The sequence below is a fragment of the Rhodococcus koreensis genome (assembly GCF_900105905.1).
Lineage (GTDB): Bacteria > Actinomycetota > Actinomycetes > Mycobacteriales > Mycobacteriaceae > Rhodococcus_F > Rhodococcus_F koreensis.
Map to the genome: position 1 here is coordinate 115,344 of NZ_FNSV01000004.1, position 57,671 is coordinate 173,014.

The following is a 57,671-nucleotide window of genomic DNA, read 5'->3' on the forward strand; positions in this document are numbered from 1 at the left end:
GAGCATCAGGGTGTATGCGGCCATCACGATTCCGGACGCGCCGGCGCCGTCGATTCCGTAGCGCAGTTTCAGCATTCCGGCGACCGTGTAGACGCGCAGTCTCTGGATGCGGGGAGCGAACACCAGACTCAGTAGCAATACGCCCACCGAGATGGATACGACGAGCCACATTCCCGAGATTCCGTATTTGTAACCGAGTCCCACGCCGCCGACCGTCGATGCGCCGCCGATGACAACGGCGCCCATGGTGCTGGTGTACAGGACTGGTCCGAGCCGTCGACCGGCGACGAGATAGTCGGATGAGTTGCGGGAGCGTCGTTTGCCCCACCAGCCGAACATCAGCATGGCACCCAAGTAGATGACGATTATTGCTATGTCCACGAGATTTCCGTTCATGTATCGGTGTTAGAAATCGTTTGGGTCAGGCCGCTCGATCGAGCGTGGCGAGAGTCCGAGTCCTCTGATGTGTGAGGCGATGGCGTGCATGGACGTAAGCCATACGTCGTCCTGAGAACTGACGTGCTGAATCAGCTCCTCGAGTACAGTCGCTCGGGACGGCCGGCCGGACAGGAAGGGGTGGTTGGTGAGCACGAAGCATCCTCCGACGGAACGGATCCCCTCGAACTCGAGCCCCCAGATCTCGGCGGCCTTGCGCGGGCTTTCGATCAGGCCCGACCCGGAGAAGTCCGGGATGTAACAGTACTGTTCCCAGTCGTCGAGAGCCCACTGAATCGGGATCTCGACGAGGCTGCGGCTGTCGGCCACTGCAAGCTCGTAGGGATGTTCGGCGTCCATGAGGCTGCTGTCGTAGAGAAAGCCGCGATCGGCCAGCAGCCCGGGGGAGTGCCAGTTCAACTCCCACATGGGTGCCCGGTAGCCGACCGGGCGTTGCCCGGTGACGGTCTCGAGGGCATCGAGGCCGCGATCGAGGATCGTGGCCTCCTCCTTCGCGGTGAGGCCGGCCATCGATTCGTGCAGGTAACCGTGGTGGGCGATCTCATGACCGGCATCGGCGATCGCTCGAACGACATCCGGATACCGGTGGGCGGTGTACCCCGGGACGAAGAAGGTCGAGGTGACCTCGTGCCGGGCGAGCAGATCGAGGATGCGAGGTACACCCACCAGGGGCCCGTAGGCCTGGTGGGACATCGCGGTCATCCGGCCCGCATGCTGAATGGACACACCGAGCAGAGCTGATTCGGCATCCACGTCGAAGGTGAAACAGGCCGCGCCCTTCTTACCGTGGGGCCACTGCACTGGAGCAGCCGGTTCGGTCATGGTTTAACGGTCCTTCGCTCCCGGTGACACATGGGTGCTCACGACTTCTTCGCCAGCAGGGAGGTGAACTCGTATGCAAGATTGGCCGCGGCAACCCCGGTGATCTCGGCGTGGTCGTAGGCGGGGGAGACCTCGACGATGTCGGCGCCGACCAGGTTGAGTCCGTCGAAGCCGCGGACGATGTCGAGCAGTTCACGGCTGGTCATACCGCCGGCCTCGGGGGTTCCGGTGGCGGGGGCGTGGGCGGGGTCGAGGACGTCGATGTCGATGGAAACGTACAGCGGTGTCTCACCGATGGTCTGGCGGAGTTGGTCGATGATGTCGTCGATCGGGCGGCGGATGAATTCCCGGCAGTGCACGATCTGGAAGCCGAGTTCGGCATCGGATGCGAGATCGTTCGGTGAGTACAGTGACCCGCGGATGCCGACGTGGGCGCTGTGGCCGTAGACGAACAGACCATCCTCGGCGGCGCGGCGGAACGGGGTCCCATGGGTCAGGGGTGTCTCGAAGTAGGTGTCCCAGGTATCGAGGTGTGCGTCGAAGTGGACGAGCGCGACCGGGCCGTGCACCCGGTTGACGGCCTTGAGCAGGGGGTAGGCGATGGTGTGGTCACCGCCGAGGGTGACGAGCGTGGCGCCGTCCTTGATGAGTTCGTAGGCGCTGGTTTCGATCTGGGCGACGGCGGTGTCGATGTCGAAGGGGTTGAACGCGATGTCGCCGGCGTCGACGACCTGCTGGTGTGCGAACGGCTCGACATCGAGGGCGGGGTTGTAGGGGCGCAGCAGGCGGGAGGACTGGCGGATGTGCGCGGGGCCGAACCGGGCACCCGGGCGGTAGGTCACGCCGGTGTCGAAGGGGACACCGACGATCGCGACGTCGTAGCGGGGGACGTCCTCGATGCGGGGGAGCCGGGCGAAGGTCGAATGGCCCGCGTACCGGGGGACGCTGAGTCCGTCGACCTGCCCGACCGGCGCGGTGGCTTGGGTGTGGGCGGAGTTGTTGGTCATGCTCGGCATCGGGTTGTTCCTCCATTGATCTGAATTGTCTGGCCGACGTAGGCGCCGTTCTCTTTGTGCGCGAGCAGGGCAACGGCGGCGGTGATTTCGTCGGGTCGGCCGATGCGGCCGACGGGGATGTCGTGGGCGTATTGGGCGTGCATGTCGGTGAGGCTGATCTGTGCGTCGGCGGCGTCGACTTCGAGTTGGGGGGTGTCGATGACACCGGGTGCGACGGCGTTGACGATGATGTTTTCGGGGGCGAGTTCACGTCCCAGGGATTTCGTGAGGGCGATCAGCCCGGACTTCGACGCGGCGTACGCGGTGGCGCGCGGCCATCCGGTGACCCCCCATTCGGAGGTGACGATGACGATGTTGCCGCGGCCGCGCCGGCGCATGCCGGGCAGGACGGCCTGAATGGTGTGGAAGGTGCCGGTGAGGTTCGTTTCGACGATCTTCCACCAGTCCTCTTCCGGGTGTTCGCCGAGTGCGCCCATGCACATGTAGGCGGCGTTGCAGACCAGGATGTCGACGGACCCTTCGCTGCGTTCGATCGCGGCGACCGCGGACCGGATGGTGGCGGGGTCGGACATGTCGGCGGGCACGGGGAACCCGTCGATCTGTTCGACGACGGCTTTCATACTCGCGTTCTCGCTGCGGCCGTTGACACCGACCCGTGCTCCGTCGGCGGCGAGGCGTTGCGCGATGGCGCGGCCGATGCCTTGGGTGCCGCCGGTGACGAGGGCTATCCTCCCCTGCTGGTGCTGCTGAGTTGTCATCAGATCACGGCTCCGCTGTTGGGGGACAACACTTCTCCGGTACAGAAGTCGGCTTCCTCGAGGAGGAACTGGACGGTGCGGGCCACTTCGTCGGGTCGGCACAACCGCCGAGCCGGCAGGGTGGCGAGGTATTCCGGTGCCCGCCACGGCGAATCAGGCGCCAGCATCGGGGTGTCGGTGGGGCCGGGGGCGATCGAGTTGACCCGCACCCCGTGCGGTGCGACTTCGGCGGCCAGGCTGCGCACGAATCCGATGACCGCGCCCTTGGCTGCGGCGTAGTGGGCTTCGCCGTCGCCGCCGCCGATGGCGAGTTCAGAGGAGATCGCGATGATCGATCCCCGGCCGCGGCCCCGCATCTGGGGCAACACGGCGTGGGCGGTGTTGCGCAGCCCGCCCAGGTGTACCCGAAGCATCCTGTTCCAGGCGTCGCCGGTGATCTGCGAGACCGGGGCGGTGGAGTAGTGGCCGGCGGCGGTGACCAGGGTATCGATCAGGCCGACGTCGCGTTGTACCGATCTGATCGCCTGCGTGACGGAATCGGAATCGGAGACGTCGGCGACGACGTGGTAGCTGGTGTGCGGGGTCGGGACGAGGTCCAGGCCGGCGACCGTCCAGCCGTGGTCGGCCAGTGTGGTGGCGACGGCGGCGCCGATGCCGGACGCGGCGCCGGTGATCACTGCGATGCGGGTCATCGCGGTTCCTTTCCGGTAGTGCTCGTGATCCGGTCGCCGACCGGTTCGATGATGCGGTCTTTGACCTTCAGGTAGACCACGGCGCCGATCAGGCCGAGCCCGACCGCGGTGATAAGCATGCTCCAGTTGATGTACCAGGGCTGACCGGGTTGGATGCGCGGCCATACGACGTTGACCGTCTGGAAGATGATCCACACCGCGGCGAAATACGTCACCGGTGCGCTCGCGCGGCCGAGAGTGAACCGTCCCGGGGACCACTTGCTGGTCAGGTGGGCGATCGCGGCCCCGATGACCGGGATGCCGAACGCGATGTAGAAGCCGATGACGGTGAAGTTGACGAGGATGTTGTAGAAGCTCGATCCGGCCAGCAGGACCAGGAGGGCGGCGACGAGGGCGGTCAGACCGATCGCGTTGATCGGCATCCGTTCCGGCCCGGCGAGTTTGCCGAGCAGCGCGGATCCGGGAAGTCCGCGGTCGCGGGCCGCTCCCCAGATGCACCGGGAGACGGCGGCCTGGACCGCGAGGAAGCTGGAGACGAATCCGATGACGAACATGATCAGCAGCGGCTTGGCCACGCCCGATCCGAGGTGCGCGAGAAGGGTCGATGCCACCGGATCGCTCGACTGTTCGGCGAGCACCTGATTCAGATTCGGAATTGCCAGAATCAGCGCTGCGCTCGAGAACATCACGATCAAGCCCACACTGAGCAGGCCGAGGATAATCGCCTTGGGCACATTGCGTTCGGGGTCGTCGACTTCTTCGGCGATCGAGCCGGCGGATTCGAACCCGACGAAGGCGAAGCCGGCGTAGGCGATGGCCAGCAGCATCGGTCCCGACGCCCACGCGCCGGTGTTCGGCAGTCCCTCGAACAGGGTGGAGAAGGGGTTCTCCCGGTAGAACAGGAGCAGGACGATCCCCAGCCCGACCGATCCGACGACCTCGCAGATGATGCTGGCGATGATCATGACCTTGAGAATCTGCCGGCCGATCATGTTGGTGGCGGTGCCGATCGCGATGATCGCCACCGCCAGCGTGGTCGTCATCCACCGGCTGGGATGTTCGACCCCGAACACCTCGATGATGAATCCCGCCGCGGCGTAGGCGAGGGTGGACAGGGCGATGGTCAGACCCCACATGTAGGCCCACGCCGCGGTCCACCCCCACGTGGTGCTGCGGACATGGCGCGCCCACTGGTAGACGCTGCCGGCGTAGGGCCACCGTGACGAGAGTTCACCGAAGACGGCTGCGACGGCGAGCTGACCGACCAACACGATCGGGAACGCCCAAAAGAATTGCGGCCCTGCGGCGAACAGGCCGAGGGTGAAGATCGCGTACAACGCCACGATGGGGGAGACATCGGCGAAGGCGAGCGACAACGCGGAGCGGAAGTTGAATCCGCGGTTGAGTTGTTCGGTCTCGGGTGGGTGGGAGGAGCGGGCGTGATGCACGTCGATCTCCGGGTTGTCCAATTCCATGGTGGTGCTCCTCACAAAATCCTGGTGAGGCTCAACTATGGTCCCTGAACATCCAGGGGTGAATACTCAAAAAGTACAGATCTGGCTATCTCGTTTAGATGATGATCCAAATTCGGTGGGAGAAATGCTCATGGCCCTCAGCGTCGGCGATCTACTGGACACGCCCCATCTACGTCTCGCGCTTCAGGCCGGTCGTGAGGGCTCCGGCAACCGGGTGACCTGGGCACAGACCTCGGATCTGGACCGGCCGTGGGAGTGGATGACCGGCGGCGAATTGCTCATGAAGAACGGCCGTACCCTGCCACCCACCCCGGCCGGCCAGATCGCCCTCCTCGAAGGCCTGGTCGAACACGGAATCAGCGGTCTGGTACTCGGGATCGACCCCGAGACACCACCCTTGGACCCGGCGGCCGCCGCTACGGCGAACTCGCTGGCCCTGCCCGTCATCTTCGCCCCCTATTCGGTGGGATTCGCCGCGATCGGGAGGGCCGTCGCCGACGCCACGACCGCGGACGAGGGCCGTCGAATGGCGGTGACCGAGCGGGTCTACACGATGATCCGCAGATCGGTCACCCAGCCGACGCGGGACGGGGCGCTCACGCAACTCGCCCGCGACCTCGCGTGCAAGCTCGCCGTCCTCGACGCAGAGACCGGGCGCCCGGTTCTCGATGACGCCGATGCGATACCGGACGGGCTCCGAGACGCGCTGCTGACGGAAGTCCGCCGACGCGACGGCGCCCTCCCGGGGGTTGTTCACCTCGACGTCGCAGGCACGAGAGCGCAGGTGGTGGAAGTTCCCGATGAGGAGCCCACCGTTCTGCTGACCTACGCTCACCGCGCGGCCGCCCCCGACATCGTGCTCCTCCAGCACATCGCCACAGCGGCGGCGGTCCTGCTCGCCCAACGAGGCATTCGTCGCGAACACGAGCGGCGCATCGGTGGAGAACTGCTGGCACATCTGATCGACAACCGGCTCGACGAGGACGACGCTCTCCGGCAGCTCTCCGAGCGCAAACTCGTCGCAGACGACTGTGTCCTCATCGCCGCCCGCGGCGGGAGCGAGACCGGGGAGCAGCACGTCCATCTCAGCCTTGACCGGCACAGGATTCCCCACCTCCTGCTCAAACGGTCCAGCCTGCTCTACGCACTCCTTCCCTCCTCCGAAGACGCGATCAGCGTGCTGCACCGTCGCCTGGGCCCGGATACGGTAGTCGGCGTCAGCGACCCGCTCGGCTCCCCGGCCCGAGCCGCGGCAGCGGTTCGTGAAGCGAACTGGGCGGTGCGCGACGCGGCGAACGTTGCCAGTCGGCTCAGCAGGTATGCGGACGTCACCTTGCTGTCGGTCCTGCGAGATGCCGAAGAAGCGCAGCTGGTGGTGGACCGTGTGCTGGGTCAATTGTTGCGCTACGATGCCGAACACGGCAGTGATCTGACGAGAACTCTCGACATCTTCCTCACCCACGACCGTTCCTGGCAGCAGGCCGCCGCCGCGACGGGAGTCCACCGCCAAACCGTGGTCTACCGAATGCGCCGGGTGGAGGAGATCACCGGCCGCAACCTCTCCGCGACCGCGCACATCACCGAGCTGTGGCTGGCACTGCGGGCACGTGACCTGCTGAGTACACCCGGCTGACACACACACCGGCCGACCCGGTTCGCCGCCGACACCTATCTGGAGCCCGACCGTGCTACCCACCATCGAACAAATCATCACAATGCCGGTCGTACAGTCAGGACGCCCCGAGATAGCCGCCGGCAAAAGGCACGTGCGCCGCACGGTGCGGTGGGTCCACGTGAGCGAGCTCGCGGACATCGCGCAGATGCTTCAAGGTGGGGAACTGATCTTGACCACCGGTATCGCACTCGCGGACACCGAAGGAGAACTGCGTGAGTACGTCACCGCTCTGGCAACCGCCGGGGCGAGTGGTCTGATCATCGAGCTCGGTCGACGTTTCACCACACCGCCGACCAGCCTGATCCGCGCCTGCACGCGCCAGCAGCTCCCACTGATCGTGCTCCACCGGCCGGTCGAGTTCGTCCGCCTCACCGAGGCGGTCCACACCCAGATCCTGCACGAGCAGATGACGGCACTGCAATTGTCCGAACGCGCCCACGCCTCCTTCACCGCACTATCGGTGGAAGGCGCGAGCGTGACCGACATCGTCCGGGAAGCCGCGCACATGGTCGGGGCACCAGTCGTCTTCGAGGACCTGATGCGCCGCGTGCAGGCCTACGAACCGGCGGGCCAGCCCGTCGATATATTGCTGCAACGGTGGGAGGTGCGCTCCCGCGCGGCACAATCACGCGCGAGAACGGCGGTCTGCGGACCCGAGGAGTGGGCGGTCACCTCCGTCGAAGCCAACGGCGATGTGTTCGGCAGATTGATCATGCTGCCCGCGCACCGGGCCACGCCCGAGGAGACGATGATCCTCGAACGCGCCGCGACCGCCTTGACCCTCAACCGTGTCCTCGAACGCGACCGCACCGCTATCGAAATTCACGCCCAGCGATCGATTCTGACCGACCTCATCGAGGGCCGGTACCGAAGTGAAAGCGAAATACACTCACGTGCAGCGTCTGTGGGGATATCTCTCGGCAGCCGACAGTTGGTCGCGGTCGTGGTCGACGGCCTCGCGCACCCCGGGGACGGCGCGACCGGTGACCGCCTGCAGGCAGTGGCACGAGCACTCGAGGCGACAGGCATCGTCGGCCTGCTGAACATGCTGTCCAACGGCACCGTCGGAATCCTGATCCCCCTCGACACGGCCGGACAAGCACCGGCGACGGTCACCAGGCTGGCCACCCAGCTGCGGCGACTGTCGCCGCAGAAGCCACCGGTGATCGGCATGGCCGAGCCGATCACCGGACTCGATGCCGTCCGCGGCGCCTTCTCCGAGGCCCTCCACATCACCGCAGCCGCCCGCGCGCACCCCGAGGACAAGTTGTACTTCCAGCTCCCCGACATCAGACTGCGGGGATTGATCTACACCTTCGCCGACGACCCCCGGCTCCAGGCGTTCGTCGAACGCACCCTGTCCCCGCTGCTCGAGTTCGATGCACGGCATCGCACCGACCTCACCACGGTGCTGCGGGTCTACCTCGAATATCGCGCCAACAAGACCGAGGCCGCGCGGGCGGCGCGCCTGTCACGTCAGTCGTTCTACGAACGCCTGGCCACCATCGAGAGGATCCTCGAGGCAGACCTCGGATCCGGTGAGGTGTGCACCTCGCTGCACGCCGCCCTGATGGGCTGGGAGTCGCGAGAGCACCCCGACAGGTAAGTGGGACAGGACACGCCGACGCCGCCCGGCTGTGCCGATTACCGGGCCCGCGAATGTTCCTTCGGGATCACCGTGGTCCCCGTTGCTCGGACCACGACGACCGGCTCGTCGAGTACGTCGGCGGCGCTCGGAGCCAGGTCGTACCGCGATGCGATGATCTTCCGGGCCTCGAACTCCACAGTGCGGCTGGTGTTTCCGATCTTCACCACACGCCCGGTGGCTTCGATGAAGTCACCGGCGTAGACCGGGGCGAGGAACTCGACCGAGGAGTATCCGACGAACAACCCTTCGTCACCGTCGGTGATCACTGCGATCTCGGTGATGATGTCTCCGAACAACTTCAGCATCAGCGCACCCGGGGCGAGGTTACCGCCGTAATGCGCCTCCTCCTGTCCGATGCGCACCCGCAGTGTCGAGGTGATGTCCTTGTTCTTGCTCATGGTGATTTTCTTCCTTTCTCGGTGAATGCGCTCACGCGCGTTCGATGACGGCGTCGACCGCGGTGGCATGATCGCGGCCGACGATGAGGGGGTTGATGTCGATGCTGAGGATGTTCGGGTGCGTGAGGGCGAGGTCGCTGACCGCGCGGAGCGCAGCCAGGACACCGGGCCGATGCAGCGCGCCCCCGCGTGCGGCGCTCATCATGGTGCCGACGGTCGATTCGTCGAGGAGACGGGCCGCAGCCTTCTCGTCAACGGGGCCGACGTGCACGGCGGCGTCGTTATGGAACTCCGTCCACACCCCGCCGATGCCTACGATGATCGTGGGCCCGAAGACACGGTCACGCTTGTATCCGATGATCACCTCAAGCTCACCCCGAATCTGTTCGACAACAAGGAAATCGAGGTTCAAGTCGGGATTTTTGGCGATCATCTCGGCTGCGGACTGCTCGACATCGATCGGGTTGATCGCCACCAAACCGCGTTCCGTCTTGTGGGTGATGTTCGGGGCGATTCCCTTCAGGACGATCGGCGTCGACAAAGTGCGGGCCGCGGCGGCGGCCTCAGCGGGGTTGTCGACGCGAAGCCGGCGCGGAGTGGTCACACCCATCGACGCGAGGATGTCGAGAGCCTGGTCTTCGGTGACCGTCCCGCACGGGGGCAGGTCGGGGACGACGACAGAGCGCTGCCGGGTGCTTTCCGCGACATCCTGGACCTCGGTTGCCAGTTTCGCCAACGCGGACAGTCCCGGGCGTGCCCCGCGCAGCACTGGAATCGCCGCCTTGCGGCAGTACTCGACCAGCACCGGATCGATCTCGTCGCTGACCGGGCTCAGCAGCACCGGAAACTTTCCCTGTCCGGAGTCGGTGTCGTGCAGGTACTGGGCCAGAGCGCGTCCGAGCTCACGTTCGTGCGGGCCGGACGCGCGGTGTTGGTCCATCGCGACCAGCAAGATGTCACCGGGTTCCTGGGCGGCGTGGTGGATCGCGGTGGGGTAGATGTTCGTGTAGTCGTCCGCGCCCCAGGGGTCGAGTGGGTTGCGGACCCCGAGAAATGGCCACCGTTCCCGCAGCGCTTTCACCGCGGCCGAGCTCATCAGCGGCAGCTGCAGTCCTACGGTATCGGCGATGTCGGCGATGAGATTGCCCTCGCCCCCGGAGTTCGTCACCACGTGGGTGCGTCGTCCCCGGGGACGACCGCGGCCGGCCCCGAGAAGCTCACCAAAGGCCATGAGTTCGTCGAGGTCGTCGGCAATCAACGCGCCAGCCTGGCGGAACGCCGCGGTCGTGAGCCGAGCCCCGGCCGCCAGCTTCCCCGAGTGCGCGGTCACGCCGTCGGTGGCGGTGTCCGAATGCCCGACGATGCAGACGGCGAGGGTCTTGCCGGCCTCACTCAGCCGGCGGGCCGCGGCAAGGGTTCGTGTGGCGTCGGTGAGTGTTTCGATGAACGCGAGGACCGACGAGGTATGGACGTCTTCGGTGAAGAAGTCGAGGTAATCGGCCAACCCGGTCACTGCCTCGCTGCCCGACGACACCGCGGTCGACAACGGCACCCGGCCGCCGACATTGACGAACGCTTCGATGATCGCACCACTTTGTGCCACCACCGCGACAGTGCCACGGCGAACGTCCGAGGTGACCGTTCCGACGTAGGGCGCCGCCCGGGTGACGAGGTCGAGCACGCCCATACAGTTCGGCCCCACCACCTCGAAGTCGTACTCGCGCCGCAGCGCGGCCAAACCGTCGGAGACGGCGAGGGCATCGGCGCCGGAGTCGGTGTAGCCGGCTCCGGGGATGACGAATCCACGGACGCCGGCTTCGAGACCTTCCCGGACGATCGGAAGGATCCGGTCGGTGCGAACCTGCACGACCGCGAGGTCCGGGGTCTTGTCTATCGCGCTCAGCGACGGCACGCCGCGAAGTCCGGCGACCTCACTGTGGTTCTGCGCCACCGGAATGAGGGCCCCGGTGTACCCCAGTTCGAGGCAGTTCCGCAATGCGACGCTGCCGATGAACGAGCGAGGGGAGGCGCCCACAACCGCGATCGATTGGGGCCGCAAAAGTCTGTCGAGAAGCATGGGATCACTGTGCGGCTGACAGGTGAGCTGCACCACTGACAAGGTGTTCCCAAATGAGCGCAGCCCCGGACGATCTGTCGATTCCCGAACCCGTCGGCCGCTGTGAGACTGCCAGTAATCCCCAGAACTGCAGGAGATCTCATGGCACTTACCGACTCATTCCGTGCATTCGTCGTTCATCACGCCGACGGTCACACCACCCGAGAGGTGCGCGATCTGCGCCTCGACGACCTCGGGGCTGGCGACGTGGTCATCCGGGTGACCTGGTCGAGCGTGAACTACAAGGACGGCCTCGCCAGTTCGGCGAACGGCAAGGTCGCGCGCCTCACCACACTGATTCCCGGGATCGATCTTGCCGGCACAGTGGTGAATCCAGGATCGTCGGGCCTCGACGTCGGTACCGAGGTCATCGTCCACGGATACGACGTCGGCGTGGCGCACAGCGGCGGCTTCAGCCAGTTCGCGCGAGTACCGGCGGACTGGGTCGTGCCCCTTCCCGACACCCTCACCGCACGTCAGGCGATGAGCGTGGGAACCGCCGGCTTCACTGCAGCGCTCAGCGTCCGCGCACTCGAAGTGCAGGGTCTGCAACCCGGCAACGGACCGGTCCTCGTCACCGGTGCCACCGGCGGCGTCGGCAGCGTCGCGGTGAACATCCTCGCCGGCAAAGGCTACGAGGTCGCGGCCTCGACGGGCAAGGAGGACGCAGCTGCGTGGCTGACCAAACTCGGCGCCACCGAGGTACTCACCCGCGCCGAGACGTCGTCAGTCGACAAACCTCTGCAACGCGAACGATGGGCCGGAGCGATCGACTGCGTCGGTGGCAACACCTTGGCCTACATACTGAGCAGCCTCAAATACGACGCGAGCGTGGCAGCGTCAGGAAACACCGGCGGTGTAAAGCTGCCCACCACGGTCTTTCCCTTCATCTTGCGCGGCGTGAGCCTGATCGGAATCGACTCCGTGCAGTGCCCGATCGGACTGCGCCGGACCGTGTGGCAGCAACTCGGCACGGACCTGCGCCCCGGCAACCTCGACGCCCTCGGCACCTCGGAGGTCACCCTGGACGAGCTGTCGGGAGCACTCGACCACATCCTCGACGGGGAAACTCAGGGGCGCACACTGGTCTACCTCGACTGACAACCCTATGTATCGCGTGACGCGACCGGGAGGGCGTGCCAACGCACGCCCTCCTCCGGGGCCTGCCGCGCAGCGGAACGTGCTGGCCCGTCCGGGCGGCCCGGTAGAGGTAGTTCGCTGATCGATCCGGAAACTGGGCGTCAAATAGAACATGACCTTCGGCGTTCGCGCAGCTCAGCGTCGTCTACTGACATCCGGCGACGAGACCTACTGACCTCGAGTGACGAAATCGCAGGTTGCACTACTGACACTCCGATGACGAATCGCACACGTACAAGGGGCGCGCGACGCGGCTGGCTGCTGACACAACACGCCACCTGATCCCGGTGCCCGCTGAGGTCGAGGTTTCCTCGACGGTCGTCATCCGACACCGCAATTCGGTCCGTCCCGCGGCGCCGGTTGTCGGAGGCGCACGCCATACTGTGTGAACCATCAGTCACACAGGTAACAGGAGAAACAGTCGCATGCGCCAACGCCCCCGGATCGCCCTGCTCGCGTTGGGTGCGGTCACCGTGCTCGGCCTGGCCGGGTGCTCGGCCATCGCCGACGCGGACCCGGGAACCGGGTCGCTCGGCGGCGCCCCGGCCGCCCCGGCACCGATATTCGATGCGGCGCCGGCGTTGGCGAAGCTCGAGACGCTTCCGGTCAAGGGCCGCGCCCCGAAGACCGGCTACACGCGGGAGCAGTTCGGCCCGTCGTGGTCCGACGACAACGGCGTCGAGGGCGGCCACAACGGCTGCGACACCCGCAACGACATCCTCCGACGCGACCTGGTCGACCTGACCTACAAGACCAGCACGAAGGACTGTGTGGTGGCGACCGGCACCCTGCACGACACCTACACCAATACGACCATCGCGTTCGTCCGCGGCCAGGACACCTCCACCGCGGTGCAAATCGATCACATCGTCGCCCTGTCCGACGCGTGGCAGAAGGGCGCCCAACAACTCAGCCCGGAGCAGCGCCGCGACCTGGCCAACGACCCCCGCAACCTGCAGGCCGTCGACGGCCCCACCAACTCGTAGAAGTCCGATTCCGACGCCGCATCCTGGTTGCCGCCGGACAAGGCCTACCGGTGCACCTACGTCTCCCGGCAGATCGATGTCAAAGCCCTCTACCGGCTGTGGGTGACCCAGGCGGAGAAGGACGCGATGAGCCAGGTCCTGCACTCCTGCTGAGCACTACGCGCTGTCTGGATCCGGGAACTGTAAGCGGTCGTCACCACAGCGTCAGTGGGGATCCGGCGGCCTCGGCGTCCCGGATCCGGGATTCGATGGTCTGGGGATCTTCGTGGTTGGCCAGGCCGGTGCGGACGGCTGCCGCGATGGCGCGGGTGCGGCCGGCCGCGCCGCGGACATCCGACAGGGGGCTGGCGAGGTTGCGGCGCCGCAGGTCGTACTCGTTGCGGTTGGAGCGGTTGATGCCCAGGCGCAGGTGGTGCGGGTTGGTGCAGCCGGCGAAGTCGCACTGGTGGCACAGCACCGCGTCGTCGGCGCCGGACCAGCCGAGGCGGGGGATGATCCCGTATTCGAGTTGGTAGGCGAACAGGTGCGCGGGCACGGTGCCCCGCCGGGAGCGCCCGGGCAGGCTGGCGGCCCGGAACGATCCGTGGCCCGTGAAACTGACACCCGCTATCCAAATCGAGCATAGATTCTCTTGTCGCCGATAGCGTTTCGCCTCGAACCGGGCCACCACAACCGGGTCGTCGAGCCAGGTCCGCCACAGCCGTTCAGGTATCCGGATCGGCTGCGGTGCACCGATCAGGACCAGCTGTTCGAGCGCCGGGGGAGGAGTCGGGGAGGGCATCCCCGGCAGCGGCAGGGGATTGCCGGTGACGGTGGTCGTCATCGCTCGCCTTCCCTCCGCCGTTCGTGCTGTTACCGGGGAGGATAGGGGCGGGGTCCGACATGCTTGCTCTGTCGTTTGATCGTCAGATCGTGGGCCGAGTGCGCGAGTTGTACACGGACCGATCCCCACCGAGAGCAGGGATGAAAGGGGTCAGGTCTTCCGATCGAGTCTGTTGAATTCATCGAGCACCTCGTCGACGGCGGTGGTCGGAATCCGTAGATCCGTCCCCTCCGCGTCCCGGAGGTAGACGCGGACAGAGGCGAGCATGCGGAGTTCACGCTCGAGATCTGCCGTGGTTCTATCGCGGCAGCTGCTCAACATGACGCGGGCGGACCGGCTGTCCCGGGTCGGGGAGCGGGTGGCGCAGGTGGTGCCACGGATCCCGGTCACCGGGTGGCCGGGCGGGTTGTTCGGCCGCCGCGACGCACTCCTCCTCACGTTGGCCGCCACTGGTCTGGGGTTCGAGGAGATCGCACGGCTGCGGCGCACCGACGTCACCACCGAGCGTGACGCGCTGGTCGTCAAGGCGGGTGAGGGTTGGGTGCGGGTTGCCACCGAATCCGGTGTCGAACCTGTTGTTGTGTATCGGAATTGGGTTGAGGTGCTTGGGTTCTTGGACCGGTATCCGAGCGCCAAGCTCCTCGCCGGTCGCCTCGACAAAGGTGCGAGCCTCTCGGTGTTCGCGGACAGTGCGCGCCGCGACGAACAACCACTTTTCACACCCATCGACCGGTGGGGCCACACGCCCTACGATCCGACTCCGTTGACCGGGCACTCCATCGCCGCCCTGGTCCGGGCGCATCTGGCCGGGTCAGCACCGGTACACAAGCGGCCTCCGGCCTGGCAGCCCCCGACAAAGTCAGGCGAGGACGCACCGGTCCCGGTCGTGGTCGATGATGTCGAGCTGGATCAGGGCTACTACGAACGCGGCATCGCCGCCCGCCGAGGAGCTCACACCCACCTCGAAGAGGTCACCGACATCCTCGACGGCATCGAAGACGAAGCCGACAAACTCCTCGCTGATCTGCTGGCGCTCCTGGACCAGTCGAGTATCGACTAAACGCTGGTCAAGGGGTCAGGTCGACAGTGTGATCAGGCGACTGCCAGTGAGCGAGTCCTCCCGGCGCTCAAGTTTACTGGCGAGCGCAAGGAACAGATTAGCGGTAGTCATCGCGTCCCGAGCGCGTGGTGTGGAGTGTGCACGGGCAGGCCCATACGAGATGTGGCGTATTCGAGTCCGATCGACTGGTTCGGCCCCACAGAAACGTCCAGGACAAGCGATGCGAGTTTCGCTGTGTCGATGACGTCGTAGGTGAACAGGCGTTGGGAGCATTTGAACGCGCGCCGGAGAAAAGAGTGCTCAATCCACGCACCGTGTGCCACGAGGATATGCCCGCGCAGCAGTTCGTCGAGTCGGTCGACGCATTCGCCGACCGACGGCGCTGCAGCCAGATCCTGTCTACGCAGACAGTGAGTCCGCAGCGCTGCTTCCGAGCTCTCACGTTCCGATCGGACCAGACTGTACGTGGCCTCCGAGGTCGCGATTCGGCCTTCTCGAATGGGCACCGCTCCGTACGAGACGATGTGATCGTTGCAGGTATCGAGACCCGTGGTCTCCAGATCGATAACGAGGTAGTTCGACGACCGCCAATTTGGTGGTTGCCGGCTGTTTGACTCATCGACACGGCCGTGGTCAGCGCCGCGCCGCCTCCACCCAAGTTTCCTGGTCATTGTTCGTACCGATCCGAACTGATCCGTTCTTGGACCTGGTTGATGGCGCGAAACGCTGCGCGTAGGTGCCGTCGCTGGAGACTGTCGAGCTTGTCGACATCGACGGTGGAACGGATTTCACGGTCCCCTTTGATTGCCTGAATCTGTTCGTCGAGGACGAGTTCGTAGCACAGTCTGAAGGCGCCCTTGAGGGATTCCGCTTCGTCGATGTTGAGCCACCCGGCCGCGTGTGCGCGATCGAGGCGGTCCACGGTCGACCCGGTCGTGTCCCCCGTGCGAAGAGCGAGCGCACGAGCCAAGGATGCGACCGGTCGCAGTCCTGCCTTCTTCAGATTGAGGTGGCCTTTGAGTTCGCCGAATCGGCCGATGACGAAGTTGCGGGTGAAACCGGAGGGCGGTCGACTCCCCAGGGAGTAGTGCGTGAAGGTGCGGCCGAAACTGGGGTCTTCGGCTCCGGCCGAAAATGCTGCGCGTACCGGTTGCGCCAGTGCGGTATTGGTGATTGGGCGCGCGTCGAGCAGGGTTGAGGTGAGCATAAGGTATTTGGCGTTGTCGAGCTCGGCCCGCCAGAGTGCGGCCGCTTGTTGCCACGCACCGACGGTACGGTTGAACAGGGGGGAGGAGGCGTTGAGCCCTTCGGGGCAGGGCATCAGGCCGAACTGGTCGAGCCGGTCCAGCAGGGGGCGGCAGGCTGTTGCGATGTCTTCACGACTGGGTTGGGTGGATCCGTCGACGGCGGTCGGGTTCCACACGAGTGCGGTATCGATGTCCGAGTTCAGCAGTGGCTCGCGTCGTCCGAGCGATCCGAGCAGCATCCAGCTGCTGTGGATACCGGCGAGGGGCGCTGTGCTGGTGGACAGATCGATGATCTTGCGGAAGACGGCTTCGACCATCGTCGAGTACAGCGCCCCCAGATGGAAGGGTGGGACTCCGGCATCCCAGAGTTCGACCGCGGTGGGGCGCAGCATCGTGGCGGCCCGAGCGAGCTCGTCGAACGAGTTCGCCGACGCGGTTGCGCTGCGGATGAGCAAGGGATGACGCACGTCGGTTGCTGCGATGTCGACGACTCGCGCAATGCCCACTGCGCTGCCGCTGGTGTCGGTGACGACGAGGTGATGGATGCCGTGTTCAACCATGTGCAGGTAGGCGGCGCTGACCGTGACATCGGACGAGACCGCCATCGCCGGGATGCTGGCGATCGCCGAAATCGGTGCATCCACCGGAATCTCCCCGGTGGCCACCCTCTTGCGGAAATCGTCGTCGGTGACGATGCCGATCTGGCCGTCGTGCACGAAGTTCGCGCACGACTGGCCGGTGCGGGTCATGGTCTGGGCGACCTCGCGGATGGAATCGGAGGCATGGCACCAGGAAATGGGGTGGGTGAGATCGACGATGAGGCGTTCGAGCCTGTTGAACGATCCGCCGGATGCGAGCAGGCGCTCACGCGCAGTGACTGTTCCGTAGTGTGCGTAGCGCAGGCGGTCCGGATGTGCGATCACCGTGCGAGGATCGGGGATGCGGTAGCAGAGGGTGTCTTCGGCGGCGCGCACTACGAGAGCCGGCGGCAGTCCGGAGAGCACCGAGACGTGACCGAAGGTGTCGCCCGAGGTGAGTACATCGACCGTGCGGCCACGGTCCAGGACTTCGACAGCACCGGTCCTGACGATGTAGAGATGTTCGAGCGCCGGTACATTCTCGGGGACGATGACGTCGCCGCTGCCGAAGAATTCCACCTCCACCGTGCGTGCGAGCTTGTCGAGATCGTCACTGTCGAGCAGGTCGTACGGTGTTTGCGCGCCGAGGAAGTCGATGAATTCTTGCATCGCCGTGCCCTTCGTGATGGTCGGTGCCTCATGATCAGCCCCGGTGCCGCGGTCGCCCCTCTCGATGTGAAGCGACCACGGTCGGCACTTCTGGGGTCAGCCGAAATGCTTCGCGAACTGCCGCGCCAAATCGACAACCTCGTGCTGGGCAGTCGCCTTGTTCGACTGCGATGTGTCCACCCACGAGGCCATCGCCGGAACGCGTGAGGCCAGGGTCAGTTCGGCACGGACGAAGGTGACGTCCATGCCCAGAGCCACCCCGAGCACCTGCTGCAGTGGCGGGATCTGGTGATCGATGAGCTCATCGGGGGTCCCGGGGCCATACTGATCGCCCCGGCTGGTCACCACGATCACAGGTTTTCCGGCCAGCGGCTCCGTCACCGCGTCGAACGTGGTGGTGATGCCGGGCACATGGATGTAGTCGATCCCCGCCTTCAAGGTCGACGGGATCGACCAGTTGTACATCGGAGCACCGATCACGACGACGTCGGCCCCGATCAGCTCCTCGATCAGCTCGCGCTGAAGGGCATCGGCCTCGACGGGCACGGGCCGGCCGGGGGTGCGCAGTCTCGGCGCCCAGTGCAGCTCGTTCGTCGGGATGTGCGGCAGCGGACTGGTATGCAGGTCGCGCCGCACCACCGAGTACTCAGCCCCGGATGAGCTCCATTCCGCCGCGAACCGCGCCGTAAGTTCCCGGCTGGTAGAGGAGTGAAGATCAGCCGACGAATCGACATGAAGTAGCTGGGGCACTGTCGTCCTTTCCTGGGCGGCGAGATGTCGCCGTGCCACGTGCCGGCTATCGGCAAAGCAGGAGCCGATGCATGGGCCAGGCTCCGCGTGGTCCCGCCGCCACCCCCGACCAGGCAAAGTCCTGGGCGCAGTGACCGCGGGATAAGTGATAGCGCGTTTCTGCAGGTTACCACTCAGTGTTCGGCAAAGGCACCCCCCATGCGGAGAAAGTCGACTAGTTGATCGGTATGACGATCGAACAGCGACATTGCTTCATATCTTGACAGGTAATGCCGATCACCCGCTAGTATCAGTGCGCTCGCGGAAAGGGGCGGCAAGGTGGTAGGGGTTGTGTGAAGCTGGACCTTGCCGCCCTGCGGGTGCAGCGCGCGCGACTGAATCGGGATGCGCTGCAATAGTGTTCGATTTCAGTCAGCGAAAGATCCATGTATAGCATTGCAGCGCATTGTTTTCCTCGACAGAATCAATGTGCCCGCCCACCGGGGGTCTGGCAGGTTCCCCGGTGGGCGTCTTCGAATGTCCTGCAGCACAGGCGCGCCGTGAGTAGCGACAAACGGCCGGACGCCCGCCGACGGAAGGAATGGCGCGCGAGCGCCAGGCCGGGGTGATGAACAGCTACAGGAGGTCGCAGTGAGCGCCCGAGGGCCTTCGGGATATCCCACCGATGAGGTGATCCGAAAATTGCGTCGGGCTGGTTTCCGCCCAGCAGAGTCGATCGGGGCTCACACCCTGTGGTGCTCCGAGCTTTCGAGTCGCCGCGTCGTGCTTGCCGATGGACATCGTTCGCTGTCACCGTCGGCCTACCACATGGTCGTCAGGATCGTAGAGGAATCATGCGGCAGTGACGGCCTATGAGGTGACGGTGGTCCGCTCCGGCGCATGGTGGGATGTCCTGGTGCCGAAGATCGAGGGTCTTACCCAGACACGCCGCCTCGGTGAGGCCGAGCTGATGGCACGGGAGTTGATCGCTTTGGAGACGGCGCAGCCGATCGGTGACATCGACGTGTGCATCCAGGTTTGCCTCGACTCGGGTGGGCGCAGCCTGTCTCACCGGGTAGACCGGGTCCGTCAGGATCTCGCCGCAATCGCCTCGGCACAGGCCGCCGCGGAGGCCGAACTCGAGCAGATCGCGCGGGAGATGGCCGGTGCCGAGATCTCCCTGCGGGAAATCGGTGAGTTTCTCGGTGTCGCCCCTCAGCGAGTGCGACGGTGGGTGTCCGCCTAGGTCTCCAGCATCGAGTCGAGAAACGAAAGGTGTATCCCGGTCCAGGCCTGCTGGTCGTCGGCGAGATCGTCTCGAACAGCCGCAAGCAACGACACCATCAGCGCACCACCGTCAGGGAGATAGCGCACCAAGCCTTGTTCTTGGCAGGTGTACACCATCTGAGCGACGAGATCTGTAGCTTCGTCGTGCCGTCCAGCGACGCAGAAGCAGGTGGCCAGCAAACGCTGCGCCTGCAACAAAGCTCGTCGTCGGCGGGTTCCCACAAGAGCGGTGACCCACTCCTGGGCCCAGGAGCAGGCCCGTGCGACGCCGCCGGAGTAGGACGTGTCCAGTAGCCGCCTGATGGCAACCGCTTCCTCGAGTTGGACGACGACCTCTTCGAGCCCGTTGTTCGGATAGCGGCGATTCGAGTACTCGACGCCGGCGAAGTTCGGTGCCCGCAGTGGTGGAAGACCGAGGACGAGTCGTTCGTACTCCACCGCGGCACCAAGCCGCGGTAACTGCAGGGACGCGCCGAGTTGGGCGCCCGCCTCGAGATACCGGGCCGCGGTGTCCCGTTCACCGCGATACGACTTGAGCCGTGCGCCACTTACGTAGTGGGCGAGCATGAAGTCGACGCCACCCTCTCGCCCCAGAACTTGGCTCTCGTCGAGTAGGTGTTCGGCTTCGACGAATTCACCGCGTTCGTAGAGCAATGCACCCAGCAGCGCCCCTGCCAGCAGCGCTGCTTGGCAGCGATGGCCGCCGGATTCCACCGCCAGGCGGTGTGCCTTCCGGAACCGTCGCTCGGCGCCGACGACATCGAGTTCTTCCATCTCGGCGAGCCCAGCAAAGCAGTGGCCGTAGATGACGCTGAACGGTCCGCTCAGTTGGGTGTCGTATTTCGCCGACTGCTGCTGAAGCTGACGGGTGGCTTCGAAGTCGAAGTCGAAAATCGTGACGAAGCCCGCGATGCCCGCCGCGGCGGAGGCCACCCAGGGGGGCACCGCTTCCGGCTGGGAGAGGCAGGCGGAGAGGAGCTCGCGAACCCCGTCGATCTGGTCGATGCCGATCTTGATGTCGGCTTGGACCACGTCGGCCTCGACCCGGAGCGCGTCGAGTTCGACGGCTGGTAACGGGTGGTGGGTGAGGAGCTCGACGGCACGACCGGCGGCCTCCTGAGCCGACTCGGGTCGTACCAGGGCGCTGTCCGCCCACGCGATGCACAGTTGGAGCCGTGGGCTGGTAGCGACGAGGTGATCGGGCAGCTTGTCGACGAGACCGAGCAGTGATGTCAGGCGGCCCTGTTCGAGCAGGTGGAAGCCCTCTCGTTCGACGAGGTCGACCGCTCCGGTCGTGTCACCGCCGGCGAGGGCGTGATCGACCGCCTCGCTGAGCAGGTGGTGGGCGGTGAACCATCGTGCTGCCACCAGATGCAGGGGGCCGACCCGGTTCGGGAAATCGCGTTCCAGGCGTTTACGCAGGAATTCGGCGAACAGATGGTGGTAGCGGAACCATTTCCCCTCATCGTCGGTTCGCTGGAGGAACAGGTCCCGGCTCTCGATCTGTTCGAGCATGGCCTGCCCGTTCCCGACGTCGGCGAGTGCGGAGGCCAGCGAGCCGCACAGGCGTTCGGTGACCGACGTCTGCAGGAGGAACTCGAGCACATCCGTGTCGAGGGCGTCGAGCACATTCTCGGCCAGGAATTCCCCGATCGCCGGGTGCCGGCCGGAGATGCTGCCGAGGAGCTGCTCGGGATTGTCCCGTCCGCGCAGCGACAGCGATGCCAGTTGCAGAGCAGCCGCCCACCCCTCGGTCGAGTCGCGCAAGGTCGCAACGGCGTCGTCGGTGAGAGCGAGCCCGGCGCGGTCGACGAGCATCGCCCGACATTCATCGAGGGTGAAGCGTAAAGAGGCGGAGTCTATTTCATTCAGTTCTCCTGTCACGCGCATCTTGGCGAGCGGCAGGTGGGCTTGGGTGCGGCTGGTGACCACGATCCGGAGGTGATGGCAGCCGTTGTCGATGAGGTATCCGAGCGCCGCGATGGTGTCGGGATCGTCGACGCGGTGCCAGTCGTCGATCACGACGGCGAGATGCTCGCTGCGGTGGTAGATGTCGTTCACCAGTGTCGCCAGTACGTAATGTTGGGCCTGGTCACCGTGTTCTTCGAGGATCTGCCCCAGCTCACCCGCCAGTGTCGGTTTGACCTGTCTGATCGCCTCGACGAGGTGGGCGAGGAACCACGCGACGTTGTTGTCGTCGTGATCGATGGTCATCCAGGCGACCGGCACAGCGTCGGAGACGAGGATGTCGCGCCATTGTGCAGCGAGCGTGCTCTTGCCGAAGCCGGCCGGCCCGTGAATCACCGTCAGTCGTCGCGGCAGGCCCGCGCGGAGGTGGTCGAGGAGACGCTCGCGGCCGACCATGGCGTGGGTGGAGGGCGGGCGTGAGCGGGTGACCGGGATCGGTGGTGTGGTGAACCTGGGCGCCGGTGAGGTGCCGGTGATCGGTGCGGGTGTGTCGTGCACCAGGTTTTCGCCGGTGGCTGCGGGTATCGCCATGTCGTCGACGGTGAGCCGATGACGCCGTTGGACGGCGCGGAGTTCGTCGCCGAGCGCGGCCGCGGTGGCCGGTCGGTCGGCCGGGTCGAGGGACATTGCACGTTCGACGGTGTCGGCGAGGTCCTCGGGGAACCCTTGTTCGCGTAGGTCCGGAATCGGCTGTTGGGTCATCCGCAGGAACTGGGAGATCAGTTTCTCACCGTCCCGGCGTTCGAACGCGGCGTGCGCGGTGAGGAGACAGAAGAGGGTGGCACCGAGACCGTAGACGTCGGCTGTCGGCTCGGGTTCGGCTCCGCGGAGGACCTCGGGGGCGGTGAAGGCGGGGGAGCCGGTGATCGAACCGCTCGTGGTGCGGAAGCTTCCCGCCACGCGTGCGATGCCGAAGTCGGTCAGTTGTGGTTCCCCGTAATCGGTGAGCAGAACATTGCCGGGTTTGACGTCACGGTGAAGGATCTCGCGCTGGTGGGCGGTTTCGAGAGCGCCGGCGAGTTTGACGCCGTATCGAAGTGCCTGCTTCCACTCCACCGGGCCACTGCGGCGCAGTGCGGCATCGATCGAACCGGTGCCGTGGAACTGCATCACGATGAACGGCCGGCCGGTGTCGGTCACCCCGACCTGGTGAATGTTGACGATATGTGGGTGTCCGGAGAGTTGACCCATCGCGATCTGTTCGCGCAGAAATCGTTCACGGCCGTCCGTGTCGAGAGCAGCAATGAGTACTTTGACGGCGACCGTCCGGTGGAGGGACCGTTGCCGGCACCGGTATACGACACCGAACCCGCCCCGGCCCACTTCCTGCGCATCATCGAAGCCGGCCTCGGCGAGTTCCTCGACGACGCCACTGCCCGGGTCGCGCTGGGTGGCGAATGGATCGTTCACGTCCATCAGACAACCCGCCCTCGCTCTCGATGCAACGGCTGTTCCGGCGATATCGAGCTTAACCCTGGCAGGAGCTGGGAAAACCCCGGCATAAGCCGGGAAGTGCAGCGGATCGCTGCAGATGACACCGCCGGCGGCACCAGCCGACGTAGCCCCCTCCGCGCCTCTCCAATGCAACTTCTGGCAATGGGTGCAGTGATCGGAGTTCCGATCGGAAGCCGGGTATCTTCGGCTGAGTTGCTCAAACTGGCGAACGATTTACACTCGATTAACGTTCGGGGGTTACCTTTGCCGAACGTGAGTGGTACTTTTAGCGCATGGCGTGACTGAGATCACTCATGCGGAGGCTTTGAACCTCGTCCGAGGCGCGACAGCGGTTTCGGTTGGGCGACAGTGCTTTCGGTTCGACAACTTGACAGTCCACGAGCGTGGGTGCCTCACCGCACCACGTCATTTCAACGACGCATACACGTCCAATAACAAGCTCGGAACGCATCGTACCGGTGCGTTGACTTGCCATGCGGACTTCTGTGCGGCCCCATCAGATGATCCCCAAGGAGGAGACTGTGCAACAGGTCTCTGATTCTTCCGACGCCGCCCACCTCGAGTCGCTCGGCTACGAGCAGAAATTCGACCGCAAGATGTCGCTGTGGTCGAATCTGGCTCTCGGATTCTTGTACCTTTCGCCGCTGGTCAGCGTGGTGGCGATGTTCGCGCAGGGACTCGCCACCGCCGGTCCGCCGTCGATGTTCTGGATCATTATCGTCGGTGGCGGGCAGCTGCTGGTGGCGCTGATCTTCGGTGAGATCGTGGCGCAATATCCCATTGCGGGCGGGCTCTATCAGTGGGCCCGGCGGCTGTGGAGCGGAAAATACGCGTGGATGCTGTCGTGGATCTACCTCGCGACTGTCGTAGTCGCGATCGCAACCACCGCGATGTTCAGCTCGAGCTTCGTGGCGAACCTGTTCACCGGAACATCAACGAGCACAGGCGCGGAAGTCACTCCCGGAGTTCAGGCGCTCATCGCCGGCACCATGCTCGCGGTCGGCGTGCTGCTGAACATGACCGGGACCAAGACACTCGCCAGGATCGCCGGCGCCGGGTTGGCCGCCGAACTGGTCGGCGTCGTCGCAGTCGGCCTCTACCTGCTGGTGTTCGAGCGCCATCAGCCCTTCTCGGTCTTCTTCGACACCATGGGCACCGGAGGCAACGGCGGCTACTTCAGCGCGTTCATCGGTGCAGCGCTGGTCGGTCTGCTGATGGTCTACGGCTTCGAGGCATGTGGTGAGGTCGCCGAGGAGGTCCCCAACCCCGGTCGCCGCATCCCGCAGGCCATGATCCTGACCGTCGTCGTCGGCGCAGCCTCCGCGCTGCTCTCGTTCGCGGGATACGTCCTGGCCGCCCCCAACCTGCAGGAGATCGTCGACGGTGACGTCGCGGACCCCATCCCGGTGATCCTGCAGGACTCGATCGGACTCTTCGGCACCAAGGCCTTCATGGTCATCGCGCTGACCTCGTTCCTGGCCTGCGTGATGGGCCAGCAGGCCGCCGCCAGCCGTCTGGTCTTCTCGTTCGCTCGCGACAACATGTTCCCCGGCAGCCACGTGTTCTCGAAGCTGTCGAAGGTGCGCCACGTCCCGGTCAACGCCATCGTCGGCGTGAACCTGCTGTCCGGCTGCATCCTCGCGTTCGTCTACTTCTTCCCGGAGTCGCTCTTCCGCGTGGCATCAATGCAGATGCTCGCCGGCTATGTCGCATTCCAGATGGTCGTGTTCGCCGCGCTGCGGTCACGACTGCGCGGATGGAACCCAGCAGGTTCGTTCACCCTCGGCCGCGCAGGACTCGTCGTCAACATCGGCGCCCTGGTATACGGAGTGCTCTCGATTCTGGTGCTCGCCAGGCCTTCCGGCGATCCCAGCCTGGCCTTCGTCGACCGCTGGATCGCGGTCGTCGGCTTCGCGGTCGTGACCCTCACCGGCCTGGCGTACCTGCTCATCGCCAAGCCCGAGAAGAACTCGACCGCACCGGAAGGAGATGCGATCGAGGTCGCCAACGCCATGCGCGCCCGCCGAGCCGCGCAGACCCTGACGGCCCAGACGGACGAGGACCGGCAGACCGCCGCGGCCGAATCCTGAACCAGACAACCCACCCCCGCCCCGGTTCGCCGACTACGGCGAACCGGGGCTGACCACACACGAGAAGACCTCATCTCCTCATCGGTAGTGCGCTCGCACCCAGGATGAGCGTCTCGTTTCGAAAGGACAGAAAACATGGGCCAGCTCGACGGCAAGGTCGCTTTCATCACCGGACTCGCACGCGGACAGGGCAGGTCACACGCCCTCACCCTCGCCCGCGAGGGCGCCGACATCATCGGCCTGGACCTGTGCGGCGAAATCGGGTCCACCGCCTACGAAGGCGCTACCGCCGACGACCTCGACGAAACCGTCCGTCTGATCAAGGACCTCGGCCGCCAAGCCGTCGTCACCCAAGCCGACGTACGCGACTACGACCAGGTCAAGGCCGCCTTCGACGCCGGACTCGAACAACTCGGCCGCGTCGACATCGTCATCCCGAACGCCGGAATCTGTGCCGGGGCACCGATCTGGGAGAACACCGTCGAAGCATGGCGCGAAACGATCGACATCAACCTCACCGGCGTCTTCCACACGATCAAGGCCGCCACACCGACCCTCATCGAACAGAACGAGGGAGGCTCGATCGTCTTCATCGGCTCGACCGAGGCCCTCAAGGGCGCCGCAGGGATCGGAGCGTACTCGGCATCCAAGCACGGCGTCACCGGCCTGATGACCTCCCTCGCAAGGGAACTGGGCCCGTACAACATTCGAGTCAACTCGGTCAACCCGACCTGCGTGGACACGCACATGATCCAGAACGAGTTCGTGTGGAAGCTGTTCCGGCCGGACCTCGAGAAGCCCACGCGTGAGGACGTCAGCGACACCTTCGCGAGCACACACATTCTCCCTGTCCCGTGGATGGAGCCCCAGGACGTCAGCAACGCCATCTTGTACCTGGTCACCGACTCCGGTCGTTACGTCACCGCAACGACGCTCACCATCGATGCCGGCTTCATCGTCAAGTCCTAGCCGGATACGGGGCGCGGGGGCACGGCACCGGCCAGCCTGCCCCCACGCCCCGACCCGCCCTCACAACGTCGGGGAGTCTCCCGACGTGGCGGTCGCGACTGGTTCGTTGCCGTGGTCCGGGACCCGCACACGCCGCGCGAGATTCAGGCGCCACCCGGTCTCGGCGCCGATCTGTGTGCTCGTCGTCGACCCGGCGATCGATACCGCCGCCTTGGAGTACCTGCAGCAGCCAGGGCTGGCGCCGGGCGAGGTGGTAGCGATTGCTGTCGAACCGCACCTCCCGCACGTCGTCGCCGCTGTAGAAGCGTTGCGCCGCACCGGCTACACCGATGCGGTGGTGTCGATCGGGCAGTTCGATCACGAGGACGAAAGGATTGCGATCCTCGATGCCGGCGCCGATTATGCCCTCGACTTGCTCATCGAGCCGCGTGAACTCGGAGCATGGGTTCGAGCCTGTTGCCGTCGCCTAGGTCGGGACCGCTCGGACGCGGAACCGGCGGGACCACCCGAGCACACAGGCCCGTACGGCATCGCCCTCACGTGGAGTGACCGCTCCATCGAGCTCAATGGTCGAAGGACTCCACTGACCATGACCGAGTTCGACCTCATGGCGGTTCTCGTGCGCACAGCGGGCCGGACAGTTTCACGTGAATACCTACTGATGATCGTCTGGGGAATCACCTCGGAGTCGAAAACCAACGTGCTCAACGCTTACGTGTGGTCCTTGCGCCGCAAACTCGCAACCATCGGTGCCCCGAATGCCCTGCACACCGTTCGAGGGGTCGGCTTCGCGCTGCGGGAGAACTGAAAGCGACCAGAAGTTGGATAGTCCGACTGCGGCCGCGGACATAACGGAACAACAGAAATTGGAGAATGACATGGGAAAGCTTGACGGGAAAGTCGCGTTCATCACGGGCGCGGCACGGGGCCAGGGACGCGCTCACGCGGTGCGGTTCGCCGAAGAGGGCGCCAACATCATCGCTGTGGACATCTGTGCTCAGGTGGAGTCCGCACCCTACGACATGGGCACAGCCGCGGAGCTGGAAGAAACCACCCGTCTCGTCGAGGCCGCCGGCGGCAAGATCGTGAGCAGGATCGCGGACGTTCGCGACCTCGCCGCCCTGACCGCAGCCGTCGACGAGGGCGTCGAACAGTTCGGTCGACTCGACATCATTCTCGGCAACGCCGGTATCTGCACCTACGGCGATCTCGCGACGATGTCGGAGGAACAGTTCGACGAGATGATCGAAATCGACCTGACCGGGGTGTGGAAGACCGTCCGCGCCGGCGTCGGAAAGATCATCGAAGGCGGCAACGGCGGGTCGATCGTGCTGACCAGTTCGACCGCCGGCCTGAAGAATCAGAACACCATCGGCCACTATGTCGCCGCCAAGCACGGTGTCACCGGGTTGACCAAGGCTCTCGCGAACGAGTTGGCGCCGCACAACATCCGCGTGAACTCGATCCACCCCACCAACTGCCGCACACCCATGATGACGAACCCCGGTGTGCGGAAGATGTTCCGCCCCGACCTGGAGAACCCGACCCTCGGGGACGCCATTCCCGCGTACGGCTCGATCCTGCTGTTGGACACACCCTGGGTCGAACCTGAGGACGTCTCGAACGCCATCCTGTTCCTCGTATCCGAGGAAGGCCGATTCGTCACCGGCACCGCAATGCCCGTCGACGCCGGGATGCTCGCGAAGTAGCCGCGCAGCCTGGGTGGTTGCCCAACAGGGGCAACCACCCAGGCTCATGGAAGCCGACCCGGCGGAGACCCGCTCGCGCGGGTTGGAGACCGGAACTTGTCCAGACCGCTCAGTTCTGTGTTGCCGCGGCGGCGGCCTTCGCGGCGTGCGGCAGGGCGTCGGCGATGATCGAGAATGCGGTGTCGTCCATGGCGGCGGAGACGAACCACGCCTCGAACGCGCTCGGTGGCGGGTACACCCCGCGCGAGAGCAGTCCGTGGAAGAAGGCCGGGAAGCGCCAGGTCTGCGCGGCCTTGGCCTCGGCGTAGTTGGTGACCGGGTCTTCGCTGAAGAACACGCTGAGCATGGTGCCCGCGGTCTGCACCCGGTGCGGCACGCTCGCCGCGGTCAGTGCGTCGGACAGCAGCGTCCGCAGGGTGGCGCTGTTGCGCTCGAGGGCGTCGTACACGCCCTGGTCCGCGGCGCGCAGGCTGGCGAGCCCGGCGGCGACGGCGACCGGGTTCCCGGACAGGGTGCCGGCCTGGTAGACGGGCCCGGCGGGGGCGAGGTGGGCCATGACGTCGGCACGGCCACCGAACGCGGCGGCGGGCAGGCCGCCGCTCATCACCTTGCCGAACGTGTAGAGGTCGCCGGCGACGCCGTCGAGTCCGTACCAGCCGGCGGAGCTGACCCGGAATCCGGTCATCACCTCGTCCATGATGAGCAGCGCGCCGTTGTCGCGGGTCAGCGTGCGCAGGCCCTCGTTGAATCCGGGCTGCGGCGCCACCGCGCCCATGTTGCCGGCGGCGGCCTCGGTGATGACGCACGCGATCTGGCCCTCGTTCGCGGCGAACGCCTGGGCGACGGCGTCGAGATCGTTGTAGGGCACGACGATGGTGTCCTCGGCCTGCGCGCCGGTCACGCCGGGCGACGTGGGGAGGCCGAACGTGGCCAGTCCCGAGCCGGCGTCGGCGAGCAGTGCGTCGACGTGTCCGTGGTAGCAGCCGGAGAACTTGAGGACCTTGGTCCGGCCGGTGAATCCGCGGGCGAGGCGGACGGCGCTCATGGTGGCTTCGGTGCCGGAGTTGACCAGCCGCACCTTCTCCACCGGTGCGACGCGGCGGACGATCTCCTCGGCCAGTTCGATCTCACCCTCGGTGGGCGCGCCGAACGACAGGCCGGTGGTGGCTGCCTTCTGCACGGCCTCGACGACGGCGGGGTGCGCGTGCCCGAGGATCATCGGTCCCCAGGAGCAGATGAGGTCGACGTAGTCGTTGCCGTCGACGTCGGTGAGCGTGTAGCCGGACGCTTCCCTGATGAACCGCGGGGTGCCGCCGACCGAATGGAAGGCGCGGACGGGCGAATTCACACCGCCGGGAATGACCGGTTCGGCCCTGAAGAAGAGTTGAGCTGACTGCGAAACGTGCGGCGTCTGTATTCCATCCGTTGTGCCGAGCACGCGGTTACTCCTTCTGTAGTGGTGACGCACCGGTCACCGGGATTCTGCGGTGCCCGGGGGTGGCCATCGGGCGGCGGGGGTGCGGCCGTTTCGGCCTGCCGGACCTGATGGAGCACATTCCGGGCAGTGATCTGTTGATCGGTGACGGTGAGGTGACCTCGCCACGAGCCCAGCAGCATCCACATCCACGCCAGAAGAATCGCTATGCGGCTGCGAAATCCGACCACATTGACGATGTGCACGGCGATCCAGAGCATCCAGGCCAACCACCCGTGCAGCTCGATCTTTCCGATTCGAGCCACTGCGTTGAAACGCGAGATGATGGCCATCGACCCCTTGTCGCGATACCGGAACGGTGCGCGGTCGGGGCGCCGCTTCCCGCGAGTCGCGGCCTTCGCCTCCGCGGCGATCTGCCGTGCCGCATACCGGCCGCTCTGGATGGCGAGTTGGGCGACGCTGGGCAGCCCATCGCGGGTCATCATGTCGCCGACCACGAAGACATTCGGATGGCCTGGGATGGTGAGGTCGGGCTGCACCTCGATGCGGCCTGCCGAGTCGACTGCCGCCGCCGACTGCTGGGCCAGATGTTCACCGAGGGGGCTGGCCACCACGCCAGCGGACCAGATCTTGCAGGTGGCGGCGATGGTGTGCCGTTCCCCCTTGCCGTCTTTGACGGTGACACCGTCCGCATCGACGTCTTCGACCGTCGTTCCCAGCCTGATCTCGACGCCGATGCGCTCGAGCGCCTCCGCTGCCTCGGCGCCGAGATCACCGCCGAGGCGGGGGAGTACGTCGGATGCGGCATCGAGAAGAAGGATCCGCGCATCACGGGTGTCGAACTTTTGATAGGCGCCGACAAGGGTGCGGTGCGCCAGGCCAGCGATCTGCCCGGCCAACTCGACACCGGTCGGACCCGCACCGACCACGACGAAGGTGAGCAGTTTTTCTCGCTCGACCGGATCAGCGGTCAATTCCGCCTGATCGAATGCGGTCAGGATGCGCCCACGCAGCTCCAGTGCATCGTCGATCGTCTTCAGCCCGGGAGCGTGTTCGGCGAAGTGATCGTTGCCGAAGTACGACTGACGGGCGCCGGCAGAGACGATCAGACTGTCGTAACCGATCAGGGTAGTATGCCCGCGATGAACCGAGGTCACGGTACGGTCAGCCAGGTCGATGGAGGTCACCTCACCGAGCTGAACGGTGACGTTGGCCTGGTCTTTCACGAGCATGCGGGTCGGCGAAGCGATCTCACCCTCGGACAGGATGCCGGTAGCAAGCTGATACAGCAGCGGCTGGAAAAGGTGATGGTTCGTCCGGCTGACGAGGATCACTTCGACATCGGCCCTGCGCAGGGACTTGGCCGCGAACAGCCCACCGAAGCCCGAGCCGATGACGACGACCCGGTGGGGGCGCATGGGCTGTGACATGTCGGTGTGCTTCTTCCCGAAGTCGTTTCGGTGTGCAGTCCATTGGCGGTGAGCCCGGTCGGACGACGTCGGGACCGATCGTCTTCCGACAGAACCGGTGCCCCGTCCACCGTCGGTGGCGTGTGACATGAGCGGACGGGTCACCGGTGTGGACGGCAGGCCGATCTCGATAGTCGGTTCATGAGACCGGCGTGCCGTCGGCCCGGAGGTTTAGGTGGCTCTGCCGGTAGGACGCCAGCAGAGCCGGGAATCGAGGCACCCCAGCCTCAGATTCGCTCATAGCTTACCCTAGTTTTATTCAAAAAGCAAGTGCAACAACATAATTCAGGAAATGCGCACCGACGTAGTGCCGGACTTCTGTGGCCCTCCGCGGGGTCATTGCCGGCGGAACGGCTAGGCCAATATCCCGCCGTCGAGCACCAGGTGCGATCCGGTCATGTATGAGGATTCCTCGCTGGCGAGGAAGACTGCCCCGTTCGCAATCTCGTCGAGCGCGGCGGGCCGTCCCAGCGGGACGGTCGAGTCGTTGTCCGCAGCCACGGCCACTGGATTGGCACTGGCCGCAACGGCATCCTGTGACATTCCGGCCTCGCCCACAATTCCGGGGCACAGCGCGTTGACGCGAATGCGACGATCGGCCAACTCGCGTGCCATGCCGCGAACGAGTTGGATGACAGCGCTTTTCGTCATGCAATACACGCTCTCGTCCGGATATGCCGTGAAGGAGCTGATCGAGCCCATGACGATGACACTGGAACCGCTCGACAGCATCGTATGCATCCGCCGGGCGCACAACCACGGTGCGCGGACGTTGACGGAGAACATGCGGTCGAACTCCTCGGGTGTGGTGCTCCAAAACGGGCCGTAGCTGATCACTCCGGCGTTCAACACCAGGATGTCGATCCGCCGATGTAGCGATTCGACCGACGCGGCCAAGGCGTCGACGGCATGCGCATCGCTGAGGTCGCCGGCAATGAAATCCACCCGCACGCCGGTGCTGCGGAGTTCGCTGGCCAGTGCTTCGCCCTGGACGAGGCGGCGACCGGTGAGCACGAGGTCGGCTCCCTCGGAGGCGAACCGTCTGGCGATCGCGGCGCCGAGTCCGCCGGTCGCGCCCGTGACGACGGCGACGCGTCCTGTCAGCCGCTGGGACATGCGTATCCGCCTTTCGTGACCCGCTCTCGAAGTGCGGCGCGTCCGGTCGGGGCGGACGCACCAGGAGAACGGTATCGGCGTCGACCGGTCAAGTCAATCGATTTCGTCAAGGAAGCGAGTATTTGATCGGCATTCCGTTTCAAATACCCACAAAATGTGTCGCTATGATCGAATTACCGAACGTCGATTAGGTGACCGGCCCCCCGGATGGCTGTCGCCGCTTCGGCCTGTTCGCCGGAGCCTCGTTGGAGGCGCCGACGAACGCGAAAATGTAACCCCCCGTTGATGATTGAATAGCTGTCGATTCGTCAGGGGGTCCGATTCCGGTTATCGTCAAGAGGTGAGTGAACGTACTTTCATCCTTGTTAAACCTGATGGTGTCGCACGCGGACTCGTGGGGGCGGTTCTCGACCGGGCCGAGCGGAAGGGGCTGTCCCTGAAGGCCCTCGAATTGCTCTCTGTCCCAGAGGAGGTCGCCGCCGAACACTACGCGGAGCACCGTGACAGGCCCTTCTACGGTGAGCTGCTCGGCTTCATCACCTCCGGACCTGTGGTGGCGGCGGTGCTGGAAGGGCCGCGTGCGGTGACCGCCTTCCGGCAACTTGCGGGAGCAACCGACCCGGTGGAGAAGGCGGCATCCGGGACCATTCGAGGTGATTTCGCCCTCGAAACCCAGGCGAACCTGGTGCACGGATCGGACTCGGCGGAGTCGGCGCAGCGCGAGATCGCCCTGTGGTTCCCCGACCTGTCCACGACGTAGCCGCAGTCCGCTGATTTCCTCCCGTTCCCGGCGGTTCTCAGGGTGCCCGCCGGGAACGGCGACATCTCGGAATCCTTGCCCGGCAGGGCCGACCACTCATGTGCAGAACGGTTTACGAAGGCTCGACATCTTTGCGGACGACGCGCCCGGCAGGGCCGGATCCTCGAACGGTGGCCAGATCGATACCGCGCTCGCGAGCAATGCGCCTGATCAGCGGAGTTGCGAAGATCCGGGACGTGCATCCGGCGCTGCTGTGCGCGTTCTGCGCGCACACAGTAGTGGTTGGCCTCAGCTCGGCCATGGGTTGGTTCCTCTCTGCGGCGCGCGTTCACCGGGTTCGGCCGTCATCGCTGCGGGTCGGACTGCCCATTCCGGGCGGCGTCGTCGGCGCAGGTCCGGTCGAGGTCCGCGCGGCGTCGGCGGCCGCGAGTCAGTGCACGATGTCGTGCGTAGAACTGGTTGACGGTGAGCCCGAACTCGGTGAAGACCGCCTCTGGTGACGGGCCACCGTAGGGTTCCCACTGTCGGTGAAATTCCTCGATCGCGTGGTGGTAACGATCCATCCGTATGGCTCCGTCGCCCGGTATCGAACGAATGCCCCCACCAATGGAGGGACGTTGATGAGGGGCGGCTGCAGCGCCGGCGGATTGCTCGGAGCGCTGCAGCCGCAGAACTGTGCTGGTAGTCCTATGCCCTGCCGGCGCGGAGTCGTTGGGCGATCTCGATGGCATCGCCTTCCGGAGCGGTCGACTTGCGATCCGGCTTGGCCACCAACAGGTACACCAGGCCGACCACCGCGACGACGAGGAACCCGATCAACGCGATCCATCGGTCGTAGAACGGCAGGCTGGTATCCGCGCTCGGCTTGGCGAGGATGACCATGGCGACGATGCCGTAGATCAGGGCCCCGATGTTGATCACCAGGCCGCTGCGACCGAGACTCCACGGTCCACCCGGTTTCCAGCCCTTGAGGCGCATCCGCAGAGCGGCCAGGACCACCATTTGGAATGCGCAGTAGCCGGCCAGCATCTGGAATGCGGCGATCCGGAAGAGTGAGTCGGGGGAGTAGAAGACGAAGATCACCAGGAGTACCGGCAGTACGTTGACGGCGATCAGTGCATTGATGGGCACGTGACGCTTCTTGGCGGTTTTCGAGAACAGGGCGCTGCCGGGGAACATGCCGTCGCGCGCGAACGAGTACACCAGGCGACTGACCGCGGCCTGCTGACCCATCACGCCGGCGATGAACGAAGTCAAGACGGTGAGCAGGAAGAGCTTGGTACCGATCATTCCCATGCTGTCGTGCAAGATTGCCGGGATGGGGTTGGAGTCCTCGCCGGCGACGATAGCTTGCAGGTTCGGCGCCGCGAGCACGTAGCCGGAGAATGCGATCACTGCGACGACCATGCCGATGACTACCGTCAACACCATGGACACGGGGATGGCGCGGGCGGGGTTGGGCGTTTCCTCGGCGACCTCGCCGCAGGATTCGAAGCCGTAGAACATGTACAGGCCCACCAGTGAGGCTCCGAGGAAGGCGAAGAAGTACGGACTCGATCCGCCGGCGCCCATGGTGTCGAAGAAGACCGAGAAGGGCTGCTTACGTTCGAAGATCAGCAGGTAGAGGCCGATCACCATGATGCCGGCGATCTCGCAGATGAGACCGATCTGCGAGATGCGGGCGAGGGTCTTCGTTCCGGCCATGTTCAGCAGCAGGCAGATCGTGATCACACTCAGGGTGATGGTGAGCTTCTGCACCGGGGATGCGGTGATGGACGGTTCGTCATCGGTGCCCCAGAACAGGCTGGCGATGAAGTCCGAGCTGAACAGGGCCGTCGTGGTGATTCCGATGGTGATGCCGAAGACGTAGATCCATGCCATCCACCAGGCGTAGCGCCCGTTCCACAATCGTCGTCCCCACTGGTACAGGCCGCCGGCGAGGGGGAACTGGGAGACGACCTCTCCGAAGACGAGGGCGACGAGGAGCTGGCCACCGGCGATGAGGAAGATCCAGAAGATCGCCGGCGGGCCCGCGGTACTGATGCCGAGCGCGAAGATCGACACCACGCTCACCATGGGCGAGAGGTAGACGAAGCCCAGTGCGAAGTTCGCGGACAGGCTCATCTTCCGCTCGAACTTGTTCTCGTACCCGAGTTCCCGCAGATGCGCGTCGTCGTCGAGGTGCTCGTACACCTCCGACGGGGTGGAGGAGTCTGGCGGAGGTGGCGTGTCCGCCTGGAGGTCGGCGCTGTCACCGGTGGCAGGCATTTTGCGGTCCCTTCAAGGTTCTTTCACAGTGAGCTGGCCGGATTGCGTGTGTGTTGCAACGCGGCCTGGAGGCGGCTCGTCTTCGGCTCTGCGGCAGGGGATCCCACCTTCGCCGTCGGACGAGCTCGCGTTGTGGGAGAAACGCTACTCCGTGATCGGTATTGCGGCTATAGTCTGGCGAAAATTCCGTGTAACGATCGGGAAGGCGAACGTGACGGCATTTGCGATCGAAGTCTGATCGGCACATCGATCGATGCTGGTGCGTGAGATCGGTGTCATCGAAACGCCGGGTCGCGATCGTCGCGGCGTACCCGACGCGAGGAACGCAGTGTGATGACGGCGTTCGTAGTGAAGACGGCGAGGGCAATCCAGATCAGAATGAAACCCGCCCACCGCGCCGGCGGCATGTCCTCGTGGACGACGAGTACTCCCCACATCATCTGCATCCCCGGGGTCAGATACTGCAAAATCCCCAGGGTCACGAGCGGTACCGCCTGGGCGGCCCGTCCGAAGAGCAGCAGCGGGGCGGCGGTGATCGGGCCGAGGCACACCACGAGGACGGTCTGTGCCGGACCGAAGGAGAAGGCGTGGGGCGCCCCGCTGAGGAGGGCCACCACCAAGATGGTGAGAGCGGCAGGGAGTGCGACCAGACCTTCGGCGGTCAGACTCACCGTCGGCCGCAACGGGATGAGCTTCTTGACCACCCCGTAGGAGGCGAAGGACATCGCCAGGGTCAGTGCGATCCAGGGCGGCCGACCGTAGTCGACGGTCAGGACCGCGACCGCCACCGCCGCGAGTATTACGGCGCAGATCTGCGCCCTGTTGATGGACTCCTTGAACACGATGACCCCGAACAGCACGCTGACCAGGGGGTTGATGAAGTATCCCAGGGCAGCCTCGACGACGTGGCCGGTGGCCACGGCGAACACGTACATCCCCCAGTTGATCGAGATGAACAATGATGCGGCCGCCACCATCCCCCAGGTGCGTCTGGGCAGTCCCTTCAGCTCGCCGAGGTGTCCGGCGAACCCGAGCACGGCAAGCATCAACACGACGGTCCACACGATCCGGTGCGCCACGACCTCGAGCGGCGAGAGGAACGTCAGCAGCCCGAAGAACGCAGGAAACGCGCCCCAGATGGCGTAGGCGCCGAGGCCGGCGCACAAACCGGAGGTGGAGGTGGCAGCCCGGACGGCCTGGGGTGTGGGCGGGGAGGTCACTGCAGTGGGTTCCTTCTGCGCAGGTGGGCGGTCACGTTCTGCCCCCGGCCGCCGGTGGACAGGGTGTGCGGGAATGCCAGGCGTGTGATCAGCACTCGACGACGTTGACCGCGACGGTCACGGCCAGGCCGCCGGTGGAGGTCTCCTTGTACTTCGAACTCATGTCCAGCCCGGTCGCCCGCATGGTGGCGATGACCTCGTCGAGACTGACCCGGTGGGTGCCGTCGCCCCGCATGGCCATGCGGGCCGCGGTGATGGCCTTGTTCGCCGAGATCGCGTTGCGCTCGATGCAGGGGATCTGCACCAGGCCGCCGATCGGATCGCAGGTCAATCCGAGGCAATGCTCCATCGCGATCTCCGCGGCATTCTCCACCTGTTGCGGTGTGCCCCCGAGGATCTCCGCCAAAGCGCCCGCCGCCATGGATGCGGCCGACCCGACTTCGCCCTGGCACCCGACCTCGGCACCGGAAATGGAGGCCTGCTGCTTGTACAGCGCCCCGATGGCACCGGCGGTGAGCAGGAACCGCAGAGCGACGTCGTCGGGATCCTCCCTGCCCGCGGTGGTGTAGTGGGTGGCGAAGTGCAGAACCGCGGGAATGATGCCGGCGGCACCATTGGTCGGCGCCGTCACCACGCGGCCACCGGACGCGTTCTCCTCATTGACGGCCAACGCCACGAGGTTGACCCAGTCCTCGGCATGCTCGGGCGACTTGTCCGGATCTTCGTCCCGCAGCCGCTGATGCCAGGTATGCGCGCGCCGTCGCACATTCAGGTTGCCGGGCAGGTTCCCCGTCCGCTGCATCCCGTTGTACTGGCACTGCTCCATCACATCGCGGATATGCAGAATCTCCTTGACGATCTCTCGTTCCGGACGCAGCGTGAGTTCGTGCTGCATCATCACGTCGCTGACGGCGAGCCGATACTGCTCGGTCAACGTCAACAGTTCGGCGGCGGTGGAGAACGAGAAGGGCGAGGAGCCCTCGTGTTCCGGCGGCCGATTCTTCTCCTCTTCGGAGACGATGAAGCCACCGCCCACCGAGTAGAAGATGCTCTCGAGCAGGTCACCGTGGGTGTCGGAGATCGCACGGAACTTCACCGCGTTCGGGTGGTAGTCGAGAACGGTCAGCGGCCGTTTGATCAGGCGCTCTTCGTCGAGGGAGATCAGGTGCGTGCCCCCGAGCCGGACCCGACGGTCTGTGCGCTGCCGTGCGACGACACGCTCCATCTCGTCGACTTCGAGGGTGTCCGGGTGCAGCCCCTCGAGTCCGAGAAGGAGTGCGGTGAAGGTGCCGTGCCCCGCCCCCGTCGCGGCGAGCGACCCGTACACCTCGACGTGGACCTCGTCGATGTAGTCGAGGACCCGCAGCGATCGAAGTTCACCGGCGAAGCGTGCGGCGGCCCGCATCGGCCCGACGGTGTGAGAACTCGACGGGCCGATTCCGACAGAGAACAGGTCGAAGACGCTGACAGTCATGACATCACAATCCCGGGTAGAGCGGCCGGCTCTGCGCCAGAGCACGAACCTGGTCGGCGACGTCGGACAGGTCGGAGTCGTCCTCGGCGATCAGTGCACGCGCGATCAGGTCGGCGACCTTCTCGAAATCGTCGATGGTGAAGTCGCGTGCCGCCAGGGCCGGAGTGCCGATCCGCAGACCGGAGGTGACCATCGGGGGGCGCGGGTCGAACGGCACCGCGTTGCGGTTGACCGTGATGTCGATCGCGGCGAGACGGTCCTCGGCCTGCTTGCCGTCGATGGCGGCGTCACGCAGATCCACCAGCACGAGGTGGACATCGGTACCGCCGGTGAGCACCGTGATGCCGCGGTCCTTGACGTCCGCGCGGGAGAGCCGCTCGGCGAGGATCGTCGCTCCGTCCAGGCACCGCTGCTGCCGCTCGACGAATTCCGGCTGCTGGGCCATCTTGAATGCGGCGGCCTTCGCCGCGATCACGTGCTCGAGCGGTCCGCCCTGTTGGCCGGGGAACACCGCGGAATTGATCTTCTTCGCGATGGCCGCATCGTTGGTCAAGATGATGCCGCCCCGCGGCCCGCCGAGGGTCTTGTGCGTCGTCGACGTCACGACGTCGGCATGCGGGACCGGTGAGGGATGCAGTCCGGCCGCGACCAGGCCCGCGAAGTGCGCCATGTCGACCATCAGCAGGGCACCGACCTCGTCGGCGATCTGCCGGAACCGGGCGAAGTCGATGTGACGCGGGTACGCGGACCAGCCGGCGATGATCAGCTTCGGCCGACTCTCCCGGGCAATGCGGGCGACCTCGTCCATGTCGATCAGATAATCGGTTTCGGAGACCCCGTACGCGACCACGTTGTAGAGCTTGCCGGAGAAGTTGATGCGCATGCCGTGGGTGAGATGCCCGCCGGCAGCGAGGGACAGGCCCAAGATGGTGTCGCCCGGGTTGATCAGGGCGTGCATGACCGACGCGTTGGCGGTGGCACCGGAATGCGGCTGCACATTGGCGAACTGGGCCCCGAAGATGTCCTTGACGCGATCAATGGCGAGCTGCTCGATCTGATCGACGTACTCGCAGCCGCCGTAGTATCGGCGGCCCGGATAGCCTTCCGCGTACTTGTTGGTCAGGACCGAGCCCTGCGCCTGCATGACCGAGATCGGCGCATAGTTCTCCGAGGCGATCATCTCGAGGCCGGTCTGCTGGCGCTCGAGTTCCTTCCGGATCAGGTCGGCGACGTCGGGATCGAAATCACTCAGCTCACGCGAAAGGATGCTCATGCGTCGACTCCGTTCTTCTCCGCATACTCGGCGGCGGTGAGCAATTCACCGGCCTCGGACGGCAGGACGGCGAACAGCCAGCCCTCGCCGTACGGGTCCTTGCTGACCAGTTCCGGATCGTCGACCACGGCGGTGTTGACGATCGAAACGGTGCCGCTGACCGGCGGGTACAGCTCGGAGACCGTTTTGGTCGACTCGACCTCGCCGCACGCCTCGCCGAGGGTCACCGTCGAACCCACCGTCGGGAGTTCGAGGTAGACGAGGTCACCGAGGTTGTCGACGGCCACCGCCGTGATACCCACCCGCACCGGGTCGGCGGGCAGGGCAGCCCCGGGCTCGACGGCCACCCACTCGTGCTCGTCGGTGTAGCTCAGGTTTCCGGGAAGGGAGATCTCGCTCATGGCTTTTCTGGCCTTTCGAAGATGAAGCTGGGGACGGGACGGCCGACGGGGGGCGTCAGGACCGCTTGTAGAAGGGGGGCTTGACCACGGTGAAGGGCAACTTGCCGCCGCGAACGTCGACCAGCACCGTCGAGCCGAGTCGGCTGCGGTCGCTGTCGAGGTAGGCCAGCGCGATCGGGTAGCCGAGAGTGGGCGAGAGGATCCCCGAGGTGACGACCCCGATGACGGAACTCGGGTCGTAGGCGTCGTGCACCGCGTACTCCGCCCTCGCCGCCCGCTTCCCGGTGCCGACCAGCCCGACCAGCGTGCGCGCCGGAGCCGTGTCGGCGATCTTCGCCAGGGCCTCCGATCCGACGAACTTCTTGTTCAGGCGCACCACCCGACCAAGACCCGCTTCGAACGGGGTGATGTCGAGACTGAGTTCGTGCCCGTACAGCGCCATCCCGGCCTCGAGCCGCAGCGAGTCCCGGCACGCGAGACCGGCGGGAACCCCACCGGCGCGCACCGTCGGCTCGAGCAGCGCCCGCCACAGCTGTACGGCGTTCTCATTCGGGACATACAGTTCGAAACCATCCTCACCGGTATATCCGGTGCGGCCCAACAGAACCGGGATCCCGGCGACGGTGGCGGTGGTGGCCGCGTAGTACTTGAGCTCCTGCACCGTGGCCGCCTCCGCGGAGGGGACCAGGGTGAGCAGGATCGACTCGGCGGCCGGTCCCTGCAGGGCGATCAGGGCGGTCGTCTGCGAGCGATCGGTGACCGCGACGTCGAATCCGGCGGCGCGTTCGGTCAGCTCGGCGAAGACCGTGCCGGCGTTGGACGCGTTCGCGACGACGAGAAACTGGTCGGCGCCGAGCCGGTAGGCGACGAGGTCGTCGATGACGCCGCCGTCGTCGTTGCAGATCAGCGAGTACTTCGCGCGGCCCGGTGCCACGGCGGTGAACTCACCGGCCAGGGCATGGTCGAGGAACGGGGCCGCATCCGGGCCGGTGACGTCGATCTCGCCCATGTGGGACAGGTCGAAGAGGCCGGCCACCGACCTGACCGCATGATGTTCGGTCAGGTCGCTGTCGTACTTCAACGGCATCTGCCACCCGGCGAAGTCGGTGAAACTGGCTCCGAGGGAACGGTGCTCGTTTTCGAGGGGAGTAGCGAAACTCATGCGAGGACTTCTTCTCTGGTATCGGTCGATGAGGGGGCTTCGAAAGCTTCGGGTGCGGGGCACGAGCACACCAGGTTGCGGTCGCCGTGTACTCCGTCGATCCGCCGGACCGGCGGGAAGTACTTGTTCTCGCGCAGCGAGGGCACCGGGAAGGCGGCCTCCTGCCGGGTGTAGGGCAGCGTCCACTCGGTGGTGGTGACCTGGGCGGCGGTGTGCGGGGCCTGCCGAAGCGGGCTCGACTCGAGTGGCCAGGTGCCGTCGGCCACCCGCTGGATCTCGGCGTGGATGCCGATCATGGCGTCGATGAACCGGTCGAGTTCCTCGAGGTTTTCCGACTCGGTGGGTTCGACCATCAGGGTCCCGTTGACCGGGAACGACAGGGTCGGGGCGTGGAAGCCGTAGTCGATCAGCCGCTTGGCCACGTCTTCGGCGGTCACACCGGTCGCCTTGGTCAGGGCACGCAGATCGAGGATGCATTCGTGTGCGACCAGATTCCCGTCGCCGGTGTAGAGCACCGGGTAGTAGGGAGCGAGCGCGCCGGCGAGGTAGTTGGCCGACAGTACTGCGGTTTCGGTGGCCCGGGTGAGTCCGTCCGGTCCCATCAGCGCGATGTAGGCCCAGGTGATCGGCAGGATGCCGGCGGAGCCGTAGTTCGCCGCGGAGACCGGGGGGCTGGCGGGATCGGCCGCGAGCGGGTCGGACGGCAGGAACGGGGCCAGATGCTCCCGCACGGCGACCGGACCGACACCGGGACCGCCACCACCGTGCGGGATGCAGAAGGTCTTGTGCAGGTTCAGGTGTGAGACGTCGCCACCGAATTCGCCCGGCCGCGCCAGGCCGACCAGCGCATTGAGGTTGGCCCCGTCGATGTACACCTGCCCCCCGGCGTCGTGGACGAGTTCACACACGGTGCGGACGTCGTTCTCGTAGACCCCGTGGGTGGAGGGGTAGGTGAGCATGATGGCGGCGATCTTGCCGCTGTGCCGGTCGATCTTGGCGCGCAGGTCGTCGAGGTCGATGTTGCCGTTGGTGGCCGTCGCCACGACCACCACCTGCATGCCGGCGAGCACTGCGGAGGCCGCGTTGGTGCCGTGCGCGGACTGCGGGATCAGGCAGATGGTGCGGTCGGTGTCGCCGTTGGCGGTGTGATAGCCGTGGATGGCGAGCAGACCCGCCAACTCCCCTTGGGAGCCGGCGTTCGGCTGCAGCGAGACCCGGTCGTAGCCGGTGATCTCACACAGCCACCGTTCGAGGTCGTCGGTGAGCTCGCGATAGCCCTCGGTCTGGTCGGCCGGTGCGAAGGGGTGGATGCCGGCGAACTCCGGCCAGCTGATCGGCTCCATCTCCACCGCGGAGTTGAGCTTCATGGTGCACGAGCCGAGCGGAATCATCGTCCGGTCCAGGGCGAGGTCCTTGTCGGACAACTTGCGCAGGAACCGCTGCATCGCCGCTTCCGAACGGTAGCGCCGGAACACCGTGTGCTGGAGGAAGGGCGAGGTCCGGGTCAGTGTCGGCGGAATGTAGGAGGTGTCGACGGGGGCCAGGGCCGCACCGAAGGCCGCCAGGACCCGTTCGACGATCTCGCCGGTGGTGTGCTCGTCGCAGGACACCCCGACGTGGTCGGTGTCGATGTAGCGCAGGTTGATGCCGTCCGCGTTGGCGGCGCGGACGATGACACCGGCCCGGTGTGGGACGTGGGCGACGATGGTGTCGAAGAAGTTCGAGTGCAGGGTCTCGATGTCCGCGGCGTGCAGTCCGGAGGTCAGGTGCGCGGCGTGCGAGTGCACCCGCCGGGCAATCGCACGCAGTCCCTCGGCGCCGTGATAGGCGGCGTACATCGCGGCCACGTTCGCCAGCAGGGCCTGGGCGGTGCAGATGTTGCTGGTCGCCTTGTCGCGGCGGATGTGCTGCTCGCGGGTCTGCAGCGCCAGCCGGTACGCCGGGGAGCCGTCGGCGTCCTTGGACACCCCGACCAACCGGCCCGGCAGCATGCGTTCGAGACCGTTGCGGACGGAGATGAATCCGGCGTGCGGGCCGCCGAAGAACAGCGGCACACCGAACCGTTGGGCCGACCCGACGGCGATGTCCGCGCCCTGCTCGCCGGGGGAGGTGACCAGGGTCAGCGCGAGCAGGTCGGTGGCCACCGTGGTCAGGGCGCCCCGCCGGTGCGCCTCGGCGATCGACTCGCTCAGATCCCGCACCCCGCCGGTGACGGACGGATTCTGGTAGACGACGCCGAAGTAGTCCCCGTCGGGCAAGCCGCGGTCGAGATCGGTCATGACCAGCTCGATGCCGACGGCGTCCGCGCGGCCGCGCAGAACGGACAGCGTCTGCGGGAAGCAGCCGGCGTCGACGAGGACCCGGCTCGAGGCGGTCTTGTTGGCGCGGCGCATCAGCAGGACGGCCTCGGCGACGGCGGTGGCCTCGTCGAGGAGTGAGGCGCCCGCGACCGGGAGGCTGGTGAGCTCTTCGATGACGGTCTGGAAGGTCAGCAGTGCCTCGAGTCGGCCCTGGGAGATTTCCGGCTGGTACGGGGTGTACGAGGTGTACCAGCCCGGCGCCTCGAGGATGTTGCGACGCAAGACGGCGGGAGTGATGGTGTCGTAATAGCCGAGTCCGATCATCTGCACCCGCGGCCGGTTCTTGCCGGCGATCGTCCGCAGGTCGGCCAGCACATCCTGTTCCGCGCGGGCGGCAGGCAGGTTCAGCGGTTGCGCGGTCCGGATCTGCGACGGAACGGCACGCGAGACGAGGGCGTCGAGGGAGTCGTATCCGAGGACCTCGAGCAGTTGCGCGATCTCGGTCTCGGACGGGCCGATGTGCCGGTCTTGGAAAGTGGGTGCGATGTCGGGATGGGACACGAAGGACCTCCAATGGTCGGTTCTGCTCGACTCGACGTCGAGCGCAGAGCGCGGCCCTCCCCGATCTGTCCTGTCACCTGAGAGATTGGGCACCCCAACAGCATTGGGGCACTCTTCACCTTCGGTAAGCGTTCGCGACGCTTTCTCCAGAGTTGCCTCTGCGTATCAGTACTGGGCCTGAGAGATTCCCGGGGAGGAACTTGCTCCTACGGCGGCCCTGCCTCGGCAGGGCATCTCCTGACACGCATCGAACGGCATATGCGGTTGTTGTGTGCCCCGCCACTGTACCCAAAATGTTCGGAGTTCCGCACGCCGATTGGTAACAATCGAGAAAAATGCGCGGAATTCCGCTCATTTGAGGCGATCTGTTCTTGTGTTCGCGGGTTCGGTGCGGCACTCTGGGGAACGAGCGTCGGGCGACCGCCCACGCTGTTCGGCATTCCGATCACCCCGACCCGAGGAATCGCCATGTCAGTGACCAGCGACGGCCGCAAGCTTCTGCGTCTCGAGGTCCGCAACGCTCAGACCCCGGTCGAACGCAAGCCGGCCTGGATGAAAGCCCCCGTTCGCATCGGCGCTCAGTTCCGGGAGATCTCCGCCCTGGTCGAGTCCGCGGACCTGCACACCGTCTGCCGCTCCGCCGGATGCCCGAACATCTTCGAATGCTGGGAGGACCGCGAGGCCACCTTCCTGATCGGCGGAGACCAGTGCACCCGCCGCTGCGACTTCTGTCAGATCGATACCGGCAAGCCCGTGGAACTCGATCGGGACGAACCGCGGCGCGTGGCCGAATCGGTGCGAACGATGAACCTGAAGTACGCCACGGTGACCGGTGTGGCCCGCGACGATCTCGACGACGGCGGGGCCTGGCTGTACGCCGAAACCGTCCGGATCATCCACGACCTCTGCCCGGGAACCGGAGTCGAGCTGCTCATCCCGGACTTCTCCGGAGTGCCCGCGCAATTGAATCAGGTTTTCGAGGCCCGGCCCGAGGTGCTCGCCCACAACATCGAAACCGTCCCGCGGATCTTCCGCAGAATCCGACCGGGCTTCACCTTCGATCGGTCCCTCGACGTGCTCGCCCGCGCGAAAGCCGCCGGCCTGATCACCAAATCCAACCTGATCCTGGGGATGGGCGAACGCCGCGACGAGGTCGACGAAGCCCTCGAGCAGCTCCACGCCGCCGGCTGCGACCTCGTGACCATCACTCAGTATCTGCGCCCCTCCGCCCGCCACCTTCCCGTCGACAGGTGGGTGCACCCCGACGAGTTCGCCGAACTCGCCACCCACGCAGAAGGACTCGGCTTCGCCGGCGTGATGTCGGGACCGCTGGTGCGCTCCTCGTATCGCGCCGGTCGCCTGCACGCGGCAGCCGTCGCCGCCCGCCCCGCACCACAGTCTCCAGTGTCCGGATCGAGCGGATGTCCGATCGAAAACCCGAATGAAACAGCAGTTCGTTCGGAACTCCGATCAAAAATCGCCAAACACTCTTGATTTGTTCGCCAAACGCGTCTAACGTTCTTCTCATGACAAGCGCAAGGCGGCCCGGCGCCGCGAGGATCGAAGCAGCTCCGATCGTCGTGGTCATCGGCACTTTCGACACCAAGGCCGCTGAACTCGGAGCCCTCAGCGATGAGATCGAGCGGCTCGGTGGGATCGCGATCATGCTCGACACCTCGGCTCGGACGGCGCAGCGTCCCTCGGACGCGGTGATCGGCACTCGCCGCTTCATCGACCAGGCGACGGTCGCCGCCGCGGCGGGAAGTTCGATCGCCGCGATCAGCGAACTGCCGCGCGGTGAGGCCGTCAGTGCCCTGCGGTCGGGTGTCAGTCGCCTCCTGAGCGCGATGGTCCGAGAGGGCGAGATCGACGGCGCGGTATGCATGGGAGGGGCCGGAACGCACATCGCCGGCCCTGCCCTGCAGTACCTGCCCTTCGGCTTCCCCAAACTCATCGTCTCGCCGCTGGCCTCGGGAAACAGGACCTTCGACCCCTACGTCGGAATCAGCGACATCGCCGTTCTGCACTCGGTCGCCGACATCATCGGCATCAACTCGGTGACCAGCGAGATCTACCGAAGCGCCGCCGGCTACATCGTCGGTGCCGCGGCCGCCGCCGCGCTCGCCGCGCCGACCGCTGATGCCGGTCAGCGGCCGACCACCGTGGCGGTGTCGATGAACGGCAACACCACCCCCGCCCTCGAGCGAGCCCAGAAACACCTCGAAGGCAAAGGCTTCGGCTTCGTCGCCTTCCACGCCAACGGCACCGGCGGCCGGGCACTCGAGAACGCCGTCCAAGCGGGACAGGTCGACGCGGTCATCGATTTCACGACCACGGAGCTGAGCGGACACCTCATCGGTGGCCTGATGGATCCCGGTCCCCACCGGATGGAGGCGGCCGGCAAGGCCGGGCTCCCTCAGGTGCTCGTTCCGGGCTGCGTCGACTTCATCACCTGCGGCAAGCTGGCCGACACCCAACGACAATTTCCGGGACGCACCTACTTCGGGCACAACCCCGAACTCACGCTGGTGCGGCTGACCACATCCGAAATGATGCGGGTAGCAGAAACATTCGCGGCAAAGGCCAACAACAGTGTCGGCCCGACCCGGGTGTACGTCCCGACCGCGGGCTTGTCCGTGCCCAACGCGCCGGGCCAGGTCTTCTGGGATCCGGAAGCCGACCGCGCCTTCACCACGGTGCTCGAATCGTGCCTCAAGCCGAGCATCGAACTGACCAAACTCGACGTCCACATCAACGATCCCGCCTTTATCGACCACATACTTGCAGATTTCGTTCCTCTGCTCGAAAGCCGTGACCATCACGCACCGCCTGCCGCCCTGGCGGAGGCATCCATCACCACCCCCACGAGAGGTAGCTATGCCCATCGGTAAGGGCGGGCCTGATAGCTGCAAACTCAACCATCCGCGAGTGAACACGATCGATCGGAGGCACCGATGAAAGCAGTAGTTCTCGAAGCCGAGTGGGCCCCGCGTGCATCGGCACGCATCTCGGACCGCGACGCAGAACGCCAGTGGGCCCGCATCGCCAGCGATGCGTACCGTAACCCGTCGGTCGACCTCCGGACGATCGCCGACCCCGGCGAACCCGGCCCCACCGAGGTCGTCGTCGAGGTCGGTGCCTGCGGGCTGTGCGGCTCGGACGTGCACATGTTCGAGACCGACGACGAGGGGTACATGCTGCTCCCGTACCACCTCAAGGCCCCGGTCATCACCGGCCACGAATTCGCCGGCAAGATCGTCGCCGCCGGTAAGGACGTCACCGAACTGCGTGTCGGCGGACTCGTGGCCGTCGAGGAAATCCAGTGGTGCGGCAACTGCCGCGAATGCCGCGGCGGGTACTGGAACCAGTGCCGCAACATCGAAGACCTCGGCTTCACCGTCAACGGCGGCTTCGCCCAGTACGTCAAGGTGGACGCCCGCTTCTGCTGGCCCCTCGACGATGTCCTCGACCGATACGGCGACGAGGAAACCACCCTCGAGGTCGGCGCCCTGACCGAACCGACCAGCGTCGCCTACGAGGGCATGTTCACCCGGGGCGGCGGCTTCAAACCCGGTGGTGCGGTGACGGTGTTCGGCGGCGGACCCATCGGGCTGGCCTCTGTCGCACTCGCACAAGCCGCCGGCGCCTCGAAGATCTTCATCGTCGAGCCCATCGCCGAGCGTCGCGAACTCGCCCTCGAGCTCGGAGCGACGCACGCCATCGACCCGATCAACGAGGACGCCGCCGACGCGGTGCTCACCGAAACCCGCGGAAACGGCTCGGCCATGGTCGTCGAGGCCAGCGGCAACACCAAGGCCGTGATGCGCGGTGTCGAAGACACCCTCGGAGTCGGCGGCAAGGTCATCGTCGCCGGCATGGACGCCAACGCGGCACAGATCAACCTCATCAACATCCAGCTCAAGGCGGGTTCCTTCTACGGAACCGTCGGGCACTCCGGCACCTGGGACTTCCCGAACGTCATCAACCTGATGGCCGCCGGGCGAATCAACATGGAGCACGCCATCACCCGCCGATTCCCCCTCGCCGGGCTCGTCGACGCCATCGACGAAACCAAGGCACGCGGCAACGGAAAGATTCTGGTCAAGCCGCAGCTCTGACCACCACCGACACCTGTATCGAACACCCTAGAAAGGCCTCTCCCATGACCGAACTGCACTCGCGCCTGATCACCGACCTCGCACCGCCGGACATCCAGGAATACCTCAAGACCGACGACACCATCCTCATCCCGATGGGCGCGGTCGAGATGCACGGCTACCACCTGCCCATCGGCACCGACATCTACAACGCCATGGAGGTCTCCAAGCGCGCAGCCGAGAAGGCCGGCGTGCTCTACGGGCCGCCGATCTGGACCGGCTACAGCCCGCACCACCTCCGCGAAGCCGAGAACGGCATGGGCACCATCACCTTCCGTGGAGACACCGTCCGCGGCATCATCTACGACACCGCCCGCTCGCTGATCCACCACGGCTTCAACCGCATCATCTTCGTCAACGGCCACACCTCCAACACCAAGGTCACCGACGAGGTCTTCCGTACCCTGCGGTACGAGACAGGTGCATTGCTCGGCATGTTCAAGCCCTACGGTGAGCGCTACCTCGGCATCATCGAGGACCTGATGGAGAACACCCCCGAGGAGACCGCCGGCTGGCACGCCAGCGAGCAGGAAACGTCGATCATGATGGCGTACAAGCGCGACAACGTGAAGCTCGACCGCGGCCTCGACACCCGCGCGCAGGCTCCCGAGTGGCTGCCCGAGTCCTTCAAGAAGGTCGACGCCAGCCCCGACGTCGAGTTCCAGGGCTACGAGTACTTCTACTTCCCGATGGAGCACCAGGAGATGGCCCCGCACGGCGTCATCGGCAACCCCTTCCGGGCCACCGCGGAGAAGGGCGAACAGATCTTCGACCGGTTCTCCCAGCATCTCGCCGACGCGGTCGGTGAGCTTAAGAAGGTCAAGGTCGACATCACCCAGCGTGAGTACATCCTGAAGGCCTGACCCCGCCCCACCCCTACACCAGCGACAAGTCCCGCCGGGTACTCCCTGGTGTAGGGGCGAGCCCCTCGGGGTTCGAACCCAAGCTTCCGGGTAGGGCGATGTCTTCTCTCGCCCTACCCGGGTATCCACCTCACCCGCAGTGGCCGAGATTCCGAACAAGTTCACAGAGAGCTAACGGTCGCCCCCGACCGTCGACGGGCAAGTTGCTACCTTTGAGTTGTTTACTCCCATAAGGATTCGGTCGGAATAGGCACCGAACGCGATCGAAACCGCGTGTACGCGATGTTCGCCAAACCGAACACCCCGACGTAGACTGGACTCGGCCCGAAGTAACCTTCGGCACGGTGAGAAGCCCGGCCGATACCGCGCCGGGGCGCTGTTCACCGGCGGTCCAGGTGTCAAGAGATGGAGAGAAGAGATGACGGATGATCCGGCGGATGTGGGTTCGATCGGTGACAGGCTGCGAGCGCTGCGCACAGAGCACGGCTACTCGATTCGTGCGCTCGCCGAGCGGGCCGAGATCTCATCCTCCGTCATCAGCGAAGTCGAGCGGGGAAAGACCGAACCGTCGATCTCGACCCTCAAGCGTGTGGCTGCCGCGCTCGGAACCAGTATCACGTACTTCTTCACCGCGCCCTCACAAATGAACGGTCACGTGATCCGCGCCAAAGAACGGGTCACCATCAGTTCGGCAGGCGACAACGGGCACGAGGCCCGCACCTCGATGCAGGCCCAGGGCGTGCATTTCGAATTGGCCTCGCCCAATGAATCGGAGGTCCTCGAGGCCATCTTCGGTCGGTACGAGATCGGCGCCAGCACGGGCGACGAGTTGTACAGCCACGAAGGCGAGGAATGGGCGATGGTCCTGAAAGGACGCTTCAAGATCACCCTCGCCGACGAGGTGTACTTCCTCAACCCCGGCGACTCGATCTGGTTCCAGAGCACCACTCCCCACAAAATTGAAAACGTTGCAAACGAAGTAAGCGAATACATCTGGATCGACACGCCGAAATCCTTCTGACCTGAGATCAGAAGACCCTCGTGTCCAAAAGCGGAGGAGAAATCAATGGGAAAGCTCGACGGCAAGGTCGCCTTCATCACCGGCGCCGCCCGCGGTCAGGGACGCTCGCACGCGGTGAAGCTGGCGCAAGAAGGCGCCAACATCATCGCGGTGGATATCTGCGCCCCCGTGGAGTCCGCTCCCTACGCCATGGCCTCCGCTGACGACCTGCAGGAAACGGTTCGCCTGGTGGAAGCGGCCGGCGGCAAGATCGTCAGCCGGATCGCCGACGTCCGCGACCTGGCGGCACTGTCCGCGGCCGTCGACGAGGGCGTCGAACAGTTCGGGCGACTCGATATCATCCTCGGCAACGCCGGCGTCTGTACCTACGGCAAGCTCGCCACCATGTCGGAAGAGCAGTTCGACGAAATGATCGAGATCGACCTCACCGGCGTGTGGAAGACCGTCCGGGCGGGCGCCCAGGCCATGATCGACGCCGGTAACGGAGGATCGATCATTCTCACCAGCTCCACCGCCGGCCTGCGGAACCTCAACGAGATCGGACACTACGTCGCCGCCAAGCACGGCGTCACCGGACTCGCGAAGGCACTGGCCAACGAGCTTGCTCCGCACAACATCCGCGTCAACTCGCTGCACCCGAGCAACTGCGAAACGATGATGATGACCAACACCGGGGTGATCAAGATGTTCCGTCCCGACCTCGAGAGCCCCACCCTCGACGACGCCAAGGACGGATTCGCCTCGATCCACCTGCTCGACACCCCGTGGGTTCAGCCCGAGGACGTCTCGAACGCGATCCTCTTCCTGGTGTCCGACGATGCCCGATTCATCACCGGCGCAGCAATTCCCGTCGACGCGGGCATGCTCGCCAAGTAGCCCACGACCGAACAGTTCCCAGCAGAGAGGACGACATGCCGTTCACCCATGTCGTGACGTTCCGGTGGGTACCGGAGAAGCACGACGTCGCCGATGAGGTGCGCCGGTCACTCGAAGAACTGGTGCGCTCCCTTCCCGGTGTGCACAGCTATCTGTGTGGCTCGGATGCCGGCCTTAACCCCGGAAACTCCGACTTCGCGGTGGTCGGCACCTTCGCCAGCAAAGAAGACTTCCTGCACTACCGGGACCACCCCGAGCACCAACGCATTCTCGAGGAACTGATCGTCCCCAACCTGGCCGATAAAGAAGTCGTTCAAATCGAACGATGACTTTCGGGTCCTGGCAGGGGCGGATCACCCGCAATCTGCCCCTGCCAGCACCCGCACTCGGAAGAGATCGACACGATGACGCCAGACGAACGAGATCTCCTCGACTTCGCGACGAAATGGCTGCCCTACGGAGGCGGCCCCGGCGAAGAAACGATGTTGACCTTCGGGTTGACCCGGCCGCAGTACCTGCGCCGCCTTCACAGGGTCATCTCCCGGCACCCTCAGACGATCCCCCCGGCCACGCTCGAGAAGATCAAGGCCCTCACGTGAGCTCCGCTGCCACGCAGATCGCCCCGCCCACCGCACCGTCCCCCGGCGAATGGAAGACGGCCCTCCTCGAGCTCCTCCGCGTGCTCAGAAGCCGCGACCTCAGCGACAGCGCAGCGCGATCACTCGCCCTGGCCTCGGCCACACGGCTGCTCGCAGACTCCACACCAGCGGCAGCGAACGAGAACACACCACGGCAGACGTCGGTCCTCGCGCTCGACGCGCTACGCGCCCAACTGCGCGAACTGCAGCTCACCCAGCAGCTCAGAATCGACTGCGTCCTCGATCCGAAGTCGACCACCACCGTTCCCACCCGCGCCGCCACCACCGCCCGCCGGTGGACCACGCACGCGATCACCCTGTTGTGCAACCAGACGCGGGTCTCACGCTTCCACGTCACCTGGTACATCGGCGCCACCCAGATCGTCATCAGCATCCGAGACGACGGACCGGGCGAACTCGACGGGCAGTGGCTGCACAATGAAATCGACCTCGGCGGTCTGCCCAGACCCCACCAACTCGACGTTCGATGCATCCCCCGATGGGGAACCGAGATCGCGATGACCCATGTGATCGGAAACCACAATCTGGCACGATCCCATCTCCCTCACGGGCATCCACTGACGACCCTCAACACCCGCGAACGCGACGTCCTGAACATCGTCGCTCGCGGCGAGAAGAACAGAGCCATCGCAGAACAACTCGGCATCAGTGAGAACACAGTGCGCTTCCACGTCACGAACATCCTGAAGAAGCTCGATGTCGGAAGTCGGCAAGAGGCCACGGCGAAACTCTTCGAAGAACTGCACTGACACGGCACCTCGCCCTGGAAGTGCCCAAGAATCGCCCGCCACCCACGACCGTTGACCAGAACACCGAGTCCGCCCGAAAGGATCCACAGATGCTTCGCGTCGCAGTTCCCAACAAGGGCTCGCTGTCCGCGTCCGCCGCCGAGATCCTCACCGAGGCCGGCTACCGCCGCCGCACCGACTCCCGGGACCTCACCGTCCTCGACCCCGCCAACTCGGTTGAGTTCTTCTTTCTGCGGCCCAATGACATCGCGATCTACGTCGGATCCGGTGAGCTCGACCTGGGCATCACCGGCCGTGACCTCGCCCGCGACTCCGGCGCCCCCGTCAGCGAGCGGCTCGCGCTCGGCTTCGGCCGGTCCACGTTTCGGTACGCCGCCCCTGCGGGCAAGGACTGGAAGGTCGAGGACCTCGCCGGACTCCGGATCGCGACGTCGTATCCCAACCTGGTCCGGGACGACCTCGACGCCCGCGGAATCGACGCCTCGGTCATGCGGCTCGACGGCGCCGTCGAAATCTCCATCCAGCTCGGGGTCGCCGACGCGATCGCCGACGTCGTCGGTTCCGGCCGCACCCTGCGCCAGCACAACTTGGTCGCGTTCGGCGACACCCTGTGCGATTCCGAGGGCGTGCTTATCGAACGCACCGGGTCGGCCGTCGACGACACCGCCCGCAACCAGCTCGTCGAGCGGATCCGCGGCATCGTCTTCGCGCAGCAGAATCTGATGCTGGACTACGACTGTCCGAAAACCATCCTCGACGACGCGCTGACGATCACCCCGGGAGTCGAGTCGCCGACGCTGTCGCCGCTCGCCGACGAGAACTGGGTGGCCGTGCGGGCGATGGTCCCGATCACCGGTCACAACCGGGTGATGGACCAACTCGCCGCCCTCGGCGCCAAGGCCATCCTCGCCTCGAACATCCGATCCTGCCGTGCGGTCACCGACCGATACGCCTCGGAGGACCAATGACGAACACGACCGAACGCGGGAACGCCCGCCGGCTGCAGACTGATAGCACTACCGGCAGACGAGTGCTCAGAATCCTCTCCGGCGCAGTCCGTGCGGGAGTGCGGATGATGAGGGCCGCCGCAGCGGCGGCGCTGGACGTGGCCCGGCACCTCTATCCTGAACCGCTTACCACCGCGGACGGATACCCATCCCTGACTGGGGCCCTGACACCCGCAGCCGATCTCCGCCGCGACGCCGTCAACCGCACAGCGACAATAGCTGCAGTACTGGACAATCCGGCCCGGGATCGCTTCGATCTCTGGGTGGGCGACGAACTGGTAGGTGTGCTCGGTTACCTCAACGAGCACGACATCGCCGCCCAGGAACCCTCCGACCGGCGCGGAGTGGCGTTCATGCACACCATCATCGCGGAGGACTGGGCCCGGCAAGGACTCGCAGCCTTCCTCGTTCGCGAAGCGTATAACCATGCGCGCACACGTAACTGGACGGTCCGACTTGTCTGCAGCTACGCCCGGAGCCTCGCTCTCGACCACCAGGCACACGAGGTACAGGCGTAGCCGCGTCGCGGATTTGGGGTGACCGAGGTCGATCCCGGCGCAACTGTGCGCGAGCGGAAGGCCGCCGACTGCCCGTCAACATGTGCGAGATGAGTAGACACAACGACACTTCGTCCCTCGTGGACTTCTATCGGGCTGCGTGAGCCGTTCCGCGAGTCGAACAAGGCGTCCTCGTCGCTGTCCGTAGCACTTTGAACAGTTCACTCCGGTGAGCGGTGCCAGGCGACACAGCTTTCGGTGTCGAACCAGCCGAACATCGCCGCCATGTCGCTGGAAAATCGCAATTCCGAACATCAAGCTCGATCAATCAGATGAAATCAGCATCTGAAGATCGGATTGCCGAACGAAAAGCTCGATACGGGGTTGATATGTTCGGCAAACCGGGCTACCGTTTCAGTCAAGCTACCTCGCATGAATCACATTTAGTCCCAGCGCATACGGCGCGGGATCGTCCGCCATGGCGGACCGCCCAAACTCCGACCAGCTGATCGCTGCCGCGGAGATCCCACGATGCAGACAAGGCCTGAAATGATCGAGCTAATCGCCATGCTCACGCACAACGACAAGACCGTTGACAACGCAAGGGAGGTCTTCGCGCAGTCCGTCGATGCGCCCACGCAGCACTGGGGGTTCAAGGACACCGGTCTCTCTTCCCCGGAACTGGCGCTGCTTGCGCGAGACATGAAGGACGCGGGTAAGACTGTGCACTTCGAGTCGCTGGAGGAGGAGGAGTCACGCTGCGTGGCGGCAGCCCAGTTCGCGATCGACAACGGGTTGGACTTCCTGATCGGCATGGCCTTTCACCCGTCTGTCGCCACGCTGCTCGCAGAGGCAAAGGTGGGGTACCTGCCGACCTGTGGCGGCCGCAGTGGACTTCCGCGGATGCTTCACGGCAGCATCGAGGACATCGTGGGAGATGCGAACCGAATTCGCCCCCAGGCCGATGGGGTCGCGCTGTCGCTGTACCGGTGGACTGACGGCGATCCCGGACTGCTCGGAAAAGCCTTCATCGAGGAAGTCAAGTCCCCTGTCGTTGTCACCGGCTCAATCAACAGCACCGACCGCATGGACGAGATCGCCCACCTGTCCCCGTGGGGCATCACAGTTGGCTCTGCCCTGTTCGACGACGTGTTCGGGGTCGGGAGTTTCGCCGCCGGTCTGGAATGGATGCGCAACTACTTCGACCGCGGCTGACCTGCCACATCTGTAGTCGCAGGGAGACCCGGGACCCGGGTGCCGCCAAGAGTGTTCCCAGCTTCCCGCGTCGGCGGCCACCTACATCCTCCTACACGTTCTGTGGACGCTCTTTGGCTGACCGCCGACGAGGCCTGGATCGGGTGGCCGCGGGGGACCGCCAAGCAAGGTCCTCGATCCCCGAGGTCGCTCCTGTGCGGTGCGCCGGGAGTATTCGTCACGGGAAGCCTGTCAGTTTGAAAATTCGCTTGTCGCACCGATAATTGGTTGCGCGAGTTCGGGTTCCGTCGCCGCGGATAGTTGGTGGAGAACCATGTGATGCCTACCGTGAGGTGCATCGCTCCGAGACTGGGTCCGGTCAGCATCTTGGTGGCCATGAGGGAACCAGCGATCGTAGCCACGGCGACAGGCCCGCCCTCGCCGTGTCGAAACTCGTTGAAAGCACCTGGTGGTCAGAGGTCGCAGCCTCGCGGATGCTGATGGGGCGCCGGTTGCCGAAGGCCAGGGCGCTGCGAGCGACGATCACGGAAGCGAGCTCCCTGAACAACACACAGCCGCCGAGAAACACTGAACTGCCCAGTCGACGTCTGCATCCCAGCGTCGCCGACGGGTGCTTCCCGCCCACGGCATCGATGTATGACCACACCCAGATGAGGAGCCACTGATGACCGTCACCTTTCCTCGCGAGCGTGTCGGGCAGTTCGTCCGTCGCAGCAACCAGCACGGCTACCGCACCGGACAGTGGGCACAGATCCTGATGACCGTTCCATCACGCGACCACGACTGCTGGCTGGTCGCGTATCAAGACTCCGAAACCGACGTGATCCCGATCGAAAACCACACCGACCAGTACACATTCCGCTCCGAGCCGGCCGACTGGCGGTGCTGACCCTGCAGTGAGGGTGGCTGTCATGGCTCGCGGATTCGGCTCCCGTGGCATCTCCCACTGATTTCTCGAAATATCCATGGCCCTGTGGGTAAATGTCCGCTGTCAGTCGAGTTGGCATACGCATCTGTGGGAGAGATGCCAACTGTGTTGACGAGAATCGAGTTGACGGACAGCGTGTTCATGGCAGCGTTGCAAACGTGCGTTCGATCAGTTTCGCGAGACGAATCGTATGTCACATGCCTGACAATCAAGCGCCAAGCCGTAGTGTGTCGCACAACCTGTCGAAAATGCCAACTATCCCGTCAACGGACAGCTACGCCATGGTGCCGAGATGCATCTGATGCAGATACGGAGCATTCTAGTTGACATAAGGTCCGTTACCGTCTAAATGGAATTCCCTGTCTGTCAGCGTATTTGGCAGACGACACGGCTGGAATGGTCGTGATCGCTGCGGCGCGCCCCGCATCCAGGATCAGCCCTTCGCGGAGAACGCCTACGAGTTGACAGTTTCTGCTGGCGCGATCGCGGCCGCGACCGTCACGATCGATCGTCGGGAACCGCCCACAGTCCGGAGCCGGACCGTCGGTCGGTGTCGGGGATCAGTGCCCGGAGTCGGGCGGCGTCTTCGCGGAGTGTCTTCTGCAGGTGGGGTCGGACGTCTTCGGCGACGTCCGGTGGTAGTGGGCAGCCGTGGTGTACGAGGTCGGCGGTGTTCTCGATGAGCCGCGCCGCTCGCATGAGGAGCGGCTCCGGCACCCAGACGGTGGGGAGGTCACCGTCGTGGTCTCGGGTCATCATGCCGAGGGTGGAGATCAGTGCCATTGCTGTTGCCGGCTCGTGGGGATCTTGGTCGGTGCCGGCGAGTGCGGCTGCTTCGACGAGGGCGGCGATCGTTGCACCGAGGGTGGCCAGGGGCATGGCGATGGTGCGGGGCAGGGTCAGCAGGTCGGCGCCGGGTGCCTCTTCTTTGATGCTCAGGGCCATTTCACGGGCGAGGGCGTGCAGTGTGTCGTGGTCGAAGTACTGCCGGGCGGTGCGTTCGGTGATGTGCATCTGCTCCGCTACGGCAGCGACTCGGTCGGTGAGCAGGGCCTCGAGTTGGTCGGTGGGGACGGTCAGACCGATGCGTGCCAGTTCTCCACCGAGAGTGGCCGCGGTCGTGCTCAACCATGACGATGGTCGCGGCATCGAGGCCTCCTGATCAGATCGCTGCACCACACCTGGTTTGTCTACCAGTCGTCACGGCCGCCGCTGCGATGATCGTGACGACCCGGCTTCGGTCATCGTGCTGGCCCTGGGTGTCGGCTGCTGGTGGCCGGTAGTGGGCAATGTCGCCGGTTCGGCGGGGCGGGCGGGGCCGTCAGTGGGCGGCCTGGAAGGCCTGTTCGACCTCGGTGGGGATACGTCCGCGGGTGGAGAGTTCGTATCCCTGCTCGAGCGCCCAGGCGCGGATCTTCTGCGTTTCGCCCCGCGGCCGCTTGCCGGCAGTGGCGTTGCCCGGCCGGTCGGCGCGGTGCTTGCGGCCGCCGACCCGGGTGGAGTGCGCGATGTAGTACTCGAAGGTCTCGCGGAGTTCCTTCGCGTGCTCGTCCTTCAAGTCGATCACGTACTCGACGCCGTCGACGGCATAGTGGATGCTCTCGCCGTCCTCACCGATGACGGTGCCGTCGATGTCGTCGACCATCTCCACCACGACCTTGCGTGCCACAGATTCCACTCCTCATCTTTCCGGTACCGACCGGATCGACATCACTGGCGGCATCAGCGCTACGACACGCCCGACATTCGGTCGTGATTGTTAGGCTCAGCGATGCCGCAGAAGCATCGCTGCTGGTCAAGGCAAGCAAACACCTTCTCCGGGGACTCTCGAGGATTGGCTACCGTTCACGGGTATGACGAACTTTCCCGCACCCTTGGCGGGGCACCTGATGATTGTCGGTGCGATCGGCCGCCGCAATCGGGTACGCCTCGTCCACCGGTGTCCTCGGCCGGATGAAGGTCAGCACTGGAGTTCCCGGTGCTGTTCAGCCGGCCTGGGGGTCTTCGTCCTCGGGTTCATGACCTGGCTGTCTAGCGCTCCCACAGCGACTGAGGTTGCGCCGAGTGCAATTCCGCGCACGTGATGCACGAGAGAGTATCTCTACCAATCGAAACCCAAAGGGGGGTCATGCGGCTCCAAGACGAGCACCCGGAACTGTTTCGTCAACTCCATCCGACCCGCAATGTCGGGGTCGATCTGGATGCGATCTCGAACTCGTCCCACGAGATGCTGTGGTGGCGATGCCCCGTCGGTCACGAGTGGCGCGAGACCCCGCTGCAACGGCGATCGCCCGCGCGGTGGAAGAAGGGCGATCTCTACGCCTGCCTGTACTGCATCGCGCCTGGCGCCGTCGTGCACAGCTGCGGTCACCGCAGACTCCAGCCCAGCGAAACCACCTTCCGTGTGCTCGCCCACCCGTGCGAGAGGTGCGAGGTCACCGAACACACCCACCTGATCCTCGACGCCCACGACGAGTCGGCCGCCGCCGCGGTC

General features: G+C 65.4%; 51 protein-coding genes, 1 pseudogene and 1 riboswitch (2 of these 53 cut by a window edge). Of the genes and pseudogenes, 25 read left to right on the plus strand and 27 right to left on the minus strand.

Annotated elements, in window-relative coordinates; all coding sequences use genetic code 11:
• The 6 genes in view from BLV94_RS03205 to BLV94_RS03230 are tightly spaced (at most 38 nt apart) and all read right to left on the minus strand, a layout consistent with a single transcriptional unit that may run on beyond the window.
• On the minus strand, positions 1 to 381 hold the beginning of the coding sequence (locus tag BLV94_RS03205; protein ID WP_083395452.1) for a sodium:solute symporter family protein. It extends 1,095 nt beyond the left edge of the window; only the first 381 of its 1,476 coding nucleotides appear in the window; the start codon lies at positions 379 to 381; its stop codon lies off the left edge, out of view.
• A gap of 24 nt (positions 382 to 405) precedes the next feature.
• Positions 406 to 1,278, minus strand: coding sequence for a polysaccharide deacetylase family protein (locus BLV94_RS03210; RefSeq protein ID WP_072949135.1), 873 nt, complete (start codon positions 1,276 to 1,278; stop codon positions 406 to 408).
• Positions 1,279 to 1,316: 38 nt separating this feature from the next.
• Positions 1,317 to 2,285 (minus strand): agmatinase, encoded by a 969-nt coding sequence (gene speB, locus BLV94_RS03215; protein WP_072949153.1) that lies wholly within the window; start codon positions 2,283 to 2,285, stop codon positions 1,317 to 1,319.
• On the minus strand, positions 2,282 to 3,052 hold the full coding sequence (locus tag BLV94_RS03220; RefSeq protein WP_072949133.1) for an SDR family NAD(P)-dependent oxidoreductase: 771 nt from the start codon (positions 3,050 to 3,052) through the stop codon (positions 2,282 to 2,284). Before BLV94_RS03220 ends, speB begins: the two co-directional genes overlap by 4 nt.
• On the minus strand, positions 3,052 to 3,744 hold the full coding sequence (locus BLV94_RS03225; protein ID WP_072949132.1) for an SDR family NAD(P)-dependent oxidoreductase: 693 nt from the start codon (positions 3,742 to 3,744) through the stop codon (positions 3,052 to 3,054). Before BLV94_RS03225 ends, BLV94_RS03220 begins: the two co-directional genes overlap by 1 nt.
• A complete protein-coding gene (locus BLV94_RS03230; protein ID WP_072949130.1) occupies positions 3,741 to 5,219 on the minus strand; it encodes an APC family permease in 1,479 nt (492 codons plus the stop codon). The genes BLV94_RS03225 and BLV94_RS03230 overlap by 4 nt, the downstream gene beginning before the upstream one ends.
• Positions 5,220 to 5,343: 124 nt before the next feature.
• On the opposite strand from BLV94_RS03230, the gene BLV94_RS03235 reads away from it, so the two are divergent.
• On the plus strand, positions 5,344 to 6,852 hold the full coding sequence (locus tag BLV94_RS03235; RefSeq protein ID WP_244163488.1) for a PucR family transcriptional regulator: 1,509 nt from the start codon (positions 5,344 to 5,346) through the stop codon (positions 6,850 to 6,852).
• A gap of 82 nt (positions 6,853 to 6,934) precedes the next feature.
• Positions 6,935 to 8,500, plus strand: coding sequence for a PucR family transcriptional regulator (locus BLV94_RS03240; RefSeq protein ID WP_083395434.1), 1,566 nt, complete (start codon positions 6,935 to 6,937; stop codon positions 8,498 to 8,500).
• Between the two features lie 38 nt (positions 8,501 to 8,538).
• Here the strand turns inward: BLV94_RS03240 and kal are convergent, their stop codons facing one another.
• On the minus strand, positions 8,539 to 8,940 hold the full coding sequence (kal, locus tag BLV94_RS03245) for a 3-aminobutyryl-CoA ammonia lyase (RefSeq protein WP_072949127.1): 402 nt from the start codon (positions 8,938 to 8,940) through the stop codon (positions 8,539 to 8,541).
• Between the two features lie 31 nt (positions 8,941 to 8,971).
• Positions 8,972 to 11,017, minus strand: coding sequence for an acetate--CoA ligase family protein (locus tag BLV94_RS03250; RefSeq protein ID WP_083395435.1), 2,046 nt, complete (start codon positions 11,015 to 11,017; stop codon positions 8,972 to 8,974).
• A 141-nt stretch (positions 11,018 to 11,158) separates the two neighbouring features.
• Here BLV94_RS03250 and BLV94_RS03255 point away from each other — a divergent pair, with 141 nt between their 5' ends.
• Positions 11,159 to 12,157, plus strand: coding sequence for an oxidoreductase (locus tag BLV94_RS03255; RefSeq protein WP_072949124.1), 999 nt, complete (start codon positions 11,159 to 11,161; stop codon positions 12,155 to 12,157).
• A gap of 464 nt (positions 12,158 to 12,621) precedes the next feature.
• Positions 12,622 to 13,335 (plus strand): annotated as a pseudogene (locus BLV94_RS03260) (HNH endonuclease family protein).
• Positions 13,336 to 13,375: 40 nt separating this feature from the next.
• On the opposite strand, the gene BLV94_RS03265 reads toward BLV94_RS03260, so the two are convergent.
• Positions 13,376 to 14,005 carry a hypothetical protein gene (locus tag BLV94_RS03265; RefSeq protein ID WP_083395436.1) on the minus strand — a complete coding sequence of 210 codons (630 nt, stop codon included), beginning with the start codon at positions 14,003 to 14,005 and terminating at the stop codon, positions 13,376 to 13,378.
• A 292-nt stretch (positions 14,006 to 14,297) separates the two neighbouring features.
• Between BLV94_RS03265 and BLV94_RS03270 the strand changes: the two genes are divergently transcribed.
• Positions 14,298 to 15,065, plus strand: coding sequence for a hypothetical protein (locus BLV94_RS03270; protein WP_244163460.1), 768 nt, complete (start codon positions 14,298 to 14,300; stop codon positions 15,063 to 15,065).
• A gap of 107 nt (positions 15,066 to 15,172) precedes the next feature.
• Here BLV94_RS03270 and BLV94_RS51975 read toward each other — a convergent pair whose 3' ends face one another.
• From BLV94_RS51975 to BLV94_RS03285, 3 genes are all read right to left on the minus strand, one after another.
• Entirely contained in the window at positions 15,173 to 15,736 is a 564-nt protein-coding gene (locus tag BLV94_RS51975; protein ID WP_143051321.1) for a 3'-5' exonuclease, read from the minus strand.
• A complete protein-coding gene (locus BLV94_RS03280; protein ID WP_072949120.1) occupies positions 15,733 to 17,559 on the minus strand; it encodes a putative nucleotidyltransferase substrate binding domain-containing protein in 1,827 nt (608 codons plus the stop codon). The genes BLV94_RS51975 and BLV94_RS03280 overlap by 4 nt, the downstream gene beginning before the upstream one ends.
• Before the next feature lie 96 nt (positions 17,560 to 17,655).
• Positions 17,656 to 18,348, minus strand: a complete 693-nt coding sequence (locus BLV94_RS03285) for an FMN-dependent NADH-azoreductase (RefSeq protein WP_341866448.1) — start codon at positions 18,346 to 18,348, stop codon at positions 17,656 to 17,658.
• Between the two features lie 802 nt (positions 18,349 to 19,150).
• On the opposite strand from BLV94_RS03285, the gene BLV94_RS03295 reads away from it, so the two are divergent.
• Positions 19,151 to 19,534 carry a hypothetical protein gene (locus tag BLV94_RS03295; protein WP_072949114.1) on the plus strand — a complete coding sequence of 128 codons (384 nt, stop codon included), beginning with the start codon at positions 19,151 to 19,153 and terminating at the stop codon, positions 19,532 to 19,534.
• Here the strand turns inward: BLV94_RS03295 and BLV94_RS03300 are convergent.
• On the minus strand, positions 19,531 to 22,959 hold the full coding sequence (locus BLV94_RS03300; protein WP_072949112.1) for a serine/threonine-protein kinase: 3,429 nt from the start codon (positions 22,957 to 22,959) through the stop codon (positions 19,531 to 19,533). The two genes, BLV94_RS03295 and BLV94_RS03300, sit on opposite strands and share 4 nt — an antisense overlap.
• A 560-nt stretch (positions 22,960 to 23,519) precedes the next feature.
• Here BLV94_RS03300 and BLV94_RS03305 point away from each other — a divergent pair.
• The 4 genes from BLV94_RS03305 (at position 23,520) to BLV94_RS03320 (ending at position 27,766) form a co-directional block, all read left to right on the plus strand.
• Positions 23,520 to 25,088, plus strand: coding sequence for an APC family permease (locus BLV94_RS03305; protein WP_244163461.1), 1,569 nt, complete (start codon positions 23,520 to 23,522; stop codon positions 25,086 to 25,088).
• A gap of 135 nt (positions 25,089 to 25,223) precedes the next feature.
• On the plus strand, positions 25,224 to 26,057 hold the full coding sequence (locus tag BLV94_RS03310; protein WP_072949108.1) for a mycofactocin-coupled SDR family oxidoreductase: 834 nt from the start codon (positions 25,224 to 25,226) through the stop codon (positions 26,055 to 26,057).
• An 85-nt stretch (positions 26,058 to 26,142) separates the two neighbouring features.
• Positions 26,143 to 26,865, plus strand: coding sequence for a winged helix-turn-helix transcriptional regulator (locus BLV94_RS03315; protein WP_167372106.1), 723 nt, complete (start codon positions 26,143 to 26,145; stop codon positions 26,863 to 26,865).
• A 70-nt stretch (positions 26,866 to 26,935) separates the two neighbouring features.
• Positions 26,936 to 27,766: a mycofactocin-coupled SDR family oxidoreductase gene (locus BLV94_RS03320; protein ID WP_072949107.1), complete on the plus strand. Its 831-nt coding sequence runs from the start codon at positions 26,936 to 26,938 to the stop codon at positions 27,764 to 27,766.
• Positions 27,767 to 27,875: 109 nt separating this feature from the next.
• On the opposite strand, the gene hemL is transcribed toward BLV94_RS03320, so the two are convergent.
• The 3 genes from hemL to BLV94_RS03335 all read right to left on the minus strand — a co-directional run bounded on the left by hemL (position 27,876) and on the right by BLV94_RS03335 (position 31,786).
• Positions 27,876 to 29,183, minus strand: a complete 1,308-nt coding sequence (gene hemL / locus BLV94_RS03325; protein ID WP_072949145.1) for a glutamate-1-semialdehyde 2,1-aminomutase — start codon at positions 29,181 to 29,183, stop codon at positions 27,876 to 27,878.
• Positions 29,111 to 30,631: an NAD(P)/FAD-dependent oxidoreductase gene (locus BLV94_RS03330; protein WP_083395453.1), complete on the minus strand. Its 1,521-nt coding sequence runs from the start codon at positions 30,629 to 30,631 to the stop codon at positions 29,111 to 29,113. The genes hemL and BLV94_RS03330 overlap by 73 nt, the downstream gene beginning before the upstream one ends.
• Positions 30,632 to 31,024: 393 nt before the next feature.
• On the minus strand, positions 31,025 to 31,786 hold the full coding sequence (locus tag BLV94_RS03335; protein WP_072949105.1) for an SDR family NAD(P)-dependent oxidoreductase: 762 nt from the start codon (positions 31,784 to 31,786) through the stop codon (positions 31,025 to 31,027).
• 340 nt (positions 31,787 to 32,126) lie between these two features.
• Between BLV94_RS03335 and ndk the strand changes: the two genes are divergently transcribed.
• Positions 32,127 to 32,546 carry a nucleoside-diphosphate kinase gene (ndk, locus tag BLV94_RS03340; RefSeq protein WP_072949103.1) on the plus strand — a complete coding sequence of 140 codons (420 nt, stop codon included), beginning with the start codon at positions 32,127 to 32,129 and terminating at the stop codon, positions 32,544 to 32,546.
• Between the two features lie 112 nt (positions 32,547 to 32,658).
• On the opposite strand, the gene BLV94_RS47690 is transcribed toward ndk, so the two are convergent.
• The 9 genes from BLV94_RS47690 to gcvP all read right to left on the minus strand — a co-directional run bounded on the left by BLV94_RS47690 (position 32,659) and on the right by gcvP (position 43,205).
• Positions 32,659 to 32,847, minus strand: coding sequence for an E3 binding domain-containing protein (locus BLV94_RS47690; protein ID WP_072949102.1), 189 nt, complete (start codon positions 32,845 to 32,847; stop codon positions 32,659 to 32,661).
• Positions 32,848 to 32,890: 43 nt separating this feature from the next.
• On the minus strand, positions 32,891 to 33,109 hold the full coding sequence (locus BLV94_RS03350; protein ID WP_072949100.1) for a hypothetical protein: 219 nt from the start codon (positions 33,107 to 33,109) through the stop codon (positions 32,891 to 32,893).
• Between the two features lie 124 nt (positions 33,110 to 33,233).
• The gene (locus tag BLV94_RS03355; protein WP_083395438.1) at positions 33,234 to 34,814 is read right to left on the minus strand and encodes an APC family permease; all 1,581 of its coding nucleotides are present in this window, start codon (positions 34,812 to 34,814) and stop codon (positions 33,234 to 33,236) included.
• Between the two features lie 275 nt (positions 34,815 to 35,089).
• Positions 35,090 to 36,034, minus strand: coding sequence for an EamA family transporter RarD (rarD, locus tag BLV94_RS03360; RefSeq protein WP_083395439.1), 945 nt, complete (start codon positions 36,032 to 36,034; stop codon positions 35,090 to 35,092).
• Positions 36,035 to 36,122: 88 nt separating this feature from the next.
• Positions 36,123 to 37,508, minus strand: a complete 1,386-nt coding sequence (locus BLV94_RS03365) for an L-serine ammonia-lyase (RefSeq protein WP_072949098.1) — start codon at positions 37,506 to 37,508, stop codon at positions 36,123 to 36,125.
• Positions 37,509 to 37,512: 4 nt separating this feature from the next.
• On the minus strand, positions 37,513 to 38,781 hold the full coding sequence (gene glyA, locus BLV94_RS03370) for a serine hydroxymethyltransferase (RefSeq protein WP_072949096.1): 1,269 nt from the start codon (positions 38,779 to 38,781) through the stop codon (positions 37,513 to 37,515).
• On the minus strand, positions 38,778 to 39,182 hold the full coding sequence (gcvH, locus tag BLV94_RS03375) for a glycine cleavage system protein GcvH (RefSeq protein ID WP_072949094.1): 405 nt from the start codon (positions 39,180 to 39,182) through the stop codon (positions 38,778 to 38,780). Before gcvH ends, glyA begins: the two co-directional genes overlap by 4 nt.
• Positions 39,183 to 39,237: 55 nt before the next feature.
• The gene (gene gcvT / locus BLV94_RS03380) at positions 39,238 to 40,344 is read right to left on the minus strand and encodes a glycine cleavage system aminomethyltransferase GcvT (protein WP_072949092.1); all 1,107 of its coding nucleotides are present in this window, start codon (positions 40,342 to 40,344) and stop codon (positions 39,238 to 39,240) included.
• A complete protein-coding gene (gene gcvP / locus BLV94_RS03385) occupies positions 40,341 to 43,205 on the minus strand; it encodes an aminomethyl-transferring glycine dehydrogenase (protein WP_083395440.1) in 2,865 nt (954 codons plus the stop codon). The genes gcvT and gcvP overlap by 4 nt, the downstream gene beginning before the upstream one ends.
• Positions 43,206 to 43,361: 156 nt before the next feature.
• Positions 43,362 to 43,455, minus strand: a riboswitch (glycine riboswitch).
• A 218-nt stretch (positions 43,456 to 43,673) separates the two neighbouring features.
• Between gcvP and lipA the strand changes: the two genes are divergently transcribed.
• The 13 genes from lipA to BLV94_RS03450 all read left to right on the plus strand — a co-directional run bounded on the left by lipA (position 43,674) and on the right by BLV94_RS03450 (position 55,138).
• Positions 43,674 to 44,699 (plus strand): lipoyl synthase, encoded by a 1,026-nt coding sequence (gene lipA / locus BLV94_RS03390; protein WP_072949090.1) that lies wholly within the window; start codon positions 43,674 to 43,676, stop codon positions 44,697 to 44,699.
• Between the two features lie 32 nt (positions 44,700 to 44,731).
• On the plus strand, positions 44,732 to 46,096 hold the full coding sequence (locus tag BLV94_RS03395) for a Tm-1-like ATP-binding domain-containing protein (RefSeq protein ID WP_072949088.1): 1,365 nt from the start codon (positions 44,732 to 44,734) through the stop codon (positions 46,094 to 46,096).
• A 63-nt stretch (positions 46,097 to 46,159) separates the two neighbouring features.
• Positions 46,160 to 47,323 carry a scyllo-inosose 3-dehydrogenase gene (gene iolM, locus BLV94_RS03400; RefSeq protein ID WP_072949087.1) on the plus strand — a complete coding sequence of 388 codons (1,164 nt, stop codon included), beginning with the start codon at positions 46,160 to 46,162 and terminating at the stop codon, positions 47,321 to 47,323.
• Between the two features lie 44 nt (positions 47,324 to 47,367).
• Entirely contained in the window at positions 47,368 to 48,225 is an 858-nt protein-coding gene (locus BLV94_RS03405) for a creatininase family protein (RefSeq protein WP_072949085.1), read from the plus strand.
• 418 nt (positions 48,226 to 48,643) lie between these two features.
• On the plus strand, positions 48,644 to 49,246 hold the full coding sequence (locus BLV94_RS03410) for a helix-turn-helix domain-containing protein (RefSeq protein ID WP_072949084.1): 603 nt from the start codon (positions 48,644 to 48,646) through the stop codon (positions 49,244 to 49,246).
• Between the two features lie 45 nt (positions 49,247 to 49,291).
• Positions 49,292 to 50,122 (plus strand): mycofactocin-coupled SDR family oxidoreductase, encoded by an 831-nt coding sequence (locus tag BLV94_RS03415; protein ID WP_072949082.1) that lies wholly within the window; start codon positions 49,292 to 49,294, stop codon positions 50,120 to 50,122.
• Between the two features lie 35 nt (positions 50,123 to 50,157).
• Positions 50,158 to 50,451, plus strand: a complete 294-nt coding sequence (locus BLV94_RS03420; protein ID WP_072949081.1) for a Dabb family protein — start codon at positions 50,158 to 50,160, stop codon at positions 50,449 to 50,451.
• Between the two features lie 75 nt (positions 50,452 to 50,526).
• Positions 50,527 to 50,721, plus strand: coding sequence for a hypothetical protein (locus BLV94_RS49265; protein WP_072949079.1), 195 nt, complete (start codon positions 50,527 to 50,529; stop codon positions 50,719 to 50,721).
• Positions 50,718 to 51,530, plus strand: a complete 813-nt coding sequence (locus BLV94_RS03430) for a helix-turn-helix transcriptional regulator (protein ID WP_072949078.1) — start codon at positions 50,718 to 50,720, stop codon at positions 51,528 to 51,530. Before BLV94_RS49265 ends, BLV94_RS03430 begins: the two co-directional genes overlap by 4 nt.
• An 89-nt stretch (positions 51,531 to 51,619) precedes the next feature.
• Positions 51,620 to 52,498, plus strand: a complete 879-nt coding sequence (gene hisG, locus BLV94_RS03435; protein ID WP_072949076.1) for an ATP phosphoribosyltransferase — start codon at positions 51,620 to 51,622, stop codon at positions 52,496 to 52,498.
• A 104-nt stretch (positions 52,499 to 52,602) separates the two neighbouring features.
• Positions 52,603 to 53,055 carry a GNAT family N-acetyltransferase gene (locus tag BLV94_RS03440; RefSeq protein ID WP_244163462.1) on the plus strand — a complete coding sequence of 151 codons (453 nt, stop codon included), beginning with the start codon at positions 52,603 to 52,605 and terminating at the stop codon, positions 53,053 to 53,055.
• Positions 53,056 to 53,583: 528 nt separating this feature from the next.
• Entirely contained in the window at positions 53,584 to 54,249 is a 666-nt protein-coding gene (locus BLV94_RS03445; protein WP_072949074.1) for a hypothetical protein, read from the plus strand.
• 664 nt (positions 54,250 to 54,913) lie between these two features.
• Positions 54,914 to 55,138, plus strand: coding sequence for a hypothetical protein (locus BLV94_RS03450; protein ID WP_072949073.1), 225 nt, complete (start codon positions 54,914 to 54,916; stop codon positions 55,136 to 55,138).
• 537 nt (positions 55,139 to 55,675) lie between these two features.
• On the opposite strand, the gene BLV94_RS03455 is transcribed toward BLV94_RS03450, so the two are convergent.
• Together BLV94_RS03455 and BLV94_RS03460 are read right to left on the minus strand one after the other, a co-directional pair.
• Entirely contained in the window at positions 55,676 to 56,305 is a 630-nt protein-coding gene (locus BLV94_RS03455; RefSeq protein ID WP_072949071.1) for a hypothetical protein, read from the minus strand.
• 193 nt (positions 56,306 to 56,498) lie between these two features.
• Positions 56,499 to 56,846: a histone-like nucleoid-structuring protein Lsr2 gene (locus BLV94_RS03460; RefSeq protein WP_072949140.1), complete on the minus strand. Its 348-nt coding sequence runs from the start codon at positions 56,844 to 56,846 to the stop codon at positions 56,499 to 56,501.
• 459 nt (positions 56,847 to 57,305) lie between these two features.
• Here BLV94_RS03460 and BLV94_RS03465 point away from each other — a divergent pair, with 459 nt between their 5' ends.
• A protein-coding gene (locus BLV94_RS03465; RefSeq protein ID WP_244163463.1) for a zinc-ribbon domain-containing protein crosses the window boundary here: on the plus strand, positions 57,306 to 57,671 show its start. 477 nt of this gene lie beyond the right edge of the window; 366 of the gene's 843 nt are visible here — the first part of the coding sequence; it begins with the start codon at positions 57,306 to 57,308; its stop codon lies beyond the right edge, outside the window.

What these genes read in the sequence shown, in the direction of transcription:
- BLV94_RS03235 (WP_244163488.1), top strand. Translation starts at nt 5,344, where the DNA reads ATGCTCATGGCCCTCAGCGTCGGCGATCTACTGGACACGCCCCATCTA.
- lipA (WP_072949090.1), top strand. Translation starts at nt 43,674, where the DNA reads ATGTCAGTGACCAGCGACGGCCGCAAGCTTCTGCGTCTCGAGGTCCGC.
- BLV94_RS03320 (WP_072949107.1), top strand. Translation starts at nt 26,936, where the DNA reads ATGGGAAAGCTTGACGGGAAAGTCGCGTTCATCACGGGCGCGGCACGG.
- BLV94_RS49265 (WP_072949079.1), top strand. Translation starts at nt 50,527, where the DNA reads ATGACGCCAGACGAACGAGATCTCCTCGACTTCGCGACGAAATGGCTG.
- gcvH (WP_072949094.1), bottom strand. Translation starts at nt 39,182, where the DNA reads ATGAGCGAGATCTCCCTTCCCGGAAACCTGAGCTACACCGACGAGCAC.
- BLV94_RS03450 (WP_072949073.1), top strand. Translation starts at nt 54,914, where the DNA reads ATGACCGTCACCTTTCCTCGCGAGCGTGTCGGGCAGTTCGTCCGTCGC.
- BLV94_RS03265 (WP_083395436.1), bottom strand. Translation starts at nt 14,005, where the DNA reads ATGACGACCACCGTCACCGGCAATCCCCTGCCGCTGCCGGGGATGCCC.
- BLV94_RS03365 (WP_072949098.1), bottom strand. Translation starts at nt 37,508, where the DNA reads ATGACTGTCAGCGTCTTCGACCTGTTCTCTGTCGGAATCGGCCCGTCG.
- BLV94_RS03445 (WP_072949074.1), top strand. Translation starts at nt 53,584, where the DNA reads ATGATCGAGCTAATCGCCATGCTCACGCACAACGACAAGACCGTTGAC.
- BLV94_RS03420 (WP_072949081.1), top strand. Translation starts at nt 50,158, where the DNA reads ATGCCGTTCACCCATGTCGTGACGTTCCGGTGGGTACCGGAGAAGCAC.
- BLV94_RS03220 (WP_072949133.1), bottom strand. Translation starts at nt 3,052, where the DNA reads ATGACAACTCAGCAGCACCAGCAGGGGAGGATAGCCCTCGTCACCGGC.
- iolM (WP_072949087.1), top strand. Translation starts at nt 46,160, where the DNA reads ATGAAAGCAGTAGTTCTCGAAGCCGAGTGGGCCCCGCGTGCATCGGCA.
- BLV94_RS03210 (WP_072949135.1), bottom strand. Translation starts at nt 1,278, where the DNA reads ATGACCGAACCGGCTGCTCCAGTGCAGTGGCCCCACGGTAAGAAGGGC.
- BLV94_RS03335 (WP_072949105.1), bottom strand. Translation starts at nt 31,786, where the DNA reads ATGTCCCAGCGGCTGACAGGACGCGTCGCCGTCGTCACGGGCGCGACC.
- BLV94_RS03225 (WP_072949132.1), bottom strand. Translation starts at nt 3,744, where the DNA reads ATGACCCGCATCGCAGTGATCACCGGCGCCGCGTCCGGCATCGGCGCC.
- hisG (WP_072949076.1), top strand. Translation starts at nt 51,620, where the DNA reads ATGCTTCGCGTCGCAGTTCCCAACAAGGGCTCGCTGTCCGCGTCCGCC.
- BLV94_RS03395 (WP_072949088.1), top strand. Translation starts at nt 44,732, where the DNA reads ATGACAAGCGCAAGGCGGCCCGGCGCCGCGAGGATCGAAGCAGCTCCG.
- speB (WP_072949153.1), bottom strand. Translation starts at nt 2,285, where the DNA reads ATGACCAACAACTCCGCCCACACCCAAGCCACCGCGCCGGTCGGGCAG.
- BLV94_RS03300 (WP_072949112.1), bottom strand. Translation starts at nt 22,959, where the DNA reads ATGGACGTGAACGATCCATTCGCCACCCAGCGCGACCCGGGCAGTGGC.
- gcvT (WP_072949092.1), bottom strand. Translation starts at nt 40,344, where the DNA reads ATGAGTTTCGCTACTCCCCTCGAAAACGAGCACCGTTCCCTCGGAGCC.
- glyA (WP_072949096.1), bottom strand. Translation starts at nt 38,781, where the DNA reads ATGAGCATCCTTTCGCGTGAGCTGAGTGATTTCGATCCCGACGTCGCC.
- BLV94_RS03355 (WP_083395438.1), bottom strand. Translation starts at nt 34,814, where the DNA reads ATGCCTGCCACCGGTGACAGCGCCGACCTCCAGGCGGACACGCCACCT.
- BLV94_RS03310 (WP_072949108.1), top strand. Translation starts at nt 25,224, where the DNA reads ATGGGCCAGCTCGACGGCAAGGTCGCTTTCATCACCGGACTCGCACGC.
- BLV94_RS03250 (WP_083395435.1), bottom strand. Translation starts at nt 11,017, where the DNA reads ATGCTTCTCGACAGACTTTTGCGGCCCCAATCGATCGCGGTTGTGGGC.
- BLV94_RS03350 (WP_072949100.1), bottom strand. Translation starts at nt 33,109, where the DNA reads ATGGATCGTTACCACCACGCGATCGAGGAATTTCACCGACAGTGGGAA.
- kal (WP_072949127.1), bottom strand. Translation starts at nt 8,940, where the DNA reads ATGAGCAAGAACAAGGACATCACCTCGACACTGCGGGTGCGCATCGGA.
- BLV94_RS03240 (WP_083395434.1), top strand. Translation starts at nt 6,935, where the DNA reads ATGCCGGTCGTACAGTCAGGACGCCCCGAGATAGCCGCCGGCAAAAGG.
- BLV94_RS03410 (WP_072949084.1), top strand. Translation starts at nt 48,644, where the DNA reads ATGACGGATGATCCGGCGGATGTGGGTTCGATCGGTGACAGGCTGCGA.
- BLV94_RS03405 (WP_072949085.1), top strand. Translation starts at nt 47,368, where the DNA reads ATGACCGAACTGCACTCGCGCCTGATCACCGACCTCGCACCGCCGGAC.
- BLV94_RS03415 (WP_072949082.1), top strand. Translation starts at nt 49,292, where the DNA reads ATGGGAAAGCTCGACGGCAAGGTCGCCTTCATCACCGGCGCCGCCCGC.
- BLV94_RS47690 (WP_072949102.1), bottom strand. Translation starts at nt 32,847, where the DNA reads ATGGCCGAGCTGAGGCCAACCACTACTGTGTGCGCGCAGAACGCGCAC.
- BLV94_RS03255 (WP_072949124.1), top strand. Translation starts at nt 11,159, where the DNA reads ATGGCACTTACCGACTCATTCCGTGCATTCGTCGTTCATCACGCCGAC.
- BLV94_RS03330 (WP_083395453.1), bottom strand. Translation starts at nt 30,631, where the DNA reads ATGTCACAGCCCATGCGCCCCCACCGGGTCGTCGTCATCGGCTCGGGC.
- BLV94_RS03280 (WP_072949120.1), bottom strand. Translation starts at nt 17,559, where the DNA reads ATGCAAGAATTCATCGACTTCCTCGGCGCGCAAACACCGTACGACCTG.
- BLV94_RS03440 (WP_244163462.1), top strand. Translation starts at nt 52,603, where the DNA reads ATGATGAGGGCCGCCGCAGCGGCGGCGCTGGACGTGGCCCGGCACCTC.
- BLV94_RS51975 (WP_143051321.1), bottom strand. Translation starts at nt 15,736, where the DNA reads ATGACCAGGAAACTTGGGTGGAGGCGGCGCGGCGCTGACCACGGCCGT.
- BLV94_RS03230 (WP_072949130.1), bottom strand. Translation starts at nt 5,219, where the DNA reads ATGGAATTGGACAACCCGGAGATCGACGTGCATCACGCCCGCTCCTCC.